Source organism: Providencia sp. PROV174 (genome assembly GCF_028480685.1).
Classification (GTDB): domain Bacteria; phylum Pseudomonadota; class Gammaproteobacteria; order Enterobacterales; family Enterobacteriaceae; genus Providencia; species Providencia rettgeri.
Map to the genome: position 1 here is coordinate 1 of NZ_JAMPOT010000003.1, position 57671 is coordinate 57671.

A 57671-nucleotide genomic window follows, 5' to 3' on the forward strand; every position below is an offset into this window, starting at 1 on the left:
TTTGAAGTATGACGAGCATCGAGTATGAGTATAAAGAGGGCAACTATGTACACTCTAATCATCAAACAAGGTAAGCGTATCGATGGATCGATTATCGATATTCTTATCAAGGATGGAAAAATCGAAGCGGCAGGCCCTGAGTTAGCCTGCAACCAGCAAGCTGACAAAATTATTGATCTCCAAGGTAAAACTTATGTCAGCGCCGGATGGATTGATTCACACGCACACTGCTTTGTTGAATCACCTATTTACTTCGATGACCCTGATTTAGCAGGAGCCGCTGGCGGAGTTACCTCACTGGTTGATGCAGGCAGTGTCGGTGCTGATGATATTGATAAATTTTATCAACTGACACAAAAATCGAAAACGAATGTCTTTTCTCTGTTAAATATTTCTCGTATTGGCATCATTGCACAAAATGAATTGTCCGATATGAACAACATCAATGACGCCTGCTTTCAAGACGCTATCGAGCGCCACCAAGGCTTTGTGGTCGGAATGAAAGCCCGCATGAGTAAAAGCGTTGTGGGCGAAAATGGTATTGCACCACTGGTTAAAGCCAAAAAGATGCAGAAAAAATACCATCTTCCATTGATGGTGCATATCGGTAATAACCCACCAGACATTGATGAAGTCGCTGATTTACTGACACGCGGCGATATCATCACTCACTGCTTTAATGGTAAACCCAATAAAATTTTAGGCGAAGATGGCTACCTAAAGCCCTCAATTGCTCGCGCCCTCGCACGCGGAGTCATATTAGATGTTGGCCATGGTGGTGAGAGCTTTAGCTTTAAAGTTGCCGAACAAGCCATGCGCATCGGCACTTATCCTGACATTATCAGTTCTGATATTTACCACCGCAACCGCGTTAATGGCCCTGTTTATAGCCTCGCTTTTGTAATGACCAAATTCCTGTGTATGGGCTTTAGTGCGGAACAAGTGCTTCGCTGCGTTACCGAAAAAGCCGCTAATTTCTTATCATTACCCGCGAAAGGCTATTTAAGGCCGGGCTTTGACGCCGACATTACCCTTTTTGACCTTAAAGAAGAGCAAACCGAGCTCACGGATGCAGAAGGCGAACACCGTATAGGCACTCACCGCTTCGTTCCATTGGCTGCTATCGTCGGTGGAAAACACATTATTCATGCACAAGGTGAATCAGAACATGCAATCGATTTATGATAAATATCAGTTAAAACACGTTATTAATGCCTCTGGCCGCATGACAATTCTGGGAGTTTCAACGCCAACTCCGGAAGTTGTTGAACGCGTTGCTTATGGGCTAAATAATTACTTTGAAATTAAAGACTTAGTTAATAAAACTGGCGAATATATTGCAAATTTATTGAATGTAGAAGCCGCTGTAGTGGTTTCTTGTGCTTCCGCTGGGATAGCTCAAGCCGTTGCCGCTGTTATTGTGCAAGATGATGATGATTTACTGCTTAATTTGCATTCATCCGACAAAGTGGTTCCTCGCGAAATTATTTTACCTAAAGGCCATAACGTTAATTTTGGTGCCCCTGTCGACACAATGGTGAGCTTAGGTGGCGGTAAAGTGGTCGAAGCGGGCTTTGCTAATGAGTGCAATGCCGCCCAGTTAGCTGCAAAAATCACCCCCAATACCGCTGCTATTTTGTACATCAAATCGCATCATACTGTACAAAAAAGCATGTTAACCGTGGAACAAGCCGCCAAAGTGGCTCATGACCACCAGCTACCACTGATCGTTGATGCTGCCGCTGAAGAAGAGCTCACAGCTTACTACCAAGCAGGTGGCGATATTGTGATTTACAGTGGCGCAAAAGCGATTGAAGGCCCAACAAGTGGTCTAGTTATTGGTAAAAAACAATATGTTGAGTGGGTAAAACGCCAAAGCCAAGGTATTGGCCGTGCGATGAAAGTGGGTAAGGAAGGCATTCTTGGTCTGACACTCGCCATCGAACAATATCTCACCGCTACCAAAGAAACAGGGGCAGAGATGGTCAGCCGCATGGCTAAATTCATCAGTGACTTAAATGCGATTAAAGGTATCTCTGCTCAAGTCGTCTGGGATGGCGCTGGACGTGATATTGCTCGTACTGAAATTAGCTTTGATGAAAAAGCGATAGGCAAAACCACTTACCAAATCATGGCTGAACTCAAACAAGGCGATACCGCGATTTACTTCCGTGAATACAAAGCCAACGAAGGAAAAGTGGAAGCTGACATTCGCAGTGTTAGCACTGAACAACTTGATGTTATTTCTCAGAATATTCGTTTGTTAGTAGAAGGAATTTAAAATGAAATTGTCACCAAATTTTTATCGTGACCGCGTCTGTTTAAACGTATTGGCAGGCAGCCATCAGAATGCAAAAGATATCTACGCTGCAGCAGAAACCTTTGTCGTCGTCGGTGTTTTATCTAAAAATTACACTGACTTAGAAAGCGCGATTGCTGATATGCGTATTTATGCCCAAGAAACCGATAATGCATTATCGGTTGGCCTTGGCGCTGGCGATCCAAATCAATCAACGATGGTGTCTTTAATTTCAAAAGAAGTTCAACCACAGCATGTTAACCAAGTATTTACTGGCGCACCGATTAGCCGTGCATTATTAGGCCAAAACGAAACCTTCGTTAACGCATTGATTTCACCAACAGGTACCGTTGGTATGGTTAAAATTTCCACAGGCCCGCTAAGTTCTCAAGCGCCAGATGGCATTGTACCGATTGAAACCGCCATCATGATGCTAAAAGACATGGGTGCCGACTCTGTTAAGTTCTTTAATATGGAAGGGTTAAAATATATTGAAGAATATAGAGCCATTGCCAAAGCTTGTGCTGAATTTGATTTTTCTTTAGAGCCTACAGGCGGCATTGATTTAGATAACTTTGCAGAAATTTTGCAGATAGCCCTTGATGCAGGTGTGAAGAAAATCATTCCTCATATTTATAGTTCAATCATTGATAAAGATACGGGCAATACGCGCCCTGAAGATGTGCGTCAGTTATTGCAGATGGTTAAGCAAGCGGTTAACTGATGGGTAGTAAGTAGTATATAAGAAAATAAATATAAGCGAGAAATAAGTATAAATAAGCAGTACAGAATCTGTCATCATGACAAAACAACAAGTTGCCCCGCTCATTATCATATGTAGCGGGGTTTTTTATTGTGCATCAATGACCTATCATTCTTGCATTTGGAATAATATGAAACCAATAATTATCGGGTACTGGGCTATCCCAAATGCCAAAATACATAGCAATCCCAATAACGATAAATAAAATTGCCAAGGTTAAAATAGCCATCATCCTACCCGATAACCGAAATTGATGTTTTTTTGCTGGCAATTGCAATGAAAAATCCAGCGTTGATGCAACAGGGCAAGACTCAACGCAAGTCATACACCCGGTACATTCAAGCGTTCTTACCTGAATTAATTTATCAACAGGGATGCGGGATGGGCAGTTTTTGGCACATTTTCCACAATCAATGCAGCTTTCCACATTTCGCCGAATTTTAAACGGTGAAAATAACGAAAACAGCCCTAGCAATGCACCATAAGGACACAAATAGCGGCACCAAGCATTACGAATAAACAAGCTGACCACCACTAAAACCGCAACACTGACCAACGCAAACAAGCTAATATAGCGAAAGAAATCGAGCATTTTAACATCAATGATGATCCCATAAGGTGACATCATAAAGTATTGGATCATCTGCGCTGGCATGGATAGCGCAATGTAGAGAAAGAAGGCTAACAATAAATATTTTAAGCTTTTTAAGGGAATATCTAGCCATTTAGGTAAACTGATTTGTTTTTGATAACCAAACAGTTTTTGGCCTATTTTTCCCGTATATTCCGATATAGTGCCTATCGGGCACATCCATGAACAAAATGCTTTTTTGAGCAGTAAGCTAATCAATATAAAAGAAACAAGCAGAAACATTGAAGCCGCATGAATTGGCGGAAAATTCCCCGTTTCCAAGGTATATTTTAAATTCATTAACCCCGCGATCGGCAGCCACCCCTCAATTCCACCAGGGCGAGGAAGGTGAACTGTTGCCCCTCCAGTTTCGTAGTAACGCACCCAAAAATAGAAAGTGATGCCAATATAAATATTGATCGCCAATAGCGTTAACTGTACAAATTTACGCCATGTTGATGCATTACGCCAATCATTCCAAGGAAGCTTACCCCCTGTAGTACCCGGGCGACGTTGATACCTTACACGTGGTTTTTCTTTCATGTCCGCACATCTCTTTAACATGCATTATAAATACCACTATTGTATTTACATATTTACAGAGCGCATTGATTTGCATCAGAGGGTTGTGATGTTGATGGTTTGATGCAAGAAAAACCAGAAAAGAAGAGTTTTTATATAAAACTAAAAATTATGATTTTTTCTAAATAGTTAGTGCTGTAACAAGGCAGCGAAGTGAAGACAGCGCGGGGAGCATACAAAAGTATGTGACTAGGGTTGACGAGTGACGCCAACACCGGACAGCTTAAAGCCTTATAAACTCAGATTTTTTCTAAATAGTTAGTGCTGTAACAAGGCAGCGAAGTGAAGACAGCACGGGGAGCATACAAAAGTATGTGACCCGTGTGGCTGAATGAAGCTAACGCAGTGACTGCGCTAAATATGACGAAAAAATGGGAGTTGGCCGATAAGCCGGGTTCTGTCATGGACAACCATTCATCTAGGCCAGCACTTGCGCACTGGCTCCAGCAACCTACCCGAGTTCAATGCGGGCCGCACCATATGAACCCCTATTTGGTCTTGCTCCGGGTGGAGTTTACCGTGCCACGAACTGTTGCCAGTCGCGCGGTGCGCTCTTACCGCACCCTTTCACCCTTACCTGATCCTGTAAACAGGCCATCGGCGGTTTGCTCTCTGTTGCACTAGTCGTAGGCTCGCGCCTCCCAGACGTTATCTGGCACCCTGCCCTATGGAGCCCGGACTTTCCTCCCCTCTACCCGTCTCCCGAAGGGACTACGATAAAGCAGCGGTTGTCTGGCCAACTCCGCGGCGAATTATAGGCACTTTGCTGAGTCTTGTACAGACTCTAACGACTTTCATTTACCACTTATATAAATGAACTCGTCTATTTGCTCAAGAATCATTCACCAACTTGATTATCAAGCATCAATTTATACAGCATATTTTTCTTGAGGCCATAAATTTCAGCCGTGATCGCTGCCGCTTTTTTAGGAGGTAATTCTTTTTGTAATAAATTTAATGTTCTCACCACTTCAGGGGAAACTGCGGAGTCATCCGCGAGCTTTTTGTACCCTTCGACAATCAACACCATTTCACCACGGTGACGATTTTCATCTTCTTTTACCCAAGCGAGTAACTCTCCCACAGGGCGGCCTTCAATAGACTCCCACGTTTTCGTGATTTCACGCGCTAAAACAACATGGCGCTCTGGCCCCCAGACTTCCACCATATCTGCTAAACTGTCTAACAAACGGTGGGTTGATTCATAGAAAATCAGCGTGCGGGTTTCTTGTTCGAGTGATTGCAATACATCTTTACGGCCTTTCGTTTTAGCCGGTAAAAAACCTTCATAACAAAAACGGTCTGAAGGTAGACCCGCGGCGGATAACGCAGTGATAGCAGCACAAGGCCCCGGTAAAGGTACAACACGAATACCCGCTTCACGACAACGATTGACGAGATGATAACCCGGATCATTAATTAAAGGTGTACCCGCATCGGAGACTAATGCGATACTATCACCTTGTTGAAGTCGACTAATTAATTGATCTGCCTTTTGCTGTTCATTATGATCATGCAGAGCAAACAACCGTGCATTTATCGCAAAATTCTGTAATAGAATGCCTGAATGCCGAGTGTCCTCTGCAGCAATAAGGTCAACATGTTTAAGAACATCCAACGCGCGTTGCGTGATATCCCTCAAATTACCAATTGGGGTAGGAACGATATACAGCGTGGATGCCATAACCACAGCTTGATTAGGTTGGTTCATTGTTTCATCCGAATAGCCGGTTTAAAATTAAGCAATTGAAAAATACACCATTGGATACAGTATGCGTCCTTCAATTTTTTTGCATTTGAAAAAAGGGTTAATCTGCACAGCAATGCTGTCCACATTTGCTCTGTCTGGGTGCCAAATTGTCTCGGAATATTTTCCGTCAACCCAAAAAACACCTGAGCAAAGCACATCTGATGATGCTAGCCGTTACCAAGCAATCATTGATGCAGCACAAGGTAAGCCTTCAATGGAGGCGATACGCGCCTACATTAGCCAAGAACCTTTATTAAAAACAGCCGCTGAACGCCAAGCTAATATTGATGGGTTATGGCAGATGTTAACACAGTTAACGCCAGAACAAATTCATGGAATTAGTACCGATGAAAATATTCTCCAAGGCTGGGTCGATCTTTTAGATATTTATCAAAATAACCGAGATGACACAGATGCCTTACTTGCTGGCTACAACGATTGGAAAATGCGTTACTCAAATAACCCTGGAGCGACGACAACACCAACCCTTTTACTGCAAGCGATGATACCTCAAGTGGGTAAAAATCCTAAGATTGCTTTATTTTTACCCATGAGTGGGCAAGGACAAGTATTCGGCCAAGCGATTATGCAAGGCTTTATGGATGCGCAAAAAGGTCTGCCTCAAGGGTCCCCCTCTCAAGCAACTATAGCTCCCCCAAGTAGTGGAAATGATGTCCTCGACCAAATTTATGAACAAGTTGCGGCAACAACAGGTAATGCCCCTACTGCTAGTGATAGCGATATAGTGGCATCCACTTTACGTATCGATGCAGCCCCTGTGAATACCCAAAGCGTCAAGGTGTTTGATACCACTAATAAACAAATGCCTGCGCTTATTGAACAAGCAAAAAATGAAGGTTTTAATCTGATTGTTGGGCCATTATTAAAAAGTGACGTTCAAGTTATTACCCAAATGGGCGCACCTGTTAGTGTACTCGCACTCAATGAACTCGATGCAAACCAATTACAGCCTCGACCAAATCTTTGCTACTTTTCATTATCACCAGAAGATGAAGCGCAGAATGCGGCCGCTTATATGAGAGCTGAAGGCAAACAAATGCCATTGGTGTTAGTTCCCGCTAATGCTTTCGGCGATAGGATAGCCAAAGCCTTTGCTCAAGGGTGGCAAGAAAAAGGGGGGGGAACCGTTTTAATGCAAACCTTTGGGTCCATCCCTTCATTAAAAGAGTCAATTAATCGTGGTGCTGGCATCCGTATGACAGGAACACCAGTGAATACCGGAGCGCAATCGATAGATTCACAATATGTCGATTCAACCGGTGCGATTGACGGTGTTTATATTGTTGCCACTCGTGATGAGCTCACCTTGATCAAGCCAATGATTGAAATGGCAATTAGTTCTCGTTCTCGCCCTGCACTTTATGCAAGCTCTCGCAGTAACCAAGCAGGGTCTGGCGCAGACTACCGCTTTGAAATGGATGGCGTTAAATTTAGCGAAATCCCTTTACTCGCAGGTGCAAACAATAACTTGCGTAAACAAGCCCAACAAAAGCTGAACAATGATTACTCTTTATTCCGCTTATATGCCATGGGTATTGACGCATGGTCTTTAGCCAACAATTACGACAAGCTGCAACAATCAGGGCAATTTCGTATTAATGGTGCGTCAGGAACCTTGAGTACCACACCAAACTGTGTGGTGTTCCGAGAATTACCTTGGTTGCAATTTAAACAAGGTAAAGTGGTTTCCGCGCAATAATATCGCTCAATACTTCATCTTTTTTCAGACAAGGACGTCATGAAAATTATGCCAAAAGCCATACAATGGTTAACAGGCCGGTACTATGAAAATCAAGTGCTCGCTTTCCTGAAACAGCAGGGACTAACATTTATCGAACGTAATGCAAGAAACCGAGGCGGAGAAATTGACCTCATTATGCGAGATAATACAGGTTGGGTATTTGTTGAAGTTCGTTTTCGCAAAAATTGTGATTACGGAGATGCACTTTTATCAGTAAACTGGCGCAAACGTCGAAAGCTATTAGCTGCTGCCAAATTTTGGCTCTCACAAAGGCAAGAAAGTTTTGAAACCAGCGCATGCCGTTTTGATATCTGCGCCATCACGGGAAACCAATTTGACTGGATACAAAATGCATTTAATGAAAATGATGTTTATTAACCAATGATATAGTCTGCTTTATATACTGATCATGCAGTCAACAAAGCTATAATTCAAATATAATAGCAACACAAAAATGATTTGAATTATATCGAGGCGACAAAGGAAAAACTCGTGCTAGACCGAATAAAAGTTTGTTTCACTGAAAGCATCCAAACTCAAATAGCAGCGGCTGAAGCGCTGCCTGATGCCATATCAAGAGCCGCAATGATGATGGTTCAATCTTTACTCAATGGCAACAAAATTTTATGTTGTGGTAACGGTGCTTCCGCCGCTACCGCACAACGTTTTGCTGCGAGTATGATCCATCGCTTTGAAACTGAGCGCCCTAGCTTACCCGCCTTAGCGCTTAATACCGATAATGCCGTGCTAACTGCGATTTCGGGTAGTAAGCAACCATCTGAAATTTATGCGAAACAAGTTAGAGCATTAGGCCAACATGGTGATGTTTTGATGGCAATTTCAACCCATGGTAATAGTAGTGATATTATTAAGGCCGTTGAAGCTGCGGTGACAAGGGACATGACAATTGTCGCCTTAACAGGTTATGACGGAGGGGAACTCGCAGGCTTACTAGGCCCTCAAGATGTTGAAATCCGTATTCCATCCCAACGAAGTGTTCGAATTCAAGAAGTTCATCTTCTTACTGTAAATTGTCTGTGTGACCTTATAGACAATACTCTTTTCCCACATCAGGACGATTAAGGAGACAAAATGCGATTAATACCGATTTTTGCCATAGTCATCAGTACTGTTTTATTACAAGGCTGTATTGGGGCTGCAGTCGTAGGTTCTGCTGCTGTTGCAACGAAAAGTGCCACAGATCCTCGCAGCGTTGGCCAGCAAGTTGACGATGGAACCTTAGAAGCTCGAGTTAGTGGGCAGCTAAATAAAGATAAGGACATCACAGGTAAGGCTCGTATCATTGCGACCGCTTATAAAGGTAATGTCCTGTTAACTGGCCAAAGCCCTGATATGGCTTGGGCTGAACGAGCAAAACAAATAGCCTCTAACGTTGATGGCACCATCGCAGTCTATAATGAAGTTCGTAGCGGTGAGCCTGTTGATTTGGGTACAGCTTCAAAGGACACGTGGTTAACAACCAAAGTGAAATCGAAAATCCTTGCTAGTGATAGTGTTAAATCTGGTAGTGTAAAAGTTATTACTGAAAACGGTGAGGTTTTCTTGCTAGGTGTTTTAACAAGGCAAGAAGGTGATGCAGCGGCAAAAATTGCCAGTGAAACAGACGGTGTTCGTCGAGTTACGACCGCTTTCACTTATCTTAATTAATCATAAACAATAATATATTGTTATAAAAACAAAAGCCGTGGGTTAAAAACCATGGCTTTTTTCTTATTCATCCATTAATTGGTTTATTTTCAGATAATTCTTACCTCCTAATAAGTGCATTTGATTCAAGATCCAAGCCTGCCTTTTGAGAACATAAGAAGATGGGCTTTTCACGCTATATCTATGAGGATTAGGCAAAACTGCAGCTAATAGCGCTGCTTCATTCATTGAAAGCTTGCTGGCTGGCTTATTAAAGAATTTATTTGCAGCCTCTTCCACACCAAAAACACCATCTCCAAACTCAACTATATTAAGATAAACTGTCAATACTCTTTGCTTTGACCATAAGAGCTCCATAATAGGAGTCATTACTGTCTCTAACCCCTTTCTTAACCAGCTTCTTCCATCCCATAACCATAAGTTTTTCACTGTTTGCTGAGAGATCGTTGAAGCCCCTCTAATTGTTTGTTTATTACTCAAGTTGTGTTTGTAAGCACGCTCTATTGCATCAAGGTCAAAACCCCAGTGATGAGGAAAATTTTGATCTTCCGCAGCAATTACTGCTAAATAAATATACGGAGAAATGTGATTTTCATCTACCCATTCAGAATGAGATACATAAGAAAAATTTAAGTTTATCCATGCAGTGATTTGTCGTTCAATCATTACCGCAGAAAAAGGCACTGGTATGTATTTAAATAAAACGACTGAACAAATCCACACCACAAGTAATGAAAATGTGATCTTCTTTAACCAGTGCCATAATTTAGAAACAATAGTTCGCATTCAAATAATCACGCCATTTCCAATACTTTCTTAACAAGCTTATTAATACCCGTATTTGCTTCAGAAATTGATTGAGCCAGCATATAAGCAGGTGTTGTAACAACTCGGTTAACTTCATCAATTACAATATCATCAACAGCACATTTAATATGTTTCCCACCCATAAGTTCTATTTGAGCAATCGTTTCACTATCATCACCAATAGTTAGTACTACTGATGTATTTAACATTTTAGGAAGCATCACAGGAGCAATACACATCAGCCCTAGTGGCTTTTTTTGTTGGTGCATTTGGCGTACTAAACTTAATAGTTCTTTATTAATTTCACACTCACTTCCTTTAACTGCGAAATCACATAAATTTTTTGCCACACCAAAACCACCAGGAATTATGAGGGCATCCAGCTTTGAAGCATCAGCTGAGGATAAAGGCGATATTTTTCCACGTGTAATGCGTGCAGACTCCTCCATTTGGTTACGTTTTTCTGATTTTAACTCACCATTAATATGATTAATAACAGTTGGTTGAAAGTCATCAGGCGCAAAAAAATGAACTTCAGCATTATATTGACTCAAAGCTAGCATAGTTAATACTGACTCATGGATCTCACTTCCATCAAAAACACCACAGCCACTTAAAATAACCGCAATTGATTTCATATCTTCCTCCATTTGTAGTAAATTATCTCTCAGGCGCTAAGGTGCACAAACATCAATCTTCATCACAGATTTTAATGAATCTTGTAACAGATTCGCTAAATTTTGGTATCTTGATGTTGCCCTTTACAGTGATATACCTAATTTAATGATTTGCAAAATACAAAAAACATATGCAAATCAATGATTTCCCTGGTGTTGGCGCAGTATTCGCGCACCCCAACTTCGGTTGGGGTTATTTTTTTGTACGCTGATCAACCCAGTTTCTCAAAGTTTCTATATCTGCTTTCCAATCCTGTTTTAACTCATCCACCCATTCCTGTACATTGTCCCACCATGCTGGTAAATCAGGAGATTGAATCTGTTGTGCGATTTTCTGTAAGTTCTTTAAGCCAACAGAGCCTGCCGCTCCTTTGATTTTATGGGCTTCCTCCACAATGCCTTTTTGGTCTTTAGCCACCATGTTCGAATCAAGAATAGCTAAGTAACCTGGAAGCATTTTTTCAAAGACATCTAGCCCGTCATAAATAAGCTTAGGGCCAACCAATTCAATATACTGCTCTAGCATATCGCAATCTAATTTTGATTCATCAACACTTGAAGCCTCATGTTTACTCGGTGCTTCTTCTGATCGAGCGGATTGCTCCCCCCAAAATTGCTCAATAATCTGGGTCAGTGCTGGAACTGATAATGGCTTACTCAATACACCATCCATACCTGCATCAAAGTATTCTTTTTTGTCTTTCAGAACATTTGCAGTTAATGCAATTAATGGTGGTAAATCTTGCTTATCGTACTGCTGTTTGAGTTGTCTAGAAATATCAAGGCCTGTCATATCAGGTAATTGGATATCCAATAACACTAAATCATATTCACCAGGAGCAAACATCTCCAGGGCATCTTTACCATTCATTGCCACATCAACGGTATTGCCTAAATTTTCTAGTACAGAACAAGCAACAACGACATTCAGTTCGATATCTTCTACGAGTAAAATATGTAATGCAGGCAATGGGTAATCGTCTTCACTTTCTTGCTGTTCAATAACGTCACTTTCAACCACAGGCGCTGTAATGGATAAAGTAAAAGTAGAGCCTTGCCCTATTTCACTTTCAACTTGAATATCGCCGCCCATATTTTGTGCTAAACGACGAGATACAGAAAGCCCAATCCCCGTTCCAGTAGCCGGTTTACCGCCAGCAGAATCTGTTACCTGGTAATACATTGCAAAGATTTTATCTAGCTCATCCCTCGGGATACCTATGCCACTATCCTGAACCCTAAAAAACAATTTATTTTCAGCGTCTTGCCAAATACTAAGCTTCACTTCACCTTTTTGTGTGAACTTAACTGCGTTACCAATTAAATTCCAGAGTATTTGCCGTAAACGAGTCCCATCGGTTAAAACTGTTTTTGGTAATGCAGGAGCGACATCCATGACAAATTTAAGCCCTTTCGGCTGCACTAATAACCCACTCAAATTCTCTAAATCATTCACAAATTCAGATAATGTGATTGGTTGGTTATCTAACTGAACCTTACGACGCTCAATTTTATCCATCTCAATAATATCATTGAATATATTACCCAACGTGACAGCGCTTACATGAATCGTTTTTAAATAGCTAGATTGTTCCGAAGTTAAATCTGTGTCTAATAAAATTCGGCTTAAGCCGACAATGCCGTTAAGGGGTGTACGAAGCTCGTGGCTGATTGTAGAAATAAAGGTGGTTTTCTCCCTGCTCGCGTTCTCTAACGCCTCCTGATAGCGTTTACGCTCCGTTATATCGCGCCCAAAGCCCATCAAGCCATGTCGTTTGCCAACCCGGTCATAAAAAGGCACTTTACGGAGTTCAAAACAAGCTTTACGGCCGTCTGGATATACCAACCATTGTTCATAAGTAAGAGAAACATTATGACGAAAAACTTTTTCATCGGTTTCCATAACCTTAGAGGCAATTTCAACATCATAAATATCTAACGGAGTTAACCCAACTAAGTGTTTTTCACTTTTTCCAGTCAACAGTTCCATTGCTCGGTTACAACCTGAAAACTCATTATTTTCGTTGCGGTAATAAACCAAGTCAGGTGAGGCATCAAGAAATGAACGAAGTAAAACAGATTGCTGTTCAAGTTCAATTTGTGTTTGCTCACGATATTTCATTTCTTGCTTTAGTTGTTCAAGGAGTTCTAAATGAGCACGCTCAGCTTTTTCTCGCTCTTGAATTTCAAGGTTAAGCTGTTCAATATTTCCCTGTAATTGAGTATTTAAATCAGCATCACGCTTTCTCATAACTTCAAGTTTATCAACCATTCGCGATAAACGCTGCCGAGATTCCTCAAGTTGCTCAACCACCACTGACAAAAAATAAACGGCTAACGGAGTGATGATTAACCCAAAGAAAATTGACCCGACCATATCGAGGCTATCAACATGCCCTCTTAAAAAAATTGTCACTGCCATTTGCATTATCATGGCGAGAACAACCAGTGCCGATGCGAGTAATAGGGAAAAACGCACTAACCCGAGCTTCATCATTAAATCGACATAGTATTGCGCAAGGCCGCGAAGTACTTTCATAACCACCCCTTAGTTAAATTCTCTTTGAATCATATATCAAACAAGGCTGTTTCGGATGATTATTCACTCGAAATGTCGATCCGGCTCATTCAATAGCCATTTTTTACTATTAATGATAAAAAACAATCAGGTATTTTCTTTGTGTTAGCTAAAGTAAAAATTTACCTTGGATAGTTTTTAATCATAATTACATAAAAATCAAAATAATAACGCTATTGTTCCTTAGGCAAGATCGCTAAAATCAAAGAAAAAGCCCCTGCTATCTCAAGTAAAATCAGACAAAATTCAGTAAGGAATGCCATGAATTCAAATATTTTCGGTTCCCAACGTCGCGAGCCGCCCAAAAAAGCGCTGGCAATCCGCAAAATAGCGTTTACTGAAATCTATGCACCCGATAATGCCGTTGATGTACAACAGCAAGCGAGCCGCTGTCTATCTTGTGGTAGCCCGTTTTGTGAATGGAAATGCCCACTACATAATCCAATATCAAAGTGGCTCAGTCTTGCTGCTGAAGGGAAAATTATCGAAGCTGCTGAATTATCTCATCATACCAACAGTTTACCTGAAATTTGTGGACGCGTTTGCCCACAAGAAAAACTGTGCGAATTAGCATGTGTACTTAATGATACAACCGGTTCTATCACTATCGGTCATATTGAACGGTATATTAATGATACGGCTTTTGCGATGGGGTGGCGCCCAAACCTTTCCCATATTAACCCCATTAACAAACGTGTCGCCATTGTTGGCGCAGGCCCGGCGGGTCTTTCTTGCGCAGATGTGCTTATTCGAAATGGTGTAAATGTTGTCGTTTTTGATAAACACCCTGAAATAGGGGGGCTACTAACATTTGGTATTCCGTCATTTAAGCTAGAAAAGGAACTGATGGTTCAACGACGGGAAATATTTACAGAAATGGGCATTCAATTTCAATTAAATACCGACGTAGGTACAGATGTCTCTCTAGATGAGCTCATTTGCGATTATGACGCCATTTTTCTTGGTACTGGCACATACCAGGCTATTCGTGGCAACTTACCTGAAAAATCGATCCACGGCGTTTTTGAAGCACTTCCCTATCTAATCGCAAATACGCGCCATTTAATGCAACTTCCCATCTCTAAAGACGAACCCTATGTTAATTTACACTCAAAAAGAGTTATCGTGTTAGGAGGTGGAGATACTGCGATGGATTGTGTACGTACCGCTATTCGTCAAGGCGCAAAGCAGGTTAGCTGTCTTTACCGTAGAGATGAACAAAGTATGCCAGCCTCACAAAAAGAAGTCGCCCATGCGTTAGAAGAAGGCACTCAGTTCCATTTTAATATGCAAGTCACTGAATTTGTCGTTAATGAGCAGCAACAACTAATAGGTGTTTATACCACTCGCACACAAAATGCCGAATTAGAAAATGGTCGTTATCAAGTAGAACTTGTTGAAGATTCGACCTTTTTTATCGAAACCGACACCATAATTGTCGCTTATGGATTTGCTCCTCATAACCAAAGTTGGTTAGAAAAACCGTTAATTAAGCGTGATAAGTATGGTCATATTTTAGCAAATCGTAATAGCCGATTTCCTTTTCAAACTTCTCATGAAAAAGTATTTGCCGGAGGGGACATAATCAGAGGCTCAGATCTTGTTGTGACTGCTGTTGCTGATGGGCGCAATGCTGCCGAAGGTATTTTATTATTTCTAGAAGTTTAATTTCTCATTGATATAAAAAAACAGAGGGTTTTGCCCTCTGTTGATTAATATGCTGTTAACCTGACTAATGGATTATTTGACAACCCTTAATGAAGGCCGACCTTTTGGTGGTCGTGGTGGCTCATCCCCCGATGGCTCATGTGAATTTTCATCCACAGATTCAGCTTCATGAACTAAAGTAATGTTGTCTTCAAGCTCTTCAACTTGTTCAAAACCCGCTGATAACTCTGCATCATACGCAGCTTCAGGCTCGAACATCATTCCAGCCCCATTTTCACGTGCATACACCGCCATAATTGCGGCCATTGGGACATAAACTTGGCGAGGTATTCCACCAAAGCGAGCATTAAAACGCACTTCTTCATTGGTTATTTCAAAATTCCCAACAGCTCTTGGCGCAACATTCAATACAATTTGCCCATCACGAGCAAATTCCATAGGAACGTTAACAGCAGGAACGGTGACATCAACCACCAAATGCGGAGTCATATCGTTATCGAGCAACCACTCATAGTGCGCACGTAACAAATAAGGGCGACGTGGTGACATTGCTGTCATTTCCATCATTCTTTTAGCCTCTTGTAGACAAACGCATTTCGCGCTCAGATTCAGTCAACGATGCTAAAAATGCGTCACGTGCAAATACACGTTGCATATACAACTGCAAGTATTTGCTACTAGATGGGTTCAATTCAATACCCAGTACAGGTAAACGCCATAGTAACGGTGCTAAATAGCAATCTACAAGACTAAATTCTTCGCTCATGAAGAATTCCATTTCAGCAAAAACAGGTGAAACCGCGATCAGCTCTTCAGATAGTTGACGGCGGGCATTTGCTGCCTCTTGCGCACTACCGTTCTCTATTTTGCTCATTAATGAATACCAATCGCTTTGAATACGGTGCATCAATTGACGACTCGTCCCACGTGCAACTGGGTAAACAGGCATTAATGGTGGATGAGGAAAACGCTCATCAAGATATTCCATGATAATGTGTGGGTCATAGAGAGTCAGGTCACGATCGACTAATGTTGGAACACTCTGGTATGGGTTGAGATCGATCAGATCTTGAGGCAGATGACCGGGTTCGACATGTTCAATTTCAACACTTACCCCTTTTTCAGCCAGAACAATCCGTACCTGATGGCTAAAAATGTCAGTAGGGCCAGAGAACAATGTCATTACCGAGCGTTTATTAGGAGCGACAGCCATTAAAACCTCCAAAATACAAAATGGACGAAATGTAATTAATTTTTAATTACCCATTACCCATTTTAAAATCCCCTGTGTTTAACTTTCATTTATCCATATTGGAAGTCAACACAACCCTCCCGCACAGTAAAGGCGAGAAATGCGAAATAAAAAAACAGGGGCGTATTCTAACAGATTTTGTACAACTTAGGGGGGCTGCATCGAAAAAACCATAGATTTATTTCATTTTAAAGATTAAAAGCCCAAAGTTTTAGATTTTTAACAATGCAAAATTTAAAAATAAAGAATAAAATCCCTTAAGTTAACTCCAAGGTTTGAGTTGCATTCAATTAAAAAGATCCCAGTACTGCTCACTAATGATTATTTTAAACTAAATTGTTATTTTTCTCTTTAGTTTATATTCGTTCTTTTATAAAGCGTCATAATTAGACACTGTTATCTATCATTAATAATAAAAATGTAAGTAAAACAATAGGCAATAAAAAACCCGCCATTAAGACGGGTTTTTTCATCAATTTTATACCCAAAGGGTAATAAATTAACGTTTGGAGAACTGTGGACGACGACGTGCTTTGCGCAGACCCACTTTTTTACGTTCAACAGAACGCGCATCACGGGTAACGAAACCAGCTTTACGCAGATCAGAACGAAGAGTCTCATCATAAGCCATCAGTGCACGTGTAATACCGTGACGGATTGCGCCTGCCTGACCTGAAATACCGCCACCTTTAACAGTGATGTACAGATCCAGTTTTTCCAACATTTCAACCAATTCTAACGGCTGACGAACTACCATGCGCGCAGTTTCGCGACCAAAGTATTGTTCCAGTGTACGTTGATTGATTGTGATGTTACCGCTACCCGGCTTAATAAAGACACGAGCAGATGAGCTTTTGCGGCGACCAGTGCCGTAGTATTGATTTTCAGCCATTGCTATAATCCCGATTAAATGTCAAGAACTTGCGGTTGTTGAGCCGCGTGGTTGTGCTCATTACCTGCGTAAACTTTCAGTTTACGGTACATTGCACGACCCAGAGGTCCTTTTGGCAACATGCCTTTAACCGCGATTTCAAGCACACGCTCAGGACTGCGAGCAATCATTTCTTCGAAAGTTGCTTGCTTGATTCCACCTACATGGCCAGTATGGCGATAGTAGATTTTGTCTTCGCGTTTATTGCCGGTAACAGCAATTTTTTCTGCATTCAGAACGATGATGTAATCACCAGTATCCACGTGCGGAGTATATTCCGCTTTATGCTTACCGCGCAGACGGCTAGCAATTTCAGTTGCAAGACGGCCTAAAGTTTTGCCATCTGCATCAACAACGTACCAGTCGCGTTTTACGGTCTCTGGTTTAGCTGTAAAAGTTTTCATTAAAACTTACCCAATATTGAAGTTACACGTTGGTGAACACTCATGTTCATAAGCTTTCTGAGGTTCACACGACTCTTTGTCCAGTAAACCTACCCCTTCGAGCAGCCTAACTGGCATTAATGCGTTATTTTTTGGGAAATAAAAAACAACGCTGTAACGTGGGGTCGCAAGATTATAGAGAAGTCAGAAACAAAAATCGACCCCAAATGCATTTTTTTTACGTTTGCTCAAATAAACATCGCATCTTGTGTTTAAATTATGCGATTTAGGCGATTTGTTCGCTAACAACTCAGCTTTATCACTAACCTTAAGTTAAATGCGGTATTTTCAAGTACTCTTCACTTTGCATTTCTTGCAATCGAGATAAGCAACGTTGATATTCGAATGCTAACAATTGCCCCTGATACAACGATTCCATTGGTACTTCAGCATTAATCACTAATTTAACTTTTCGTTCGTAAAACTCATCAATTAACGCTAAAAAACGACGTGCTGGATTTTCGTCTTTTGTTCCCATCACAGGTACATTGTACAACAACACTGTGTGGTAGCAATTTGACAAATAAATATAGTCATTTTGGCTACGAGGCTCTTCACACAATACTTTAAATTCTACCGCTAGCACCCCTTCCGCAGAACGAATCGCTTGCATTTTACGATGATTAACCTCTAAAACTGGATATTCATCCCCTTGCTTACCAGCCAATTTAACAAAAACCTCATCTAAATGCTGACGATTTTGAGCGTTAATCGGGGATAAAAAAAGATGCGCTTGCGTTAAAGTTCTTAAACGGTAATCAATACCTGCATCGACATTCATCACATCGCAGTATTTTTTAATTTGCTCAATAGCAGGTAAAAAACGTGCTCGTTGCAAGCCATTTCGATAGAGATTATCAGGGATGATATTTGAAGTAGCGACAAGCGTGATGCCTCGAGCAAAGAGCCCTTCGAGTAAAGTGCCAAGGATCATAGCATCTGTAATATCTGACACAAAAAATTCATCAAAACACAAGACATCTGTTTGTTTTTTAAACTCATCTGCAATGATATCTAGCGGGTTTTCTTGCCCCTGTAATGCCATTAAATCCTCTTGCACTTTTTTCATAAACCGATGAAAGTGCAAACGCAGTTTACGCGTTCCTGGCAAGCTTTCGTAAAACATGTCCATTAGCCACGTCTTTCCACGCCCCACCCCGCCCCACATATACAACCCTTGGACAGGCGCTACAGATACTACGGGTGTTTTGCCTAAAAGACGGCTAAACCGTTGTTTTAAGCCAGATGGTTTATCTTGTGAAGTGAGAGTAGCGGCATTAACAAGCTGCTGATAAATTTTATCTAAGCGTTCTACAGCGAGCTTTTGTACGTCATCTGGCTGGTAATTGCCATCCGCCAGCGCTTGTTGATAACGCATTGTAGGGGTCATCGGTGACATTAACTGAATAATCCTTAAAAAATTTTCGGTTTTTTTACCGTTATTTGATATACACTGCCTTTATTATAACCAGATTCAGTTATCATTTAACTTTCGGTTAACGAATCGCTATAGAGTAAGGAAATTCGAGTTAAGATTCTACTCTAAAGTTGCTACGATTTAATTCGAGACTTGCCGGTTTTATCATCATTTAATCGCCCAATTTACAATATGTTGGGATACTTTACTTGACGTCTACATGCAACTTGAATTATTTAAGGTATAGTAACGGTAACGACGCATAATTTCTGCAGACATTGAATCTGTGAACATTGAAGTAATGAAGGAGTCAGCATGACCTGGGAGTATGCATTAATAGGATTGATTGTTGGTTTTATCATCGGTGCATTAGTTGTGCGCTACGGTAATCCGAAACTTCGCCAACAAAAAACAGCACAAGCTGAATTAGACAAAAAAAGTACTGAACTGGAAGAATACCGCAAAGAACTGGTCAGTCATTTTGCCCGCAGCGCAGAATTATTAGATAAAATGGCGCGTGATTACCGTCAGCTTTATCAACACATGGCACAAAGTTCATCTGAATTAATGCCTGACATGCCGGCACAAGATAACCCATTTAACTATCGTTTAACCGAATCTGAAGCCGATAACGATCAAGCGCCAGTTAAAATGCCACCAAGAGATTACTCAGATGGTGCATCGGGTCTTTTCCGGCCTATTGAAGAGAAAGAAAAGTAAGTTTTTATTTTTTATCACCAGTAAGCTCCACTTACTGGTGATTTCCTACCAAATGCACTAAATTTAGTCGCTTTCCGTGTATCTTTCATGATTAAATTTTTATTTAATAATTCTGAACAAGATTTCCATCCAAATATAATTTAATAATTTATTTACCTACTGTATAGAAGTTATGGTTTCACTTAAGTTGCATGTAAATAGATGTAAAAGAGTGGATATTCGCTACCCGGAAGGGGAACTTTTGCGCATAATCGGTAGTCATAGTCATCAGTAAAATTGAATCTGATACCAACCAATATTATCTCAACGCATTGTGTTTCTTCTAAAATTGTATTCACAATGAGTTGATAATTTATTCTTGAGAGAATCGACTAAATTATGAAAAGAAAAAACTTTTTTCTTACCGCGGTAGCAATGAGCTTAGGGTTATCTTTAGCGGCTATCCCTGCCGTAAGTAGCGCAGCATTACCTGCAACTTTACCTGCAACAGCACAAAGCCAGAACATGCCTAGCTTAGCTCCAATGCTTGAAAAAGTATTGCCTGCTGTAGTTAATATTCACGTGTCAGGTACGCGCGTACAAAACCAACAAATTCCAGAAGAACTTAAATTCTTTTTTGGCCCAAATGTACCACAACAGCAACAAAGCGTACGCCCATTTGAAGGCTTAGGTTCGGGGGTCATTATTGATGCTCAGCAAGGTTATATTTTAACCAATAACCATGTTATTGATGGCGCTGACAAAATTCAAATTCAATTAAACGATGGCCGTGAAATTGCCGTTAACTTAATTGGTAAAGACCCACAAACAGATATCGCGTTATTAAAAATCAGTAATGCAAAAGATATCAAAAATTTAACAGCTGTTAGTATTGCAGACTCCGACAAATTACGTGTGGGTGATTTTGCGGTCGCCGTCGGTAACCCATTTGGTTTAGGCCAAACAGCGACATCAGGCATTATCTCTGCATTAGGCCGTAGCGGTTTAAACCTTGAAGGCCTAGAAAACTTTATCCAAACCGATGCTTCCATTAACCGTGGTAACTCTGGTGGCGCACTCGTTAACCTAAACGGTGAATTAATCGGTATCAATACCGCTATTTTAGCACCTGGCGGCGGTAATATCGGTATCGGCTTCGCAATCCCAAGTAATATGGCGAAAAACCTTAGCGAGCAGTTAATTAAGCATGGTGAAGTAAAACGCGGGATCTTGGGTATCAAAGGTACTGAAATGAACTCCGATATCGCTAAAGCATTCAATATTGATGCACAGCGTGGCGCTTTCGTGAGCGAAGTTTTACCTAAATCATCCGCAGCTAAAGCAGGTATTAAATCCGGTGACGTTCTCGTCTCTGTTGATGGTAAACGTATTAATAGCTTTGCAGAGTTAAGAGCTAAAATCGGTACTAGCCAAATTGGTAAGGAAATTACTATTGGCTTGATTCGCTCAGGTAAACCAATGGAAGTCAAAGTGGTTCTCGAGAACGACGAAGGCTCTGCAACTAAAGCCGAAAAATTGAGTGAATCTTTATTAGGTGCAACGATTTCTAATGCAACGGTAAGCAACACCAAGGGTGTTCAAGTTGATAGCGTCGCACCAAAATCACCGGCGGCTGCCATTGGCTTAGTAAAAGGCGATTTAATCTTTGGTGTCAATGACGCTCGTGTTGAGACGATTGAACAATTCCGTAAGATTATCGATGCTAAACCTCCGGTATTAGCCATGAAAGTTTTGCGTGATGGTGAAACATTATATTTACTGATGAAAAATTAATTCATCAAAAACCATCTGAAAACCAATAAAACAGGTACAGTATCACTCTGCTGTACCTGTTTTTTTATGTTATGCTCTGAACATGTTTAAGCAATAACTAAATATTCTATATCCTATGGTGAAGAAGCTAACTTTATCTGTCATGCTTGGCCTGTTGACTGCATTGATTATTATCATTGCGGTTCCTTCGTTGCGCCCTCAAGGTTTAGCCGACTTATTATATGGTAAAACAAATAGTGAACCCGTCAGCTATAATAAAGCAGTACGCCGCGCTGCACCTGCGGTGGTCTATGTTTATAGCAGTTCAAAAGGCAGCTTTTCCCAATCCGGACGTGAATTAAAATCCCTCGGTTCAGGTGTGATCATGAGCCAAAATGGCTACATCATCACGAATAAACATGTCGTTGATAACCCAGACCAAATTTTAGTGGCTTTACAAGATGGTGCTATTTTTGATGCCCTTCTAGTTGGCTCAGACCCATTGACTGACCTCGCCGTATTAAAAATTGATGCTGATAACTTACCTGTCATTCCAATTAATACGCAACGAGTCACTCATGTTGGTGATGTCGTACTGGCAATTGGAAATCCTTATAACATAGGTCAAACCGTTACTCAGGGGATTATCAGTGCAACAGGTCGCGTTGGATTAAGCTCCACTCGCCGGCAAAACTTTCTTCAAACCGATGCCTCAATCAACTCAGGTAACTCTGGCGGAGCATTAATTAATACCGAAGGTGAGTTAGTCGGCATCAACACGCTTTCTTTCACTGCAGGTCAAGGCATTAGTTCTGAAGGGCTAAGCTTTGCTATTCCTACCGCGCTAGCCACCAAAATCATGGATAAGCTAATTCGTGATGGCCGAGTGATCCGCGGTTATATTGGTATCACCGCACGCGAATTACCTCAAATTAGGTCAAACAACAATAATATCAATCAAATACAAGGCTTGCGAATTTTCCAAGTTGCCCCAAATGGACCCGCGGCTAAGGCAGGTATATTGCAAGGGGATATTATTTTATCGGTTGATGGTAAACCAGCTATTTCAGCCGCAGAAACTATGGATTTAGTTGCAGAAATTCGTCCCGGAAGTAAAACGGCAGTACAGATTTTACGAGATGGCGAAATTAAAAATATTGATGTGATTATCGAAGAAATTCCTGAAGAACAGGCTGGGTAGTCATTAGAAATACACTTGCGTAAAAAAGGTTGTTCGATACCGAACAACCTTTTTTGATTCATCGAATGGGTAAATGAAGCCACCAACCCATTTACCTTATCAAAGTATTAATCATCTGAGTGTACGCGCTGAATATCAGCACCTAAACCACGTAGTTTATCTTCGATATGCTCATAACCACGGTCAATATGATATATACGGTCAACTGTCGTTGTCCCTTCCGCAATACAGCCCGCTATAACTAAACTCGCAGAAGCTCGTAAATCTGTTGCCATCACCTGTGCACTGGTTAATTTTTCAACACCATGACATAACACAGTATTACTTTCAATTTCAGCATGAGCACCCATACGGATTAGCTCAGGGATATGCATAAAACGATTCTCAAAAATCGTTTCAGTGATCATGCCAGCGCCATCAGCAACAAGATTAAGTAAGCTAAACTGTGCTTGCATATCCGTTGGGAACCCTGGGTGTGGTGCCGTACGCAATGTCACTGCTTTCGGGCGTTTGCCTTCCATATCTAGGCTAATCCAGTCATCACCGATTTCAATTTTAGCCCCAGCTTCACGCAATTTAGCTAATACCGCATCTAGAGTGTCTGGACGTGCATTACGACAGATGACTTTGCCGCGCGAAACCGCGGCTGCAATTAAAAATGTTCCCGTTTCAATGCGGTCAGGCAGTACTTTATAAACGCCCCCACCTAAACGTTCAACACCTTCAATAACAATACGATCAGTCCCTGCGCCAGTAATTTTTGCACCAAGAGTATTTAAGAAATTGGCGGTATCTTCAATTTCAGGTTCACGTGCCGCATTTTCAATTGTTGTGGTTCCTTCAGCTAAAGTCGCAGCCGTCATAATAGAGACTGTCGCACCCACACTGACTTTATCCATTACAATGCAAGCACCTTTTAAGCGGCCATCGACCGTTGCTTTGACATAACCATCTTCTAAAACAATCTTTGCGCCTAATTGCTCTAAACCTGAAATATGTAAATCAACTGGACGAGCACCGATAGCACAGCCACCTGGTAAAGAAACTTCACCATGACCAAAACGAGCAACCAATGGCGCTAAAGCCCAAATGGATGCACGCATGGTTTTAACAAGGTCATAAGGTGCACAGTATGTCGTTACAGTACTTGCATCGACGTACACTGAGCCATTGCGTTTTACTTTAGTACCAAGTTGATTCAGTAATTTAATCGTTGTGTCGATATCCCTCAAATGAGGGACATTCTGTATTTCTACTGGCTCTTCAGCCAACAGAGCAGCGAACAGAATTGGTAATGCCGCATTTTTTGCGCCAGATATAGTGACCTCACCCTGTAAACGGGTTGGTCCTTTAACTAAAAACTTATCCATTCAAGTATTCTCGTATGTCGAATTTTACAGTCTGTTCGCTTAGGCTTTGTAATCAAAGGCCACTAAGTTTACGATCGCGCTCCCATTGCGCAGGGGTGTACGCTTTAATAGACAAAGCATGAATGCGGTTATCCGCAATATACTCCATTAAAGGCGCATAAATTGCTTGCTGTTGCTTAACACGGCTCATACCGTCAAACATGTCACCGACCGCGATAACCTGAAAGTGGCTACCATCACCAGTAACAATAGCCTCATTCAGAGACAATTTTTCCATCAATACTTGCTTAATTTCGTTGGTATCCATAATGACTCAATTTATTAATTATTTGTGATTTATAATTTTACTCTAAATAGTGCAAATTGCATGCATAGCGTACAGAAACATCGCAATAAGAACAGTCAGAGCTCAATCCTCTATCCTAAAGGATTAGGCTTAACACTTAAACCAAAGAAAACGCCTCTCGTGCCGAAAAGCACATAGAGGCGCTTATTTTTACATAACTTGACCCAATTTAGGATATTTAACCTAATTGAGGATAATCTCTTGAACCCCGTATAGCTCAATCAATGTATTCAAGTTATCACTGACACCAGTTATATTCAGTGAACGGTTTTTAGCTTGGAATTCACCTTTTAAGCGAACTAGCATCGCCAAGCCTGTTGAGTCAACATGCTTGAGACCAGAAACATCTATATTTTCAATGCGTTCCAGCGATGAGTCTTTTTTATCCCAAAACGACATTAGCGAATCACGGTCTAACGTCCCGGTGAGATAAAGTGTTGTTTCATTGAGTTCCCATGCTAACAACTGACTCATATTACTTTTTCTCTTCTAAAGTAATTGGCGCTTTTGCACTGATTTCTAACTGTTTTGTTAAACCATCGACACCTTGCTTACGTAAAATATCACCCCACTCATTTTGCTTAGTCGTGATCATACTCACGCCTTCTGCAATCATGTCGTAAGCTTGCCAGTAACCTGTTTTGCTATTTTTACGCCATTGGAAATCTAAACGGACAGGAGGACGTCCATTGGTATCAACAATAGTCACGCGAATGGCAACAATGTTTTTATCTCCCAACGGTTGTTCTGGGGCTATTTGATACGTTTGGCCATGGTACATTGCTAAAGCTTGACCATAGACTTGCTCAAGGTAATCTTCAAATGCGTTGAAATAAGCCTCACGCTGTGCTGGAGTTGCCCCTTTATAATAGGTTCCTAACACCAAAGCCCCAGCATATTTAACTTGTACATAAGGTAATAATTCCTCACGAACAATTGTTCTAAGATACTCGGGGTCTTGCTTAATTTTCGGTTGCTCTGATTTCAAGCGGTTAAACGTTTTCGCCGCCGCTTCATCCATTAACTTATAAGGGTTGGTTTGGTCTACTGCCATGGCAAATGGCGCGATTGCCAACATAGCAACCATCATTAAACGTTTAAACATAATTCATTCCTTTATTCTTCAAAGGGAGCATCAAATTACTGCGCAGTTGACTCTGGCTCTGCACCTTGGCTATCACCACTTTTATATAAAAACTGGCCAATTAAGTCTTCTAATACCATAGCCGGCTTAGTATCTTCAAGACGCCCGCCATTTTTTAAGATTGCGATACCTAATTCTTCGTCATCAGGGCCAATATTCATCGCAATATATTGTTCACCCAACAAACCTGACGTCCGAATTGACAGTGAGCTCGAATCAGGAATATTGTCGTACTCACTTAATAAATCAATTTTAACTTCAGGAACATAATTCTTTTTATCTAGCGTGATACTGGCAACTCGCCCAATCACCACACCACCCACTTTGATTGGCGAGCCTTCTTTTAAGCCACCAATATTTTCAAAAGATGCTGAAATTTGATAGGTGGATTGGCTTCCTATCGATTTTAAATCAGCAACTTTTAAACACAAAAAGATAATTGCGGCAATCGCCAGCAACATAAAACAACCAACCCATATTTCACTTTTTTTACTTTGCATGACTTAGTTCCCAAACATCAGTGCGGTAAGTACGAAATCCAGTCCTAAAACAGACAATGACGCATGCACAACTGTTCTAGTTGTCGCTTGGCTTATCCCCTCCGAAGTTGGGATGGCATCATAGCCATTAAATAATGCGATCCAAGTAACTGTGATAGCAAAGACTAAGCTTTTAATCACACAGTTTACTAAATCTAGTCGCCAATCAACGGAAGATTGCATTGAAGCCCAAAAAAAGCCTTCATCAATCCCCTTCCAGTCAACCCCAACTAGTGCGCCACCTAAAATACCGACAGCAACAAAAATTAGAGATAACAATGGCATACTAATAAAACCAGCCCAAAAACGTGGCGCGATGACACGCCTTAGAGGGTCAACTGCCATCATTTCAAGGCTAGAAATCTGTTCTGTCGCTTTCATTAAGCCAATTTCAGCTGTTAATGCAGAGCCCGCACGGCCAGCAAATAATAATGCGGTTACAACAGGGCCTAGCTCACGTAACAATGAAAGTGCGACCATCATACCTAAGCTAGCTTCAGCACTAAAAGTGGTGAGAACCAAATAGCCTTGTAACCCCAATACCATTCCGATAAATAAACCGGAAACAGCAATGATAAGTAATGATTGCACACCAATGGCGTACAATTGCTTCATCAATAATGGCCATTGTTTACGAAACTCTGGTTTACCGAGTAAGGCGCGAAACAGCATGTAACCTGCTCGACCAAACGCGGAAAATATATCAATCCATCGGCGCCCGAAGCCTGCTATCGCCTTTAATATCATCTTATTTTACCCTAATAAATCAGCCAGATAATCATTGGCGGGAAAACGGAATGGCACAGGCCCATCAGCAATACCATCAAGAAATTGTCGCACACGAGGGTCTTGGTTTTCTCGCAATTCTTCACCCGTTCCCTGAGCAATGACATGCTGCTGCGCAACAATATAAGCATTATCTGCGATACTCAATACCTCTGGAACATCATGGGAAACCACGACACAAGTGACACCCAGTGCTTGATTAAGCTCATCAATCAATTTAACCAAAACACCCATCGTAATGGGATCTTGGCCGACAAAAGGTTCATCAAACATGATTAAATCTGGGTCAAGTGCAATAGCACGCGCTAACGCGGCGCGCCGTGCCATACCCCCTGACAACTCAGATGGCATTAATTGAGCAGCACCACGTAAGCCAACTGCCTCTAGTTTCATCATCACCGTCGTATGGATCAATGATTCTGGCAGGTTAGTGTGCTCACGTAGAGAGAAAGCCACGTTATTAAATACGTTCATATCCGTGAATAACGCCCCGGATTGAAACAGCATGCTCATCTTTTTACGAGACTGATACAGCTTTGAGCGTGACAGCGCTGGAATATTATCGCCATCAAACCAAATTTCACCTTCATTTGGCCGTAATTGCCCACCAATCAAGCGCAGTAATGTGGTTTTACCAATCCCTGATGGCCCCATAATTGCCGTAATTTTTCCACGAGGAACGGTCAGATTAATATTTTCAAATATTTTCCGATTTCCTCGAGTAAAGGACATGTTCCGTACTTCAATTAAATTGTCTGTCTGTGCTTGCATTGTTAAATAACTCGTTATACACCACGCGTAAATATATTTTATCCGTTCAGATGTTACCGAAAGATAAACTGAAAATCGTCAAATATCACAACAAAATAGAATTTATAGTATTATAGCGTCGAAAATATGACTTTTAGTGTTACAACTCTGTTTTTATCTAAGCGAAACAGAGAAAAAAACAATATAATTTACTTATAGTCAGCAAAAGCTTTCACTATTAACAGCAGATAGCTCTTAGAATGTTGTGATGTTACCTAGCTTGAGGATACGCGAATTTGCCTATCCATTTTTGGTTCAAGATGCTAATGAAACCGTCTTGTACGTATTAAATTCTACATCGAAGTGCCCAAAAATACTCATTAAGTATAAAACTAACATTAAAAATAGCTTAACTGACAAAATACTTACTGATACCAAGTATTCGTTATACAATTTAATTTCGCTAATCCGATTAACTTAAAAGCTACGCATGGAACTAGAAATGTCAAACTTCGATTTTCAGAAAGTAGGTAAAGAAGTTCTCCATATCGAACACGAAGGTTTAAAAAACCTAGAACAATATATCAATACTGACTTTGACCGCGCTTGCCAGCTTATTTTTAACTGTGAAGGCAAAGTCGTCGTAATGGGAATGGGGAAATCGGGGCATATTGGCCGTAAAATTGCCGCTACACTAGCGAGTACAGGAACACCATCATTTTTTGTTCATCCAGGAGAAGCCAGCCACGGTGACCTTGGGATGATTACTCATAACGATGTTGTGTTAGCCATTTCTAATTCTGGTGAGTCAGGAGAAATTTTAGCCTTACTCCCTGTTTTAAAAAGAATTAAAGTGCCTTTAATCTGTATGACTAACAATCCTGAAAGTAATATGGGAAAATATGCAGATGTTCATTTATGTATCAAAGTCCCTCAAGAAGCCTGTCCATTGGGGCTTGCTCCTACCACGAGTACAACAGCTACACTCGTGATGGGAGATGCATTAGCGATAGCCTTATTAACCGCCCGCGGCTTCACTGCGAATGATTTCGCACTTTCACATCCGGGTGGCGCACTTGGGCGCAAACTTTTACTCCTCGTTCGTGATTTAATGAATACGGGTGATGAAATCCCCCATATTCCTAAAAGTGCGTCTTTACGCGAGGCTTTAGTGGAAATTACCCGCAAAAAACTGGGTATGACCGTTATTTGTGATGATGATATGAATATTGAAGGTATTTTCACTGATGGGGATTTACGCCGTATCTTTGATATGGGAATCGACCTGAATAACGCTAAAATTGCTGATTTAATGACCCCCGGTGGAATTCGAGTATCACCAACCATGTTAGCGGTTGAAGCGCTTAATTTAATGCAATCTCGGCATGTGACTTCGTTATTAGTTGCAAATGATAACAAATTAGTTGGTGTGCTACATATGCATGATCTGCTACAAGCAGGTGTTGTATAACATAAGGAAATACCATGACGTCTACCTTGTTGGAAACCTGCTATGGCCCTGTTGCCAATACTGTTTTAACCAAAGCAGAAAAAATCAAATTATTGATCTGCGATGTTGATGGTGTCATGTCTGATGGCTTGGTCTATATGGGAAATAATGGCGAAGAACTCAAAGCCTTTAATGTCCGTGACGGCTATGGAGTACGTTGCTTATTAACTTCCGGTATTGAGGTCGCCATCATTACAGGAAGAAAAGCGAAGCTTCTTGAAGATAGGGCTCAAACATTAGGCATTACATATCTTTACCAAGGTCAAAGCGATAAGCTTTTGGCGTATCACGAACTGTTAGATACACTACAATTATCAGCTGAAGAAATAGCTTATATTGGGGACGATCTGATTGACTGGCCTGTTATGGCCAAAGTAGGCTTATCCGTCGCGGTCGCGGATGCCCATCCTTTGTTATTACCGCGAGCGGATTATGTGACTCGCATTGGCGGAGGAAAAGGCGCAGTCCGCGAACTTTGTGACCTTATTTTGCTTTCTCAAGGCAAACTGGAAGAAGCAAAAGGTTTATCAATATAACGAATAGATTGAATTCATGAGCAATGCGAAGAAGTGGTTAATTATTATTTTATCCTTGGTTGTATTAGGGCTTATCGGTTGGAATTTAGCGGGTAGTGATTCTGACAACCCAGAGGATAAAGTAATTAATGATGGGCAACCTAATTATCAAACTGATGATTCAGTGACTTTTGTCTATAATCCAACGGGTAATTTAGCGTATAAACTCGTTTCAGATAAAATAGATAACTACACTGAAGGAAAAATCACGTGGTTTTCAAAACCGGTTCTAACCACTTATAACGAAGCGGGCGAGCCAACCTGGACGGTTAAGGCTTTCAAGGCCAGGTTAACGAACGATAGAATTCTCTATTTATATAGCGATGTTCAGGTTGATAGCTTGACCAAAGACTCGCAGATCCAACGAATTACAACTGAAAGTGCAGTTGTCAATTTGACAACACAAGACGTTTCATCTGATGATAAAGCGACCATTATTGGACAAGGTCTCAATTCTACCGGTATGAAAATGAAGGGAAACCTTCGTACAAGAACGGCTGAATTAATCGAAGATGTTAAAACTCATTATGTGTTACAACCAGAAGAGCATTAAAATGAATCAAGTAACTAAGAAACGTTTTATTCAAGGAGCTGTTGCCAGTGCAATTTTGGCTCTTAGCCTACCTGCGATGGCATTAAAAAGTGATACGCAGCAGCCAATGACGATTAATTCGGTCAAACAATCTCTTGATTTAGAAAAAAACGTCACCACCTTTACTGATGATGTTGTTATTAAACAAGGTTCTATTGATATCAGAGCCAATAAAGTGGTTGTAACACGTCCAAGTAGTGACTCGGATAAAATTGTGATTGAGGCCTTTGGTACCCCGGTTACCTTTTACCAATTACAGGATGATGGCAAACCGATTAAAGGCCATGCCAGCAAAGCCCGTTATGAGGTCGATAAACAGCTCGTCACCTTAACAGGCAATGCCTATCTTGAGCAATTAGACAGCAATATTCAAGGTGACAAAATTACCTATTTAGTGCCAACGCAGCAAATGGAAGCATTTAGTGATAAAGGCAAACGCGTCACCACTGTAATACTGCCAGCCCAATTGCAAGAAAAAGGCCCTGCAGCGAATAAAAATTCATCAGCAAGTAAGAGTAAATAACTGTTATGGCGACACTAACCGCTGAAAATCTAGCTAAAGCCTATAAAAAACGTAAGGTCGTTGAAGATGTCAGCCTGGAAGTTAAATCAGGTGAAATCGTTGGCTTGTTGGGACCAAACGGTGCCGGTAAAACCACGACCTTTTATATGGTTGTGGGTATTGTTCAGCGGGATGCTGGCAAAATTATGATCGATGGTGAAGATATCAGCCTTCTACCGCTACATGAACGTGCTCGCCGTGGAATTGGCTATCTTCCTCAAGAAGCCTCAATTTTTCGCCGCCTCAGCGTTTATGATAACTTAATGGCTGTGTTAGAAATTCGCGAAGATTTGAGTTCCCAGCAACGTAAAGAACGTGCTGAAGAATTGATGGAAGAATTTAGTATCACCCATCTTCGAGACAGTATGGGGCAGTCGCTATCCGGAGGGGAACGCCGCCGTGTGGAAATTGCGCGTGCACTGGCTGCTAACCCAAAATTTATTTTATTAGACGAACCTTTTGCGGGTGTTGACCCTATTTCCGTCTTAGATATCAAAAAAATCATTCAGCACTTAAGAGATTACGGCCTCGGCGTTTTAATTACCGACCATAATGTGCGGGAAACCTTAGATGTGTGTGAAAGAGCCTATATTGTCAGTCAGGGGCACTTAATTGCTCATGGGTCACCAACCATGATCTTAGAGAACGAACAAGTGAAACGTGTATACTTGGGTGAAGGCTTCCGGTTATAAATTATCGTGTTGTCATTTTTTAGGGAGAATAAAACAGATTCATGAAGCAAAGTTTGCAGCTTAGAGTCAGTCAACAACTTGCAATGACCCCTCAATTGCAGCAAGCTATCCGCTTGTTGCAGCTGTCTACACTTGAGCTTCAGCAAGAAATTCAACTTGCCTTGGAAACCAACCCACTTCTTGAACAAGAAGAGTTAAATTCTGAGTCCGAATCTATTGACTCCCTAAATGAAAATACCGATACCAGTGAACTCGACACCAAAGACGCTCTTGAAAATCATGATATGCCAGATGAGCTCCCTTTAGACGCTGATTGGGATGAAATATATACGGCAGGAACACCGTCAGGGACCAGTAACGATTATAGTTTTGATGAACTACCTGTTTATCAAGGTGAAACAACACAAACGTTGCAAGATTACCTAACGTGGCAAGCTGAACTGACCCCGTTTACTGACACAGACAGGGCAATCGCCACCGCCATTATTGATTCAATAGATGATTCCGGTTATCTGACAACAGCAATTTCTGATATACATGAAGGGATTGATAACCCTGAAATTACCATAGAAGAAGTCATTGCTGTCCTAAAGCGTATTCAGCATTTCGACCCACTGGGTGTTGCAGCACAAGATTTAAAAGAGTGTTTATTAATCCAATTGTCGCTGTATCCTCAGCAAACTGATGGGCTACAAGATGCAAAGCGCATTATTAGTAACCATATTGATTTGCTGGCTAACCGTGATTTTCGCCAGCTGAGTAAATTAACTCGCTTAAAAGAAGATGCACTAAAAACTGCGATAGACCTGATTTTAACGCTGAATCCAAAACCCGGCCAATCCATCAATACTGGGGAATCGGAATACGTCATTCCTGATGTTTTAGTGAAAAAAATTGCTGGGCACTGGCAAGTTGAGTTAAATACAGATAGCATTCCTAAACTAAGCATTAATAACCATTATGCTTCAATGCTAAATAATTCAGCAAATGAAGATGACTCGCAATATATTCGTAGTCATCTGCAAGATGCAAAATGGTTGATTAAAAGCCTTGAGAGCCGCCACGAGACACTCTTAAAAGTCGCGACTTGTATTGTAGAACAGCAGCAAGAATTCTTTGAGCTAGGTGAGGAATACATGAAACCGATGATACTGGCCGATATCGCCTATCAAGTGGACATGCATGAATCAACTATCTCACGAGTAACAACTCAAAAGTTTCTCCATAGCCCACGAGGCATTTTTGAGTTGAAGTATTTTTTCTCCAGCCATGTTAATACGGACACAGGCGGCGAAGCCTCCTCAACCGCAATTCGAGCATTGGTGAAAAAACTGGTTGCTGCTGAAAACCCAGCAAAACCATTGAGTGACAGTAAATTGACGAGTATGCTGGCAGAACAAGGCATTCAAGTCGCTCGCAGAACTGTTGCTAAGTATCGAGAATCGTTATCCATTCCGCCCTCTAACCAGCGTAAGCAGCTGGTTTAATTGATAAAATAAGGAAGATTGTATGGAATTTCAGATTACTGGACACAATATTGAAGTTACTCCTGCATTGCGCGAGACTGTTGAGAAAAAACTCAAAAAATTGGAACAATTGTTTGATCGTATTAATGGTATCCAAGTTGTCTTGAAAGTTGAAAAAGTTCAGCAAATTGCAGAAGCAACCGTGCAAGTCAATGGAGCGGAGCTCCACGCATCAGCGGAAGAAAACGATATGTACGCTGCTATAGATATACTCGTAGACAAACTGTCGCGCCAATTAACCAAACACAAAGAAAAACTGAGACAACATTAATACATTGATGCGGCTTATTAATTAGCCGAATAATGTTTCAAACCAGATGATGGAATACATCATCTGGTTTTGTAGTCCTAAGTGAACAATAAAATGAATAGTGATATAGAAATCCAGTTAAACGTTGTTTTATCATCAGCCTGTACACGTAATAATATTGTGTGCACCAGTAAAAAAAGAGCTTTAGAAATTATTAGTGAGCTGGCTGCCGTTGAATTGGAATTACCTGAAAATACGGTATTTGAAGCGTTATTAACCAGAGAAAAAGTTGGCACAACAGGTATTGGCGGCGGTATTGCCATTCCTCATGGGAAGCTGAACGAAGGTGAAAGTAGCCGTGCTGTCGGTGTCTTTTTACATTTAGAAGAACCGATTGCGTTTGATGCAATTGATAATCAGCCTGTTGACTTGCTTTTCGCTTTACTCGTGCCATCAGACCAATGTAAAACGCACCTGCATACGTTGTCGCTTATCGCCAAAAAACTAGCCGATAAAACGCTCTGTAAACGCCTGCGCAGTGCACAAAGTGATGAAGAGCTATACAGCATAATTACAGAGTAAGTGATAAATTATGTATCTTGCCATATGCAAATGATATTGTTATGGTTTCTAAGTAATATTAATTGGCAAGTACTGCTTTTCAAGAAACACATTATTAGGAAACAAAAGGGAGCAAGCTCATGGTGCTGATGATAGTCAGCGGCCGTTCCGGTTCGGGGAAATCCGTTGCCTTACGTGCGCTGGAAGATATGGGTTTCTATTGCGTAGATAACCTACCGGTTGTATTACTGCCGGAGTTAGCGAATTCACTGGCTGATCGTAATATTTCAGCAGCGGTAAGCATCGACGTGCGTAATATGCCCGACAATCCAGAGATTTTCGAAGAAGCGATTGATAAATTACCATCAACCTTCTCTCCTCAATTATTGTTTCTAGATGCCGACCGTAACACGCTTATACGTCGTTACAGTGACACTCGTCGGTTGCACCCACTTTCAAGTAAAAACCTTTCGCTTGAAAGCGCGATAGATGAGGAAAATGAGCTACTTGAACCTTTACGCTCTCGTGCTGATTTAGTTATTGATACTTCAGAAATGTCCGTTCATGAATTAGCTGAAATGCTAAGAACACGTTTGATGGGCAAACGTGAGCGTGAGCTGACAATGGTGTTTGAATCCTTTGGTTTCAAACATGGTATTCCTATTGATGCCGATTATGTATTCGATGTGCGTTTTTTACCAAATCCGCACTGGGATCCGAAATTACGCCCAATGACAGGTCTTGACCGGCCCGTTGCTGCATTCTTAGATAGGCATACTGAAGTCCATAACTTCATCTACCAAACTCGTAGTTATTTAGAATTATGGCTACCAATGTTAGAAACCAATAACCGTAGCTATTTAACTGTCGCGATTGGCTGTACGGGGGGGAAACACCGCTCAGTATACGTCGCAGAACAACTTGCCGACTATTTCCGTTCCCGTGGTAAAAATGTGCAGTCACGCCACAGAACATTGGAAAAGCGCAAATAACAGCAATGACCGTAAAAGCCACAATAACGCTCAAAAATCGGCTTGGGATGCATGCACGACCTGCCATGTTACTCTATGATTTAGTTAAACAATTTAACTCTAGAGTTATTTTGCGTAATAATAATCAAATTGAGGCGGAGGCCGATAGCGTTATTGCGATGTTGATGTTAGACTCAGAACAAGGCAGTAAGATTGATATCGAGGTTAGCGGTCCGGATGAAAATCAGGCCTTGTCCGCAATTATCAACCTATTCGAAAACAGGTTTGACGAAGAATAGTTGATGAAATGATGAAAAATAGCAGAATTTCAAGCTAGCTATAGCATGTCAATCAGTAGATTTTTATCTAGGCAGGCTTAGAGATCGTGATCATGATCTCTTCCCTTTAAAGCGTATAGCGCCTAATATTTTACACAAACTTATTTCTAGCGACACCCCCTACCTTATGGGTGGGGGGTGTTTGCTTTGTATGTCTCTATTGGAGTGTGGTATGACAAAGCCAACAATTATTATCAATGATTTAGATGCTGAACGTTTAGATGCACTGATGGAACAGCCGGCTTATGCGGGCACACCGGTTGCCGAAGCGCTCAATGATGAACTTGACCGTGCGGATATTCTTAGCCCACAAGAAATTCCTGCCGATGTGGTCACGATGAACAGTACCGTTCGCTTTTTAGATTTAATCAGCAACGAAGAACGCACACGTACCTTAGTTTACCCTGCGTCACTGAAAGATAGTGCGGAGCAACTATCTGTGATGGCTCCGATTGGTGCAGCCTTGTTGGGCTTGCATGTAAACGATGAAATCAGCTGGGAATTGCCAAACGGTGTTCAAACACGTGTTCGTGTACTTGAAATCGTTTATCAACCAGAAGCAGCTGGTGAGTTCCACCGTTAATCACGACAACGGCTGAATTAAAGAAGGCTTAGCGAAAAAAGTTTTATTTAAAAAACTCAGGCAAGTCCTCTAACCTATTCAGGCACTCAATTGAGTGCCTTTTTTGTTTTAATAGGTAGTAAGGATATAAGCTAGTGCTTTTTAGTCATATTTATCAATCTATTATGTTCCCATTGGTGAAAGAGCTTATCCAATAAAAATAGTTTGATTACCTTTATCGCTAACAGCCCGCCCCAAATAGCACTAACCCAAATAGGCCAATAGCTCTCTGGTGCATAAATATAATTAGCGGTATACAGTATTACGCATACAATAATCGCTGTTATTATATTTTTAAGTAACTTTGTTTCATTTCTTACCCGCTTTTTAGCCTCTTCTATCCGATTATCTAGCTCAATACTTTCGGGTAAAGGTGTAGATGTCAGTTCAGACACACTCACATTAAATACTGATGCTAATGCACTGAGTGTTTCTAAGCTAGGTACTTCACCGTTTTCAACTCGTTGGATAGTTCTTGTGCTCAGTGATGATAGTAGAGCGAGCTGTTCTTGAGACCAAGCTCGCGCTAATCTCAATTGTTTAATTTTATTTTCCATCATAACCTACCTTAAAAATCGAATGATCTTAGGAGATGGCTATACTGTCAGCATAATGCAATCATGACCACGACAGCATGACGACAGAGCGACGACACCGCAGTGACAGTGATAAATACTATTTTATAGAATAAAAAACGCCCAATAACAAATGTATAAGGCGCCTTGTTTCACACAACACAGAGGAAGAACAAAAGGAGTTACTCTCCTGCAATACTCATTTCTGGGATCAATACCGAACCACACTGAATATTACTGCGAGTTTCAATATCATCAGCGATAGTCACCATATTCGCCCACATATCTTTTAGGTTTCCAGCAATAGTAATTTCACTCACTGGATACTGAATCTCACCGTTTTCGACCCAAAAACCTGAAGCACCACGAGAATAATCGCCTGTAATCCCACTCACCCCTTGGCCCATTAACTCTGTAACGATTAGCCCTGTTCCCATTTGTTTCAGCAATGCATCAAATGAAAGCCCTTGGCCTGCAATACGCCAGTTATGGATGCCACCTGCGTGGCCAGTGCTTTGTAAACCTAGTTTTCTTGCTGAATAGCTGGTCATCAACCACGTTTGTAGAACACCATTTTCGATGATATTGCGTTCACAAGTGCGAACACCTTCGCTATCAAAAGGTGATGATGCTAATCCGCCCATTAAATGTGGTTGCTCATTGATAGTTAGCCAGCTTGGTAGAATTTGCTTTCCTAAGCTATCGAGCAAGAAAGAAGATTTGCGGTAAATACTGCTGCCACTAATGGCACCAACTAAGTGACCAAACAGACCTGTTGCCACTTCGGCCGCAAAAATAACAGGCGCTTTCATCGTAGGTAATTTACGAGGTGATAAACGAGATAAGGTGCGTCGAGCGCATTCCTGCCCAACCCACTCAGGGGACTGTAATGCACCTAAGCTACGACCGATCGTATAAGCGTAATCACGTTCCATCTCACCATTTTGCTCTGCAATCACGCAACTCGACATCGAATAGCGGCTTGAGCAGTAGCTTTGCAACATACCGTGGGAGTTGCCAAACACACGCACACCATAGTGCCCATTAAAGCTGCCGCCTTCCGTATTCACAATGCGGGAGTCTGCATTTAATGCTGACATTTCTGCAATCGATGCTAAGCGGATGGCTTCTTCGGGAGAAAGTTCGCTCGCTTGGAACAAATTGAGGTCGGGAACCTCAAAAGCCAGCAAAGATTTGTCTGCCGGCCCTGCACACGGGTCTTCTGAGGTGTAGTTAGCGATATCAATTGCCGCCTGAACTGTGCGTTCAATCGCTTCAGGGCTTAAGTCTGTAGAAGAGGCACTACCTTTACGTTGTTGATGATAAACGGTGATCCCTAATGCCCCATCACTGTTAAACTCAACATTTTCGACTTCCCCTTGGCGGGTACTCACACTGATCCCAGTGCTTTTGTTTACTGCGACTTCCGCGGCATCACAACGTGTTTTTGCAAATTCTAATGCGTGTGCGACGGCTTCTTCGAGTTTTTTACGTTGTTCAGTGACTTGTTCAGTTACACTCATGCTTTAGTCCAATCAATAATATGGGGGAAACGTGATTTTCTGCCCTAACACGTAAATGCTAGGTAGTCATAGAGGGGTTTTCCCAGTTACAATATATAATAGATGAATGTTAACACTCACAACACAGTAAATCATATTAATTACGCGTAATTAAACGACTGTGTTCGGTAAAAAGGAAAATCGATATGGCCAAACAGCCTGATGACTGGCTGGATGATATCCCAGCGCCGCAAGACGAAGAAGACGAGGAAATCATTTGGGTCAGTAAAAGCGAAATTAAGCGCGATGCTGAGATCCTCAAAAAATTAGGGGCTGAGCTCGTTGATTTAAGTAAAAGTGAATTAGAACGTATTCCGTTAGATACTCAATTACTTGAAGCTATTGAACTTGCCCAAAAAATCAAACGTGAAGGCCGCCGTCGCCAATTACAATTGATTGGTAAGTTATTACGTTCACGTGAGGTTGAGCCGATTACAGAGGCTCTGGATAAGCTTAAAAACCGTCACAACCAGCAAGTAGTCATTTTACATAAGCTGGAAGACTTACGTACCCGTTTATTAGATGGCGGTGATGAGGTCATTGAAGACGTGGTTGCCCTGTTCCCACAAACAGACAGGCAACAATTGCGTGCATTAGTGCGTAATGCAAAAAAAGAGCGTGAAGGCAATAAACCGCCAAAAGCCTATCGCCAAATTTTTCAATATTTGAAAGATCTGTCTGAAATGGCTTAATCGATAATCCCCTACGCTACGGCTAGGGGATTTTTCTTGGTAAATTAAGCATTAATCTGAAAAACCTAATAGCGTGTTGATAGCGCTGCCGAAACAACTTATCATGCCATTGTTAGTCATACTCTGACCCGTATTATCGCGGCTGCTGAACCCCGATAAATAATGAGGAAGATATGGATAATACCCGAAATAGAGCATGGCGCAGAGCCAAAGCTCGTATCAATAAATCCCGCGATCAACTAAATTCACGCCTAGTTGACTGCTATATACCTGAAAAAAACTGGAAACAGATGTACGGTCGAAGCGAAAAAATGATCCGTGCAGCCCAATTAGGTATGGCATACCCGCAAGTAAGTAACATACAACTTGCCCGTATTAGCCTTGAAGAGATACACAACAACTCGTGAATATTTTATTCATCTGCAGTAAAAACCAATGGCGTAGTCCAACCGCTGAGCAGATCTGGCGCAACCATGAAAGTTGGGTCACCCGTTCAGCGGGAACGAGCCGTAATGCACAACGCCCCGTCAATGCAGACTTAATTCGTTGGGCTGATGTCATCTTTGTGATGGAGCAAAAACATAAAAACCGCTTAAAAGCAGATTTTTCCCGCCTTTTGGAATACAAACCGCTTCATGTTCTGGATATCCCTGATGACTATCCATATATGGACCCAGAGTTGATTGAAATACTCAAAGCCAGTGTGCCTAGTATTCTTACAAGCCATAACTAGCTAAAATGCGCTTTGATTGTATCAAGTAGTGTTTTGAACTCAGTATAGCCTTCTCTATCAAGGAAATGCCCGGCAGATTCCTCAATAATAACCTGTGTTTTTAAGGCCTCTGCCAATGCTTTCGAAGACCTCGGTGACACAATTTCATCATTAGTTGATATAATCGATATTCGATTATTTGCTATCTGTATGAGTTCATCATAATTCAATGGCTCAAGGGTGTGGTGCTGTAGTTCTGGCAATGTTTCTTGCGTTTCATCAAACCCTGATACCAATACATAACCCGCTACCGATTGTCCCGTATTTTGCAAAAATCGTAATGCGGTAATGCAACCTAAGCTATGACCAATCAAAACCGTATTTTCATCAATATCAAAAGGTAAGTGTTGTAAGCGCTGCTGCCACCTTTCAGGGTGAGGAGCTAGTGAGTCAGGCATGGTGGGTACGTTAACAAAAGCGCCTAAGGCTTCAAGCTCTGATTTCAACCATGGAAACCAATTTTTATCCGGGGATGCCGTATACCCGTGAACAATAAGGAATTTTTTTTCTTTTAGCGGAAATGCAGTGCAGGTAACGTTATTCATCCTAAAAACCCCTATCAGCTCAGTTATCTTATTTAGACTTTACCATGAGTGATAGGAATATTAGTTAGAGCTTTTTGTTATATCTAAAGCAAAAACGAACTCTTCTTCCCACATATCTTGTGCGTCATTCATTACATCAATAACATCTGCGAATTTTATACGTTGTTCGGCTGTCATATGTGAAAACGTGATGGTTACAGGCAATTCAATGCCTGCGGAAACCATGTCCCACAGGGCATCAAGATTATGTCCAAACCAATCAGGAAGGGAAAATTGTTGAGCAAATTGGTCATAAAAATCATTCAATGAGTTTATCTGCCTGAAATCAAAGCTCACCTGTTTGCTCATTATGATTTTCCTTTAGTTGACTTGAGTAAAGCTCTTATAGTGGTCGTGAGTCACAAAAATCATCCCATCCGATGAGTATAGCAAACGGTCTGCCCCGCGATGACCACAGCGATAATTGATATCTGCTTCAAACCACTGACGCCCTTGTGCAATTGGTAAACTTTTTTCGCGGTTAGAAAAACGGTCGCCGCCAATCGCTCTTCCAGGTAACACATCGCAAAGGTTACCTTTTTTCGCATCCCATCCAGCTTCACGGGCTTGTTTTTTCGTCATATAGAAAGCTGGAAGTTTTTGATATTTTTCCATAAAACTAACCACGTTATCTTGTGCAGTTAGCTTATCAATCGGTTGTGGTGTTTCTTTTGGCGTTATCACTTCACGAGAAGGTGGATTGCTTTGATTAACGGATGGTTCAGATGCTGTTTTATCTCCACCATTAAAATAAAGGCTAATCACAATCAAAATAGCCATCAATACAACGGGTAAAAAACGTTTATTCATAACACCTCAGTTGTTTTGTGCTTTGCAGGCACACAATCGCCCCAGTCACAACATCGACAAGAAGTTGTTACAGGGGCGAGCAGAGCCTAGTTTATATTGCCATGAACGATTATGCGGTACCGCCAACAGTCAGTTTGTCCAGTTTTAATGTCGGTTGGCCTACACCAACAGGAACACTTTGGCCTTCTTTGCCACAAACACCAACACCTTTATCTAGCGCTAAGTCATTACCAACCATTGAAATCTGCTGCATAGCTTCAACACCCGAGCCAATTAACGTCGCTCCCTTCACAGGAGAAGTAATCTTACCCTTTTCAATCAGGTAAGCTTCTGATGTTGAAAATACAAATTTACCTGAGGTGATATCTACCTGACCACCACCAAAGTTTGGTGCATAAATGCCTTTATCCACACTCGCAATAATTTCTTCTGGCGTTGATGTACCTGCTAACATGTAGGTATTGGTCATACGCGGCATAGGTAAGTGCGCATAAGATTCACGACGTGCATTACCTGTTGGATTAACTCCCATCAGGCGTGCATTCAGTTTATCTTGAATATAATTACGTAAAATACCATTTTCTATTAGGACGTTATACTGACCAGGTACCCCTTCGTCATCAATAGCGAGAGAGCCTCGACGGCCCGCGATTGTGCCATCATCCACAACGGTACACAGTGGTGATGCCACTTGTTCACCAATTTGGCCAGAAAAGACAGAAGTGCCGCGACGGTTGAAGTCCCCCTCTAAACCATGCCCCACCGCTTCATGCAATAGAACCCCTGGCCAACCGGCACCCAGCACAACAGGCATCATTCCCGCAGGAGCCGCAACCGCAGACAAGTTCACCAGTGCCATACGCACTGCTTCTCGTGCATATTGTTCAGCAACCACTTGCCCTTGGTGAATTTCCAAGAAATATTCATAACCATAACGACCACCACCGCCACTTGCACCGCGTTCGCGCTTACCGTCATGTTCCACCAGCACGCTGACTGACAAACGCACTAACGGGCGAATATCTGCCGCCAAAGTACCATCTGTTGCAGCGACTAGCACTTGCTCATAAACACCGGTTAAACTGGCATTGACCTCAATGACACGTGGGTCTTCTGCGCGTGCAACTTGGTCAACACGGTGCAGCAAATCAATTTTTTGTTCCCGCGATAAGCTTTGCAGTGGATCTGCCACTGAATACAGTTTTTTATATTCAACGTTAGTTAAAATTTGTGATTTACCAGAGCCTTGCTCATTCACAATGCTGCGTGCAGCGGTAGCACTTTGTGTCAGCGCGTGTAGTGAAATTTGGTCTGCATAAGCAAAACCCGTTTTTTCACCACTGACAGCTCTCACACCAACACCTTGGTCGATATTGTAAGAGCCATCTTTGATGATCCTATCTTCAAGCACCCACGACTCATGGAAGCTCGATTGAAAGAACAGATCCGCATAATCCAGATGGCGCTCAGATAACAAACCTAAAATGTCATACAGATTTTCTTGCCCAAGGCGGTTGGCGGCCAGCAAATGTTCGCTGACAGAAACTAAACTCATATTCGTTACTCTTTGGTTTCTTTTTTAATCAATGATGTCAATTGCGGTCTAAAACGATTGTGTTTCACCACTTTTATTTGCTCGCGCATGACACTCAAGCTGTCTGTTTTAATATTCAGCACCGTAGAAGCGACTGCATCCACGTTCTTTTTCATCACTTTACCCCACCCATCAACTGCAAGGCTATGCCCCCACGTGCGACGTGTGCCGTGCACACCGACTTGAGCAGGCGCTAAAATATAGCATTGGTTTTCTATCGCACGGGCACGTAATAACGGCTCCCAATGTGCTTGACCGGTGTAACGAGTAAATGCCGCTGGTACAGAGATAATTTCTGCACCTTGCTCACGTAATGCTTGGAATAAACCAGGAAAGCGTAAATCATAGCAAATCGTCATGCCAAGGCGACCCACTGGCGTATCAACAACAGTAATATGTTCACCACGCTGATAGATCACCGACTCGTTATAAGTGCCTTGTTCATCTTCGATATTGACATCAAACATATGAATTTTATCGTAGCGTGCTTTAATATTTCCTTCGGCATCAAACAACAAGCTACTACTTGTAATACGTTCGGGATCTTCACGGCTAATCATTGGCATTGAGCCAATTAAAATCCAAACATGATAACGTTTAGCCATTGCGCTGATCGCTTTTTGCAAAGGGCCTTTCCCCTGCTCTTCCGCTTGTTTACGATAGGTCGCAGCATCTGCAAATAACAATGCGTTTTCAGGTGTCAGTACTAACTCAACAGTTTCTGGTAACTGTTTGATCTGTTGTTCGATTTGCGCCAAATTGTGTTTAGTATTATTTCCGCTACATAACTGCAAAAGTGCAACGTTGCCATTTTTCATTACTCTTGAGTCTCCTTCAGTTGACGTAATACTTCATCAATTTTCGGCTCGTCCAAGCTACCTGTTACTCGGTAACGAATAACGGAAACTTTACTCCATAGTGGACCGAGCACTTTCGTTGCCGCAAATACGGCAGCGCCTGCAAATGGGTTTACCACAAACGCGGTTGCTACTCCTACTGTAGCAGATATTTCCGGTGTAATGACGGCTTCAACATTAATTTGGCGTTTAACAAGGTCAATTTGACCATTAAAAGCAATATCGGCAACTAAACCATCAACATAGGTATTTTTCGAAACCAGTACACCATTTTTAATGGTCGCATCACCTTTAATGGAATCAAAATCAAAGTCATCACTAAATGTATCGCTAAAATCAAATCGTAGTTTACGTAACAGCGCATCAAAGCTAACTAGACGCAATATTTGCCCTGCACGACCGCCGCCCATTTGTGCAATCGCTCCTTTACCCAATTTCGCAGACATTTTACCATTTAAAGAGGCAATATCTGGTGACCAAGGCAAATTAGCCCAATCTAAATCAAATTCAATAGTATAAGGTGATTGGGTAATAGGAACCAATATACCAAAATACGCCGCTGTTTCGTCAAAAGCTTCGCCAGTCAATGAACCTGCAATTTGCGTTTTATTGCCTTTTTCGCTATTCCAAATAGCATCTAGCGTTAATTTCGTAACACTGTTATCTAGCGTGCCATCCGTCAGTTGCAATAACGTCCCTTTAGGTTGGATATTCGCACTAATTTCACCCAATTTCTGCCCAGCAACCCAACACTCTTTACAGTAAAACTGCAATTGTGGCCATTGGCTAAAATCAAATTGCGTCGTGGCAAGGTCATTGATTTGAGCACTAGAGGAAGTACTAGGGTTGTAATACAAATAATCAATAGCAACCTGCCAAGGCTGTGAAGCAAAGATTTGTAACGAGCCTTTTAGGTTTTCACTGTTGATACTGACCAATTGCTCAGCCCGTTGTAAATCATAAGAAAAGTTTACTGCGTTCCATTGCTGCCCAGCGAGGTAGATTGATGGAATATTGACCTGTAGCATATCCGGCAAGCCAATATTCATACCACCTTCGCGACTATGGGATGACACTAGTAACCCGGCCAATTTCTCCCAGTTCATATCGGTAATCGCTGGCAAATCAACAATAAAAGCTGAATTTTTTGGGAGTTCAGGGATAACATTACGCCATTGAGCGATATGGGCTTTTAATAAACTCAGTGGCTTGTCACTCAACCCCCATTGGGTATTAAAACCAATGCGCTTACCAATATCACCACTAACCACCAATTGTTCTGTCGTCCCTTTTGCTTGAACATTAATTTGCCCAAGCTCTGCTAACAAAGCGTTATCAATAGCAGGTAGTTGGCTTCTCAGTTGTTTTAACCCTGCCGTAACATCGATTTGCAAGCCAACAGGTTCTTTTGTCGTATTCGGAATGGTGATGGCAACTTGGCTTTTCCAGTCAGTGGTTCCTGATAATTTTTGTTTAATCTCAGCAGGTAACATTGCCAGCTTATTCACCGCCCAGTTTCCGTTAATATTCACATCCACTAAATAATTTTTTGCTTGGTCAGTGGTGGTAAAATCGACAGTAATCGGCTGTTCAAACCAGTGTCCACGCAGGTTTTCACCGCGTAAATCTCCATTGTTAAACTCAAAGCTGCCCGTTAAAGCAGAAATAGTGCTATCAATTGGCTGAATATATAAATCATTTTTATTGAGATTGACCTTTCCTTTGGCAACAACATCCTTACCCGCCACCAGTGGAATAGATAACCCTAACTGGCCATTAACAGTCCCCCCAATTTGTAACTCTTCAAGCGTATCGCCAATTGAGTGGTTCATCGGGGTATGCACAAAATATTGCTGGATTTGTTTTCCAGTTCCACTGATATCTGCATTGATATACAGCATTTCTTTAGTGTAATCAGGGATGTTGGCATCAAGGTTGGTTGCTGTGGCATCCGCCAGTTTCACCGTTGGTGCATGCATAAATAGCCCTGCACGCCTAAAGTCTAAATCCATATCTAAGTTCAATAATGCAGGCCATTCACTGTCATATTCGAATGTCGCATTACGCAGAGGGACATAAACCTGGAATTGCCCATCATTGTTATCGTATGGGAAATGAGCTGGATCACCTTTGTAGACTAACGTCGCATTATCTACACTACCTGCGATAATGGCTTTCGTCAGGTAATCCGCCACATCTTGTCCCATTAATTTTTGTGGAAAATAACGCCACGCATCCCCTGCATCATCTAAACGAATTCCGGCAAGAATGGAGAGATCGGCATAATTTCCTTTTTTCGCTTTTGCGTAATGAAACTCACCATTAGCCCAAAGAGACTGAGCTTGTACCCCTAATGATGGGCTCCACAGTTTAAACTCACTGTCATTATTTACCCAATGGAACTGGCCTGTTGCCGTCTTTATTGAAAAAGGAGCCTTAAATTCATCGCGATAGTCCACTTCACTATCTTGTAAGCTAACTGTGGCACTACCACTTTGCATGCCACCAATTAAAGCACCCGAAAAGTGATTGACTGAAGGCAACTCTTTCCATTTTTTCCAGCTGACATTTTGCCAATCCATGTTGATTTGTACGTTTTCAGGCATGTTTTGCGTGATATCAAGGGCAAATTCACTCACGACACCAGTTGGTTGACGATGTTGCCAATCCTGTACCATATCAGGTGTCAAAAAAGAAAATGTGGGTAAAACTTCGCTTAAACGTTCGAGTTCAATATCTTTAGCACGGATGCGCCAATGGTCATTATCTTGATATTTTTTGCTGGCAGGCAAATACAATACAGAAACGCTCCCTTGCGGCCAGATAACCTCATTGGTTTTCAAGGTATCAAGCTCAGGAATGTTAAATAACCACCCATTCCCCTGCCTTTTCATTCGCAAAAGCAAATCATTAACTTGTAAGTTTTGGGCTAATTCGCCTGTTCCCCAGTTAGCTTCGCCTTGTCGTAGTTGAATAAGGCCATTATCAATTTGATTATTTCTCAGGGTTACCCAAGAAGACAGGCTAAAATTGGCATCCCGCAATGAAGTATTATCACGCAGCCAGCGGCTAAGCCATGGCTGCATATCAATATTATCCGCTTGCAGATAAAAAACCCCATCACTTAACACGCCATTTTTATCTGACACATCAAGCTTTACTTGCAGATAGCCATGCTGCTTATTAATGGTCTCAAGACTCACAAAACCTTGAGCACGATGCCGTTCATTATCATTAAGCCATGAAAGCTCAGGTAAAATCAGTGTTGTTTTTTGTTCAGAAGGTGTGAGAAAGGTTAATTGGCTTTCTTTTAATATAAAGTGGTCGAATTGCCGTAAAAATAGCTCTTCAATGCTATCTAAAGACTCGCCTTCCGCGGAGTCTCCAAGGCTTAAAGGAACTTTATAATCAACATTTAACTGATAAAAAGTTAAATCACGAAAGCGCCAGCGTAGAGAAAATAATGAGCTCCAGATATCTAATTCAACCGTAATGGCATTCGCGGTGACATCCGTAGTTTTACTCTGTAAAGCGACATCGGATAACGTCAGTACAGGGCCAAAAGATTGCCAAGCCCCTTCGATTTTACCAATTTGTACAGATACATCGGTCTTTTTTTCAACATAATCGACCAGATCCTGTCGATAGTTGTCAATATTTGGCAGAAGAAAACGCAGCCCTGACAGCACTAATGCGCACAGTAATAATATAACCGCAGTCGTCACCAGTGCTACACGTGGCAGTCGTCTCACTCAAATCTCCTTATTACATCATTACGACATCAAAACGTTCCTGACTGTAAAGAGGTTCAGTCTGAACTTTAACTTGCTTCCCAACAAAGATTTCAACTTCTGCAAGGGCATGTGATTCATCCCCTTTAAGAACATCAACCACCGCTTGGGATGCATAAACTAAGAACCTATCTGCATCGATAGTACGGTGAACGCGAACTATTTCACGTAAAATTTCATAACAAACTGTTTCTACCGACTTGACGGTTCCACGCCCTTGGCAAGTTGGGCAGTCATCACATAACACATGTTCTAGGCTTTCTCTTGTGCGCTTACGCGTCATTTCAACTAAGCCTAGCTGTGAAAAACCATTAATGGTGGTTTTGACTTTATCTTTACTCAATGCCTGTTCTAATGATGCTAGCACACGGCGACGATGTTCTGGGTCAACCATGTCGATAAAGTCAATAATAATAATACCGCCTAAATTACGTAAACGCAGTTGCCTTGCTATTGCTTGAGTCGCTTCGATATTAGTATTGAAGATGGTTTCTTCAAGATTACGATGACCAACAAATGCCCCAGTATTGATATCAATCGTCGTCATGGCTTCAGTTTGGTCGATAATCAAATAACCACCTGATTTTAGCTCTACTTTTCGATCCATTGCTCGCTGAATTTCGTTTTCAACGTCAAACAAGTCAAATATTGGCTGATTACCTTGATAAAGTTCGAGCTTAGCTGTCATTTCTGGCACATACTCTTCGATAAACTCTTGCAATTGAGTATAGGTCAAACGGGAGTCAACACGAATACGATCAAGATGAGCACCAGCAAAATCACGGATAATGCGGTAAGCAAGCGCTAATTCACCATAGATTTTTGTGCGAGTCACATTACGTTTTTTTCGTTCAATCACTTTCGCCCACAGGCGCTTTAAGAAGGCCGCATCCTGTTTAACTTCCTCTTCCCCGACCCCTTCGGCTGCCGTACGGATGATAAAACCACCATTTTCATCACAATACTGTGAAACACACTCTTTTAGGCGTTCTCTTTCAACTTCACTTTCAATACGTTGAGAAACGCCCACATGGGAAGCCCCTGGCATAAAGACCAAATAACGAGAAGGGAGAGTTATATCTGTAGTAAGGCGAGCGCCTTTGGTGCCAAGGGGGTCCTTAACGACTTGAACGATTAAGTCTTGTCCTTGCTTAACGAGCTCAGCGATGTCCCTAACATGAAAGTTCTTTTGTTCGTCACCCGCAATGCATTCCGTATGGGGCATAATATCCGAAGCATGCAAAAAGGCCGCTTTATCTAGACCAATATCAACAAAGGCCGCCTGCATCCCCGGTAAGACACGGCTCACGCGGCCTTTGTAAATATTCCCTACTAATCCTCTTTTTGCTTCTCGCTCAACATGAATTTCTTGTAATATCCCACCATCAATATAAGCAACGCGCGTTTCAGATGGTGTAATGTTCACTAATAGTTCCGCAGTCATGACTTCCCCTTACCATCACTTAACGCTAAAAATCGCTGAATTAGCTCGTCTGTTTCAACCAGTGGTAAACCAACAACCCCATGGTAGCTGCCATTGATTTTACGTATAAAACGCCCACCAATGCCTTGAATTCCATAAGCGCCAGCCTTATCCATTGGTTCTCCTGACTGTATATAATCCCGTATTTCGAGTAAAGATAACTCGCGGAATGTCACATCTGTCACAATTAGTGACTGTATCGTCTGTTGACGGTTGGATAAGGCAATAGCCGTCATCACTTGATGAGTTTTTCCCGATAACGCACTTAGCATCTCTTCTGCATGCTGGCCATCTCGCGGTTTTTCCAAAATTTTGCCTGCAAGAACAACGATAGTATCCGCGCCCAAAACAGGTTGATTATCGGGTGCTATCGCAACACCGGCTAAAGATTTATCTCGTGCAAGACGTTGCACATAGTCTTGAGGTGTCTCCCCTTCCTGCCACTGTTCTTCTACCTCTGGACGCAAGATTTCAAAGGTATAATTAAGTTGCTGAACAAGTTCACGTCGACGGGGTGAGCCAGACGCAAGATAAATTAAACACATAAACTGTATTCCCAGTCAGACCGACAACTAACATCCTAACATACTGAAAATTGCCGGCGAATTTTACGTAAAAGCAAAAATAGCCATGGCCATAGAATACCATTCACTACGCTATTCCAAAATACTTGCGGATGGAATAATACTTGTGATGATAGAAATTCAGCCCAAAAAACAGCAAGATCCTGAATGATAGTAAGCAACATAATCACCAGTGCTTGCTGCCACAGCGCCATGTTGCGCAACAACTGGTGCTTATAAGAGACGAGATAGCAAATAATGCTAAAAGAGAGGGCATGTACCCCCAGTGCTGAACCCTGAATGGAATCAACGATAATCCCTAAGATAAAGCTCGTGCCAACACTCACACGGTGTGGTAGCGCCATCACCCAATAAGTGAGAATCAACAGAAGCCATGATGGCCGGTAAAAGCTGAGTTGCTCCGGCCAAGGCATGACTTGCAATATCAACGCAATGAAAAACGATAACCAAATGATGGCACGGCCATTTCCACGATACTCATCCATGCTAATTTACTCTCTTGCCCATAACCATACTGTGTTTCCTCAACTTATGGTTGTGACGTCGGAGCCATTGAGGGTGGCAATGGAGGCCCCTGAATTTCATTCGGGTTAGGCAATACTTGTGGCAATACTTTCATTAAGCGTTCATTTGCTGCACGATAAACTTCCGAAGGCTGTAGTGGCGTTTTAGGATCGTTATCATTTCCCCATAATAACAAAAGATAACGTAAACGCTGTAATTCGGCGCTCGGCTTCGCGCTAATGATGGTATACGCTCGTTGTGTGTCATGTTTTACGGCAGAGACCACCCCTACTGGATAACCTTCAGGGAAACGCCCCCCTAACCCTGACGTGACAAGGACGTCACCAACACGAATATCGGTATTTTCAGGTAACGGTTCTAATTGGATATCATCAGCACATCCGGAACCGGCTGCAATCACACGAACATCATTACGTAATACTTGCACAGGCAATGCATGAGTAGTGTCACAAATTAGCAGGACACGGCTATTAAAGTTACTTACCCCAACCACTTGGCCAACAACGCCTTTATCACTAATAACGGGTTGCCCTTCATAAACGCCTTCATTACTGCCTTTATCTATAACTACTTGGTCACGATATGGCGTGTTTGCCCCTGAAATAACCTGCGTTACCATCATGTGTTCATCTTGACGAAGTGGCGAGCCAAGTAACTCCCTTAAGCGTGCATTTTCCTGCTTAAGTTGCTCTAAAAGCAAGTTGTCCGCTTTTTTCAGTAATAGCTCTTGGCGTAAGGCTTTATTTTCGAATTGCAGTTGTTCTCTTGAAGAGAAACTTTCGGAAATATTATCTAGAAATTGGCGTGGGCCATTCGCTAAAAAATAGAATGGGCTAACCGCCGTGTCTAAGTAGTTACGGACTTTATTGAAAGGCTCAAAACGATGGTCAATCACCACCAGTACAAGTGCAATGATTACCGCAAAAAATATGCGTAACTGTAGGGATGGACCTCGCCTAAAAATTGGCTTCATGTGTGGCTAAGTTTCGCTAATGTCAGAGGAACAAAAAATAGTCAAAACAGTTGGAGAACCTTCCCCAACTGTTTCTAAAAGGCCATTTAGTCTTCGCTAAACAGGTCGCCACCGTGCATATCAATCATTTCTAACGCTTTACCGCCGCCACGCGCGACACAAGTTAGTGGATCTTCTGCAACGATAACCGGAATACCCGTTTCTTCCATCAATAAGCGATCTAAATTACGAAGAAGCGCGCCACCACCCGTTAAGACCATACCGCGTTCTGAGATATCTGAGGCCAGTTCAGGAGGACACTGTTCAAGTGCTAGCATTACTGCGCTGACAATTCCTGTTAGAGGTTCTTGCAATGCCTCTAAAATTTCATTGGAATTCATTTTAAATCCGCGAGGCACACCTTCTGCAAGGTTACGACCGCGAACTTCAATCTCGTAAACTTCGTCGGTTGGGAATGCAGAACCAATTCCATGTTTAATGCGTTCTGCTGTCGCTTCACCTATTAGTGAGCCATAATTACGGCGTACATAGTTAATGATAGACTCATCGAAACGGTCACCACCAATACGTACCGAAGAAGAGTAAACAACGCCATTTAAAGAAATAACAGCGACTTCTGTTGTACCACCACCGATATCAACAACCATTGAGCCTGTTGCTTCTGATACAGGTAACCCAGCACCAATAGCGGCAGCCATCGGTTCTTCAATTAAGAAGACTTCACGCGCCCCCGCACTTAACGCAGATTCACGAATGGCTTTACGTTCAACTTGTGTCGCACCAACAGGCACACAAACAAGGACACGCGGACTTGGGCGTAAAAAACTATTACTATGAACTTGTTTGATGAAGTGCTGTAACATTTTTTCAGTCAAGAAAAAGTCAGCAATAACACCGTCTTTCATTGGCCTGATTGCCGAAATATTGCCTGGTGTACGTCCCAGCATCTGCTTCGCTTCACCACCGACTGCAGCAACGCTTTTTGGCGATCCAGAGCGGTCTTGACGAATAGCAACTACAGAGGGTTCATTTAATTTTACGCCTTGTCCTTTGACATAAATAAGGGTATTGGCCGTACCCAAGTCAATAGACAGGTCATTAGAAAACATGCCACGAAATTTTTTAAACATAACGAAAGAGTTATCCTGCAAGCTGGGGACGAATTTAAACCCGTCTACTCTACCAACCACTTGAAGCTGCCTCAAGGCGTTAATGAGCTGCTTCTATAAATATGGTTAATTCATCTATTTTTCACGTACCGTACTGTACATGCTTCTTATGTAAACGAAGCAGATAAAAACCCCAAAAATAGATATTAATTGTATTCTTTACCTACAGGATAAAATTATACAGAAAAACATCTACTCTTTGGTTGTTATATACTCCATCTTTTTCTTCCCAGTGTGACAAGTTATTGGGGCAACAAGTTCAAATATTCTTTAGTTCTTTTTATTATTGCTACACACTGGCTATTTCCAATACAAATTGGGTGAATTCGCTGGGTGTTCGCTCTATTATCTACCAAAAACGCGGCAAATTTATGTCAATACGCAAAATGAATCCGTCGAGATGCGATATTTTGCATGATAAAAGCCTATTTATGCCAGAAAAAAATGATTTTTTACAAATTAATTACAATATTAATAGCTTAAACACTGTCACTACGTCAATGAATTACCCGCAAATTTTAGGCATTTTTAAATACATATTTAATCATTTTACTAGGAGTGAAAGATGAAAGCTCTGGTCCTGCAACAATCGGAAGATAAAATTATCTCTGGCATTCAACCTCTAACGACAGAAATGCTCCCGGCCGGTGATATTATAGTCGATATTCATTGGTCCACACTCAATTATAAAGATGGGTTAGCCATTTGTGGAAAGGCAGGGGTTGTTCGCCAATATCCGATGGTACCTGGTATCGATTTTTCAGGCGTGATCCACCACAGTGAAGACCCCCGCTTCCAAATTGGCCAACATGTGCTACTGACAGGATGGGGGGTGGGCGAAACGCATTGGGGAGGTTTAGCGTCTCAAGCAAGGGTTCCGGCTAAATATTTAACGCCTCTTCCAGAGAATTTATCCTTAAAGCAAGCGATGGTTATTGGCACTGCTGGCTTTACCGCTATGCTCTGCGTAAACGCCTTAGAAGAGGCAGGCGTGACACCTGATAAAGGCGAAGTCATCGTAAGTGGCGCTAGCGGTGGTGTTGGTAGTACTGCCGTGCAATTACTGTCTTTACTGGGTTATGAGGTTGTCGCGATTTCAGGTCGAGAAGAAAACAGCGGTTACCTGCAAAGTTTAGGCGCTAAGAGAGTATTACCTCGCAGTGATTTCACTCACCCTGCTAAGCCATTAGACAAACAGTTATGGGCTGGGGCGATTGATACTGTAGGTGGCGAATTACTCGCCAATCTTCTTGCACAAACGCACTATAATGGTACTGTTGCTGCCTGCGGTTTAGCTGGTGGCTTCGACTTACCAACTAGCGTCATGCCATTCATTTTACGTAATGTCCGCCTACAAGGTGTGGATTCTGTCTACTACCCTGCTGCAAATCGCGCTAAAGTATGGCAGCGCCTTGCGGATACTCTCCCCGCTGCTTTCTATGAGCAAGTCAGCAATGAGATTAAATTAGAAGATTGTGTCGAATATGCAAAAAAACTCTTAAAAAATGAAGTCACTGGGCGTACGCTAGTTAACCTACGAGCTGAGTAACGCATTTATTGCGGTACTCCCGCCTAAATAGGGATTACCGCACATTTTCAAAAATAAATTCGGGTAATTTCTCTGATAAGACCAGTATTTTGCTGCTATATGTCACGAAATAATTATAATGACGGACTTTGTCAGTAGAAAATCCATTTATTTTTATGATAAAAGATGACAAACGCTTAGCATCGCGTTATGTTGTCGGGCTATTGATAATATCGTCGGAGTTAGCAGCATAATGGCAGAAGATATTCACATTTTACTCTTGAATGGGCCAAACCTAAACCTGCTAGGTACACGGGAACCTGATAAATACGGCAACCAAACTCTTGCTGATATTGTATCCAAGCTCGAGGCAGAGGCAAACCAGCTAGGAGTAAAACTGAGTCATTTTCAGTCAAACGCAGAATTTGAACTCATCGATAAAATTCATGCTGCACGTCATGATGTTGATTTTATTCTCATCAATCCGGCTGCATTCACACATACCAGTGTTGCACTACGTGATGCATTACTCGCGGTGAGTATCCCGTTTATCGAGATCCACCTGTCTAATGTGCATGCTAGGGAATCATTTCGCCAACATTCTTATTTCTCCGATAAAGCTATCGGTGTAATTTGTGGTCTAGGTGCTGATGGTTATAGTTTTGCTTTACAGGCAGCGGTTAACCGTCTGCGCCTAATTAATTCAATCCAAATATAAGAGTACGGAATCATATCCATGGATATTCGTAAAATTAAAAAGCTGATCGAGCTGGTCGAAGAGTCTGGCATTTCTGAACTGGAAATTTCTGAAGGGGAAGAGTCAGTACGTATCAGCCGCGTTTCACCTGCTGCTCAGGTTATGGCTGCACCTCAACAGTATTACTCAGCACCGGTTGCACAACAACCTGCTCTGGCTAATGCGGTTGCACCATCTGAAGCAATGGTAGCGCCAGCTGCACCAGCAGCAGTTGCAGGTCACCAAGTTCGCTCACCAATGGTCGGTACTTTCTACCGCGCACCAAGCCCAGAAGCGAAGCCATTTGTCGAAGTTGGTCAAACGGTCAGCGTTGGTGATCCACTTTGCATCGTTGAAGCGATGAAAATGATGAACCAAATCGAAGCAGATAAAGCAGGCGTTGTTAAAGCCATTCTGTTGCAAAACGGTGATGCAGTAGAATTTGACGAGCCATTAGTTGTCATCGAATAACGAGGCGTTTCCATGCTGGAAAAAATTGTTATTGCTAACCGTGGAGAAATCGCATTACGTATTTTGCGTGCCTGTAAAGAACTTGGCATCAAAACAGTAGCGGTTCACTCTACGGCAGATAGCGATCTAAAACACGTGTTACTGGCTGATGAAACAATCTGTATCGGCCCAGCAGCATCAGCGAAAAGTTACTTAAATATCCCTGCAATTATCTCAGCAGCGGAAATTTCAGGTGCGCAAGCGATTCACCCAGGATATGGTTTCTTGGCTGAAAACGCAGATTTCGCAGAACAAGTTGAAAACTCTGGTTTTGTTTTTATCGGTCCAAAAGCTGAAACCATCCGCCTAATGGGTGATAAGGTTTCTGCCATTAACGCGATGAAAAAAGCCGGTGTACCTTGCGTTCCGGGTTCTGATGGCCCATTAGGGAACGACACTGAAAAAAATAAAGCCATCGCTAAACGCATCGGCTTCCCTGTCATCATCAAAGCATCTGGTGGTGGTGGTGGTCGTGGTATGCGTGTGGTACGTAATGAGAAAGATTTAGAATCTTCTATCAACCTAACGCGTGCTGAAGCGAAATCCGCTTTTAATAATGATATGGTTTACATGGAAAAATTCCTTGAAAATCCACGTCATATTGAAATTCAAGTCATGGCTGATGGCCAAGGCCATGCGGTTTACTTGGCTGAGCGTGACTGTTCAATGCAGCGCCGCCACCAAAAAGTGGTTGAAGAAGCACCAGCTCCAGGTATTACACCTGAAATTCGCCGCAATATCGGTGAGCGCTGTGCCAATGCGTGTATTGAAATCGGTTATCGCGGTGCAGGTACTTTCGAATTCTTATTTGAAAACGGTGAGTTCTACTTCATTGAAATGAATACCCGTATTCAAGTTGAGCACCCAGTCACTGAAATGATCACTGGTGTAGACTTGATTAAAGAGCAGCTGCGTGTTGCATCTGGGTTACCGTTATCAGTGAAACAAGAAGATATCGTGGTGCATGGTCATGCTGTGGAATGCCGTATCAACGCAGAAGACCCGAATACCTTCATCCCAAGCCCGGGCAAAATCACCCGTTTCCACTCTCCTGGTGGTTTTGGCGTACGTTGGGAATCTCATATTTACGCAGGCTACACTGTTCCTCCGTATTATGACTCAATGATTGGTAAATTAATTACTTATGGTGAAACTCGTGAAATCGCTATTTCTCGTATGAAAAATGCGTTAAACGAACTTATCGTTGATGGTATTAAAACCAATATTGAACTGCACCAAATGATTATGAGCGATGAAAATTTCCAAAAAGGCGGAACTAACATCCACTATTTAGAGAAAAAACTGGGTATTGCTGAATAAGTCAGCGATAACCTGTTTAACTCATCGTTAATCGATACCGTAACGCGCTGCGTTACGGTATTTTTTTGTGCTAAATACGCTTTATTGCACTTTTCTTCTGCTATTTTTCACACTCAGCCCACGGATTATCGTACAATTGCTGATTATTTTTTTATGGGAATGAAGGGGAATAACGGGTGGATAAACGTTTTCTTCAATCAAATAAAGAAGCACGCTGGTCATTTTATTTGACTATCGCCTATCTAGTCGGCTGGGTTATTAGTGCTTACCTGCCGGACAATACACTTGGAGTTACAGGGCTACCACTGTGGTTTGAATGGTCTTGTCTCATCTTACCCATCATTTTTATTTTGCTCTGCATTATGATGGTTAAACTGATTTTTAAAGACATCTCTCTGGAGGAGAATGATGCAGATTGAAGTTCTCCTGCCTCTCGTCGGCTACCTAACTCTCGTCTTTTTGCTATCCATTTATGCATATAAAAAACGAACAAAAGGCGAGTTTTTAAATGAATACTTTTTAGGTAATCGTTCAATGGGCGGCTTTGTCCTTGCGATGACCATCACAGCAACTTATATCAGTGCGAGTTCATTTATTGGTGGGCCGGGAGCTGCCTATAAATATGGCCTAGGTTGGGTGCTATTGGCAATGATCCAACTACCTGCTATTTGGCTTTCTCTCGGCGTACTCGGTAAAAAATTTGCTATTTTGGCACGTCGCTATAATGCTGTTACGCTCAACGATATGCTGTATGCACGCTACCAAAGCCGGTTTTTAGTGTGGTTTGCCAGTGTTAGCCTGCTCATTGCCTTTTTTGGTGCCATGACAGTACAGTTTATTGGTGGGGCACGCTTATTAGAAACGGCAGCAGGTATTCCATATACTTACGGGTTAATGATTTTTGGGGTATCCATCGCACTCTACACCGCAATTGGCGGTTTTAGGGCCAGTGTCCTGAATGATGCGCTGCAAGGGCTAGTGATGCTATTAGGCACGGTGATCCTACTCGTTGCGATTATTTACCATGCCGGTGGTCTACCCGCTGCAATAGAAAAAATGCATAGCATAGATCCGAAATTGGTATCGCCTGAAGGTGCAGATGACATTTTAAGCGGGCCATTTTTAGCTTCATTTTGGGTTTTGGTCTGTTTTGGGGTGATAGGCTTACCTCACACCGCAGTTCGTTGTATTTCATATAAAGACAGTAAAGCGGTTCACCGCGGCATTATTTTGGGAACTATCGTCATGGCAGTGCTGATGTTTGGTATGCACTTCGCGGGCGCTCTCGGTCGTGCAATTTTACCTGACCTCACGATCCCAGACCAAGTGATCCCGACCTTGATGGTACAAGTTCTGCCACCTTTCGCTGCGGGGATCTTCTTAGCGGCACCAATGGCTGCAATTATGTCGACGATCAACGCACAACTGCTGCAATCCTCAGCTACCATCGTAAAAGATATCTATCTGAACACAGTGCCAACACAAATCAAAAATGAAAAGCGTCTTGCGCGGATCTCTAGCCTTTCCACTTTGGTCTTAGGTGCGTTGCTTTTAGTTGCAGCATGGAACCC

61 protein-coding genes and 1 other RNA gene (1 of these 62 running past the window's edge) are annotated in these 57671 nt (G+C 41.9%); 31 read left to right on the top strand and 31 right to left on the bottom strand.

What is annotated here, in order from left to right:
* Positions 1-45 precede the first annotated feature (45 nt).
* Genes PSE60_RS00995 through dagF form a run of 3 tightly spaced genes read left to right on the top strand, consistent with a single transcriptional unit; the run spans position 46 to position 3023 of the window.
* On the top strand, positions 46-1185 hold the full coding sequence (locus tag PSE60_RS00995; RefSeq protein WP_272664335.1) for an amidohydrolase/deacetylase family metallohydrolase: 1140 nt from the start codon (positions 46-48) through the stop codon (positions 1183-1185).
* On the top strand, positions 1169-2281 hold the full coding sequence (locus PSE60_RS01000; protein WP_272664336.1) for a DgaE family pyridoxal phosphate-dependent ammonia lyase: 1113 nt from the start codon (positions 1169-1171) through the stop codon (positions 2279-2281). The genes PSE60_RS00995 and PSE60_RS01000 overlap by 17 nt, the downstream gene beginning before the upstream one ends.
* 1 nt (position 2282) lies before the next feature.
* Positions 2283-3023 carry a 2-dehydro-3-deoxy-phosphogluconate aldolase gene (gene dagF, locus PSE60_RS01005; RefSeq protein WP_272664337.1) on the top strand — a complete coding sequence of 247 codons (741 nt, stop codon included), beginning with the start codon at positions 2283-2285 and terminating at the stop codon, positions 3021-3023.
* A gap of 136 nt (positions 3024-3159) precedes the next feature.
* Here dagF and PSE60_RS01010 read toward each other — a convergent pair whose 3' ends face one another.
* The 3 genes from PSE60_RS01010 to rsmI form a co-directional block, all read right to left on the bottom strand.
* A complete protein-coding gene (locus PSE60_RS01010; RefSeq protein WP_272664338.1) occupies positions 3160-4236 on the bottom strand; it encodes a 4Fe-4S binding protein in 1077 nt (358 codons plus the stop codon).
* A 409-nt stretch (positions 4237-4645) separates the two neighbouring features.
* Positions 4646-5019: RNase P RNA component class A (gene rnpB / locus PSE60_RS01015), an RNA gene on the bottom strand.
* A 94-nt stretch (positions 5020-5113) separates the two neighbouring features.
* Positions 5114-5986, bottom strand: coding sequence for a 16S rRNA (cytidine(1402)-2'-O)-methyltransferase (gene rsmI / locus PSE60_RS01020; RefSeq protein WP_272664339.1), 873 nt, complete (start codon positions 5984-5986; stop codon positions 5114-5116).
* A 61-nt stretch (positions 5987-6047) separates the two neighbouring features.
* On the opposite strand from rsmI, the gene PSE60_RS01025 reads away from it, so the two are divergent.
* The 4 genes from PSE60_RS01025 to dolP all read left to right on the top strand — a co-directional run bounded on the left by PSE60_RS01025 (position 6048) and on the right by dolP (position 9455).
* Positions 6048-7745, top strand: coding sequence for a penicillin-binding protein activator (locus PSE60_RS01025; protein ID WP_272664340.1), 1698 nt, complete (start codon positions 6048-6050; stop codon positions 7743-7745).
* 39 nt (positions 7746-7784) lie between these two features.
* Positions 7785-8165 (top strand): YraN family protein, encoded by a 381-nt coding sequence (locus PSE60_RS01030; RefSeq protein ID WP_210835900.1) that lies wholly within the window; start codon positions 7785-7787, stop codon positions 8163-8165.
* A 114-nt stretch (positions 8166-8279) separates the two neighbouring features.
* A complete protein-coding gene (diaA, locus tag PSE60_RS01035; RefSeq protein WP_004908326.1) occupies positions 8280-8870 on the top strand; it encodes a DnaA initiator-associating protein DiaA in 591 nt (196 codons plus the stop codon).
* Positions 8871-8879: 9 nt separating this feature from the next.
* Entirely contained in the window at positions 8880-9455 is a 576-nt protein-coding gene (gene dolP / locus PSE60_RS01040; RefSeq protein ID WP_210835901.1) for a division/outer membrane stress-associated lipid-binding lipoprotein, read from the top strand.
* A 63-nt stretch (positions 9456-9518) separates the two neighbouring features.
* On the opposite strand, the gene mtgA is transcribed toward dolP, so the two are convergent.
* The 3 genes from mtgA to arcB all read right to left on the bottom strand — a co-directional run bounded on the left by mtgA (position 9519) and on the right by arcB (position 13478).
* Complete coding sequence (gene mtgA / locus PSE60_RS01045) at positions 9519-10241, bottom strand: monofunctional biosynthetic peptidoglycan transglycosylase (RefSeq protein ID WP_272664341.1); 723 nt, start codon at positions 10239-10241, stop codon at positions 9519-9521.
* A gap of 8 nt (positions 10242-10249) precedes the next feature.
* Positions 10250-10900 (bottom strand): isoprenoid biosynthesis glyoxalase ElbB, encoded by a 651-nt coding sequence (gene elbB / locus PSE60_RS01050; RefSeq protein ID WP_210835905.1) that lies wholly within the window; start codon positions 10898-10900, stop codon positions 10250-10252.
* A gap of 232 nt (positions 10901-11132) precedes the next feature.
* A complete protein-coding gene (gene arcB / locus PSE60_RS01055; protein WP_210835907.1) occupies positions 11133-13478 on the bottom strand; it encodes an aerobic respiration two-component sensor histidine kinase ArcB in 2346 nt (781 codons plus the stop codon).
* Positions 13479-13778: 300 nt separating this feature from the next.
* Between arcB and PSE60_RS01060 the strand changes: the two genes are divergently transcribed.
* Positions 13779-15185 (top strand): FAD-dependent oxidoreductase, encoded by a 1407-nt coding sequence (locus PSE60_RS01060; RefSeq protein WP_272664342.1) that lies wholly within the window; start codon positions 13779-13781, stop codon positions 15183-15185.
* 72 nt (positions 15186-15257) lie between these two features.
* Here PSE60_RS01060 and sspB read toward each other — a convergent pair whose 3' ends face one another.
* From sspB to zapE, 5 genes are all read right to left on the bottom strand, one after another.
* Positions 15258-15749: a ClpXP protease specificity-enhancing factor gene (gene sspB, locus PSE60_RS01065; protein ID WP_210835917.1), complete on the bottom strand. Its 492-nt coding sequence runs from the start codon at positions 15747-15749 to the stop codon at positions 15258-15260.
* A 7-nt stretch (positions 15750-15756) separates the two neighbouring features.
* Complete coding sequence (gene sspA, locus PSE60_RS01070; RefSeq protein ID WP_004908304.1) at positions 15757-16398, bottom strand: stringent starvation protein SspA; 642 nt, start codon at positions 16396-16398, stop codon at positions 15757-15759.
* Positions 16399-16936: 538 nt separating this feature from the next.
* Entirely contained in the window at positions 16937-17329 is a 393-nt protein-coding gene (gene rpsI, locus PSE60_RS01075) for a 30S ribosomal protein S9 (protein WP_004258235.1), read from the bottom strand.
* Between the two features lie 14 nt (positions 17330-17343).
* Positions 17344-17772 carry a 50S ribosomal protein L13 gene (gene rplM / locus PSE60_RS01080; RefSeq protein WP_004258237.1) on the bottom strand — a complete coding sequence of 143 codons (429 nt, stop codon included), beginning with the start codon at positions 17770-17772 and terminating at the stop codon, positions 17344-17346.
* Positions 17773-18079: 307 nt separating this feature from the next.
* Entirely contained in the window at positions 18080-19210 is a 1131-nt protein-coding gene (zapE, locus tag PSE60_RS01085) for a cell division protein ZapE (RefSeq protein WP_272664343.1), read from the bottom strand.
* 333 nt (positions 19211-19543) lie between these two features.
* Between zapE and zapG the strand changes: the two genes are divergently transcribed.
* The 3 genes from zapG (at position 19544) to degS (ending at position 22901) form a co-directional block, all read left to right on the top strand.
* Positions 19544-19948 carry a Z-ring associated protein ZapG gene (gene zapG / locus PSE60_RS01090; protein ID WP_004908297.1) on the top strand — a complete coding sequence of 135 codons (405 nt, stop codon included), beginning with the start codon at positions 19544-19546 and terminating at the stop codon, positions 19946-19948.
* A 378-nt stretch (positions 19949-20326) separates the two neighbouring features.
* The gene (locus PSE60_RS01095; RefSeq protein ID WP_198633922.1) at positions 20327-21721 is read left to right on the top strand and encodes a Do family serine endopeptidase; all 1395 of its coding nucleotides are present in this window, start codon (positions 20327-20329) and stop codon (positions 21719-21721) included.
* A 115-nt stretch (positions 21722-21836) separates the two neighbouring features.
* Complete coding sequence (degS, locus tag PSE60_RS01100; protein ID WP_210835956.1) at positions 21837-22901, top strand: outer membrane-stress sensor serine endopeptidase DegS; 1065 nt, start codon at positions 21837-21839, stop codon at positions 22899-22901.
* Between the two features lie 107 nt (positions 22902-23008).
* On the opposite strand, the gene murA is transcribed toward degS, so the two are convergent.
* The 7 genes from murA to mlaF all read right to left on the bottom strand — a co-directional run bounded on the left by murA (position 23009) and on the right by mlaF (position 27857).
* Complete coding sequence (gene murA, locus PSE60_RS01105; protein WP_272664344.1) at positions 23009-24271, bottom strand: UDP-N-acetylglucosamine 1-carboxyvinyltransferase; 1263 nt, start codon at positions 24269-24271, stop codon at positions 23009-23011.
* Positions 24272-24323: 52 nt separating this feature from the next.
* Entirely contained in the window at positions 24324-24578 is a 255-nt protein-coding gene (gene ibaG / locus PSE60_RS01110) for a BolA family iron metabolism protein IbaG (RefSeq protein WP_004258269.1), read from the bottom strand.
* Positions 24579-24800: 222 nt separating this feature from the next.
* Positions 24801-25091, bottom strand: coding sequence for a lipid asymmetry maintenance protein MlaB (gene mlaB / locus PSE60_RS01115; RefSeq protein WP_210835954.1), 291 nt, complete (start codon positions 25089-25091; stop codon positions 24801-24803).
* Between the two features lies 1 nt (position 25092).
* On the bottom strand, positions 25093-25722 hold the full coding sequence (gene mlaC / locus PSE60_RS01120; RefSeq protein WP_004908281.1) for a phospholipid-binding protein MlaC: 630 nt from the start codon (positions 25720-25722) through the stop codon (positions 25093-25095).
* Positions 25723-25757: 35 nt separating this feature from the next.
* Positions 25758-26261, bottom strand: a complete 504-nt coding sequence (gene mlaD, locus PSE60_RS01125; RefSeq protein ID WP_102137924.1) for an outer membrane lipid asymmetry maintenance protein MlaD — start codon at positions 26259-26261, stop codon at positions 25758-25760.
* Positions 26262-26264: 3 nt separating this feature from the next.
* Positions 26265-27047 (bottom strand): lipid asymmetry maintenance ABC transporter permease subunit MlaE, encoded by a 783-nt coding sequence (gene mlaE, locus PSE60_RS01130; RefSeq protein WP_004908276.1) that lies wholly within the window; start codon positions 27045-27047, stop codon positions 26265-26267.
* A gap of 6 nt (positions 27048-27053) precedes the next feature.
* Positions 27054-27857 (bottom strand): phospholipid ABC transporter ATP-binding protein MlaF, encoded by an 804-nt coding sequence (gene mlaF / locus PSE60_RS01135; protein WP_272664345.1) that lies wholly within the window; start codon positions 27855-27857, stop codon positions 27054-27056.
* Positions 27858-28338: 481 nt separating this feature from the next.
* On the opposite strand from mlaF, the gene kdsD reads away from it, so the two are divergent.
* The 11 genes from kdsD to rnk all read left to right on the top strand — a co-directional run bounded on the left by kdsD (position 28339) and on the right by rnk (position 35996).
* Positions 28339-29307 carry an arabinose-5-phosphate isomerase KdsD gene (gene kdsD, locus PSE60_RS01140; RefSeq protein WP_004908272.1) on the top strand — a complete coding sequence of 323 codons (969 nt, stop codon included), beginning with the start codon at positions 28339-28341 and terminating at the stop codon, positions 29305-29307.
* A 14-nt stretch (positions 29308-29321) separates the two neighbouring features.
* On the top strand, positions 29322-29882 hold the full coding sequence (gene kdsC / locus PSE60_RS01145; RefSeq protein WP_210835952.1) for a 3-deoxy-manno-octulosonate-8-phosphatase KdsC: 561 nt from the start codon (positions 29322-29324) through the stop codon (positions 29880-29882).
* Positions 29883-29898: 16 nt separating this feature from the next.
* Complete coding sequence (gene lptC / locus PSE60_RS01150) at positions 29899-30474, top strand: LPS export ABC transporter periplasmic protein LptC (protein ID WP_272664346.1); 576 nt, start codon at positions 29899-29901, stop codon at positions 30472-30474.
* A 1-nt stretch (position 30475) separates the two neighbouring features.
* Positions 30476-31036, top strand: coding sequence for a lipopolysaccharide ABC transporter substrate-binding protein LptA (gene lptA / locus PSE60_RS01155; protein WP_004908264.1), 561 nt, complete (start codon positions 30476-30478; stop codon positions 31034-31036).
* Between the two features lie 5 nt (positions 31037-31041).
* Positions 31042-31767, top strand: coding sequence for an LPS export ABC transporter ATP-binding protein (gene lptB / locus PSE60_RS01160; RefSeq protein WP_004908261.1), 726 nt, complete (start codon positions 31042-31044; stop codon positions 31765-31767).
* A 41-nt stretch (positions 31768-31808) separates the two neighbouring features.
* A complete protein-coding gene (gene rpoN / locus PSE60_RS01165) occupies positions 31809-33254 on the top strand; it encodes an RNA polymerase factor sigma-54 (protein WP_272664347.1) in 1446 nt (481 codons plus the stop codon).
* Positions 33255-33276: 22 nt separating this feature from the next.
* The gene (gene hpf, locus PSE60_RS01170; RefSeq protein WP_210835950.1) at positions 33277-33564 is read left to right on the top strand and encodes a ribosome hibernation promoting factor; all 288 of its coding nucleotides are present in this window, start codon (positions 33277-33279) and stop codon (positions 33562-33564) included.
* 93 nt (positions 33565-33657) lie between these two features.
* Complete coding sequence (ptsN, locus tag PSE60_RS01175) at positions 33658-34125, top strand: PTS IIA-like nitrogen regulatory protein PtsN (RefSeq protein WP_004258311.1); 468 nt, start codon at positions 33658-33660, stop codon at positions 34123-34125.
* A gap of 119 nt (positions 34126-34244) precedes the next feature.
* The gene (rapZ, locus tag PSE60_RS01180; RefSeq protein WP_004258318.1) at positions 34245-35096 is read left to right on the top strand and encodes an RNase adapter RapZ; all 852 of its coding nucleotides are present in this window, start codon (positions 34245-34247) and stop codon (positions 35094-35096) included.
* A gap of 5 nt (positions 35097-35101) precedes the next feature.
* The gene (gene npr, locus PSE60_RS01185) at positions 35102-35374 is read left to right on the top strand and encodes a PTS phosphocarrier protein NPr (protein ID WP_004258320.1); all 273 of its coding nucleotides are present in this window, start codon (positions 35102-35104) and stop codon (positions 35372-35374) included.
* A gap of 211 nt (positions 35375-35585) precedes the next feature.
* Positions 35586-35996: a nucleoside diphosphate kinase regulator gene (gene rnk, locus PSE60_RS01190; protein WP_004908251.1), complete on the top strand. Its 411-nt coding sequence runs from the start codon at positions 35586-35588 to the stop codon at positions 35994-35996.
* A 131-nt stretch (positions 35997-36127) separates the two neighbouring features.
* Here rnk and PSE60_RS01195 read toward each other — a convergent pair whose 3' ends face one another.
* The gene (locus PSE60_RS01195) at positions 36128-36595 is read right to left on the bottom strand and encodes a helix-turn-helix domain-containing protein (RefSeq protein ID WP_272664348.1); all 468 of its coding nucleotides are present in this window, start codon (positions 36593-36595) and stop codon (positions 36128-36130) included.
* A gap of 197 nt (positions 36596-36792) precedes the next feature.
* Positions 36793-38133, bottom strand: coding sequence for a metalloprotease PmbA (gene pmbA / locus PSE60_RS01200; protein WP_272664349.1), 1341 nt, complete (start codon positions 38131-38133; stop codon positions 36793-36795).
* Between the two features lie 185 nt (positions 38134-38318).
* On the opposite strand from pmbA, the gene yjgA reads away from it, so the two are divergent.
* The 3 genes from yjgA to PSE60_RS01215 all read left to right on the top strand — a co-directional run bounded on the left by yjgA (position 38319) and on the right by PSE60_RS01215 (position 39597).
* Positions 38319-38864 (top strand): ribosome biogenesis factor YjgA, encoded by a 546-nt coding sequence (yjgA, locus tag PSE60_RS01205; RefSeq protein ID WP_004258329.1) that lies wholly within the window; start codon positions 38319-38321, stop codon positions 38862-38864.
* 173 nt (positions 38865-39037) lie between these two features.
* The gene (locus PSE60_RS01210) at positions 39038-39271 is read left to right on the top strand and encodes a hypothetical protein (RefSeq protein ID WP_210835947.1); all 234 of its coding nucleotides are present in this window, start codon (positions 39038-39040) and stop codon (positions 39269-39271) included.
* Positions 39268-39597: a low molecular weight protein tyrosine phosphatase family protein gene (locus PSE60_RS01215; protein ID WP_210835941.1), complete on the top strand. Its 330-nt coding sequence runs from the start codon at positions 39268-39270 to the stop codon at positions 39595-39597. The genes PSE60_RS01210 and PSE60_RS01215 overlap by 4 nt, the downstream gene beginning before the upstream one ends.
* On the opposite strand, the gene PSE60_RS01220 is transcribed toward PSE60_RS01215, so the two are convergent.
* From PSE60_RS01220 to PSE60_RS01270, 11 genes are all read right to left on the bottom strand, one after another.
* Positions 39594-40181 carry an RBBP9/YdeN family alpha/beta hydrolase gene (locus PSE60_RS01220; protein WP_210835940.1) on the bottom strand — a complete coding sequence of 196 codons (588 nt, stop codon included), beginning with the start codon at positions 40179-40181 and terminating at the stop codon, positions 39594-39596. The two genes, PSE60_RS01215 and PSE60_RS01220, sit on opposite strands and share 4 nt — an antisense overlap.
* A gap of 60 nt (positions 40182-40241) precedes the next feature.
* Positions 40242-40529, bottom strand: a complete 288-nt coding sequence (locus tag PSE60_RS01225; protein WP_210835939.1) for a barstar family protein — start codon at positions 40527-40529, stop codon at positions 40242-40244.
* Positions 40530-40541: 12 nt separating this feature from the next.
* Entirely contained in the window at positions 40542-41030 is a 489-nt protein-coding gene (locus tag PSE60_RS01230; protein WP_272664350.1) for a ribonuclease domain-containing protein, read from the bottom strand.
* A gap of 109 nt (positions 41031-41139) precedes the next feature.
* Positions 41140-42585 (bottom strand): metalloprotease TldD, encoded by a 1446-nt coding sequence (gene tldD, locus PSE60_RS01235; protein WP_272664351.1) that lies wholly within the window; start codon positions 42583-42585, stop codon positions 41140-41142.
* 5 nt (positions 42586-42590) lie between these two features.
* Entirely contained in the window at positions 42591-43442 is an 852-nt protein-coding gene (gene nit1 / locus PSE60_RS01240) for a deaminated glutathione amidase (RefSeq protein ID WP_004908231.1), read from the bottom strand.
* Positions 43442-47233 carry an AsmA2 domain-containing protein YhdP gene (gene yhdP, locus PSE60_RS01245; RefSeq protein WP_272664352.1) on the bottom strand — a complete coding sequence of 1264 codons (3792 nt, stop codon included), beginning with the start codon at positions 47231-47233 and terminating at the stop codon, positions 43442-43444. Before yhdP ends, nit1 begins: the two co-directional genes overlap by 1 nt.
* Positions 47234-47246: 13 nt before the next feature.
* Complete coding sequence (gene rng / locus PSE60_RS01250) at positions 47247-48716, bottom strand: ribonuclease G (protein ID WP_004908223.1); 1470 nt, start codon at positions 48714-48716, stop codon at positions 47247-47249.
* Complete coding sequence (locus tag PSE60_RS01255) at positions 48713-49300, bottom strand: Maf family protein (RefSeq protein ID WP_210835932.1); 588 nt, start codon at positions 49298-49300, stop codon at positions 48713-48715. Before PSE60_RS01255 ends, rng begins: the two co-directional genes overlap by 4 nt.
* A gap of 35 nt (positions 49301-49335) precedes the next feature.
* Positions 49336-49824: a rod shape-determining protein MreD gene (gene mreD / locus PSE60_RS01260; RefSeq protein WP_115167923.1), complete on the bottom strand. Its 489-nt coding sequence runs from the start codon at positions 49822-49824 to the stop codon at positions 49336-49338.
* A 44-nt stretch (positions 49825-49868) separates the two neighbouring features.
* Entirely contained in the window at positions 49869-50837 is a 969-nt protein-coding gene (gene mreC / locus PSE60_RS01265; RefSeq protein WP_109911672.1) for a rod shape-determining protein MreC, read from the bottom strand.
* An 86-nt stretch (positions 50838-50923) separates the two neighbouring features.
* Complete coding sequence (locus PSE60_RS01270) at positions 50924-51967, bottom strand: rod shape-determining protein (protein WP_004908213.1); 1044 nt, start codon at positions 51965-51967, stop codon at positions 50924-50926.
* A gap of 604 nt (positions 51968-52571) precedes the next feature.
* Here PSE60_RS01270 and acuI point away from each other — a divergent pair.
* From acuI to panF, 6 genes are all read left to right on the top strand, one after another.
* Positions 52572-53555, top strand: a complete 984-nt coding sequence (gene acuI / locus PSE60_RS01275) for an acrylyl-CoA reductase (NADPH) (protein WP_272664353.1) — start codon at positions 52572-52574, stop codon at positions 53553-53555.
* A 232-nt stretch (positions 53556-53787) separates the two neighbouring features.
* Positions 53788-54252, top strand: coding sequence for a type II 3-dehydroquinate dehydratase (gene aroQ, locus PSE60_RS01280; protein ID WP_210835930.1), 465 nt, complete (start codon positions 53788-53790; stop codon positions 54250-54252).
* An 18-nt stretch (positions 54253-54270) separates the two neighbouring features.
* A complete protein-coding gene (gene accB / locus PSE60_RS01285) occupies positions 54271-54741 on the top strand; it encodes an acetyl-CoA carboxylase biotin carboxyl carrier protein (RefSeq protein WP_004908206.1) in 471 nt (156 codons plus the stop codon).
* A gap of 12 nt (positions 54742-54753) precedes the next feature.
* Complete coding sequence (gene accC / locus PSE60_RS01290) at positions 54754-56100, top strand: acetyl-CoA carboxylase biotin carboxylase subunit (RefSeq protein ID WP_102137952.1); 1347 nt, start codon at positions 54754-54756, stop codon at positions 56098-56100.
* 176 nt (positions 56101-56276) lie between these two features.
* A complete protein-coding gene (locus tag PSE60_RS01295; RefSeq protein WP_004908202.1) occupies positions 56277-56519 on the top strand; it encodes a DUF997 family protein in 243 nt (80 codons plus the stop codon).
* Positions 56509-57671: the 5' portion of a sodium/pantothenate symporter gene (gene panF, locus PSE60_RS01300; RefSeq protein ID WP_272664369.1), read on the top strand. The gene runs 298 nt beyond the window's last position; only the first 1163 of its 1461 coding nucleotides appear in the window; the start codon lies at positions 56509-56511; the stop codon falls past the right edge of the window. The genes PSE60_RS01295 and panF overlap by 11 nt, the downstream gene beginning before the upstream one ends.

Coding starts and splice junctions, on each gene's coding strand:
- npr (WP_004258320.1), top strand. CDS start 35,102: ATGACCGTAAAAGCCACAATAACGCTCAAAAATCGGCTTGGGATGCAT.
- elbB (WP_210835905.1), bottom strand. CDS start 10,900: ATGAAATCAATTGCGGTTATTTTAAGTGGCTGTGGTGTTTTTGATGGA.
- tldD (WP_272664351.1), bottom strand. CDS start 42,585: ATGAGTTTAGTTTCTGTCAGCGAACATTTGCTGGCCGCCAACCGCCTT.
- mlaE (WP_004908276.1), bottom strand. CDS start 27,047: ATGATATTAAAGGCGATAGCAGGCTTCGGGCGCCGATGGATTGATATA.
- acuI (WP_272664353.1), top strand. CDS start 52,572: ATGAAAGCTCTGGTCCTGCAACAATCGGAAGATAAAATTATCTCTGGC.
- zapE (WP_272664343.1), bottom strand. CDS start 19,210: ATGTCACCGATGACCCCTACAATGCGTTATCAACAAGCGCTGGCGGAT.
- kdsC (WP_210835952.1), top strand. CDS start 29,322: ATGACGTCTACCTTGTTGGAAACCTGCTATGGCCCTGTTGCCAATACT.
- murA (WP_272664344.1), bottom strand. CDS start 24,271: ATGGATAAGTTTTTAGTTAAAGGACCAACCCGTTTACAGGGTGAGGTC.
- lptC (WP_272664346.1), top strand. CDS start 29,899: ATGAGCAATGCGAAGAAGTGGTTAATTATTATTTTATCCTTGGTTGTA.
- PSE60_RS01230 (WP_272664350.1), bottom strand. CDS start 41,030: ATGAATAAACGTTTTTTACCCGTTGTATTGATGGCTATTTTGATTGTG.
- ibaG (WP_004258269.1), bottom strand. CDS start 24,578: ATGGATACCAACGAAATTAAGCAAGTATTGATGGAAAAATTGTCTCTG.
- PSE60_RS01255 (WP_210835932.1), bottom strand. CDS start 49,300: ATGTGTTTAATTTATCTTGCGTCTGGCTCACCCCGTCGACGTGAACTT.
- PSE60_RS01095 (WP_198633922.1), top strand. CDS start 20,327: ATGAAAAGAAAAAACTTTTTTCTTACCGCGGTAGCAATGAGCTTAGGG.
- mlaD (WP_102137924.1), bottom strand. CDS start 26,261: ATGCAAAGTAAAAAAAGTGAAATATGGGTTGGTTGTTTTATGTTGCTG.
- PSE60_RS01025 (WP_272664340.1), top strand. CDS start 6,048: ATGCGTCCTTCAATTTTTTTGCATTTGAAAAAAGGGTTAATCTGCACA.
- PSE60_RS01210 (WP_210835947.1), top strand. CDS start 39,038: ATGGATAATACCCGAAATAGAGCATGGCGCAGAGCCAAAGCTCGTATC.
- pmbA (WP_272664349.1), bottom strand. CDS start 38,133: ATGAGTGTAACTGAACAAGTCACTGAACAACGTAAAAAACTCGAAGAA.
- yjgA (WP_004258329.1), top strand. CDS start 38,319: ATGGCCAAACAGCCTGATGACTGGCTGGATGATATCCCAGCGCCGCAA.
- PSE60_RS01060 (WP_272664342.1), top strand. CDS start 13,779: ATGAATTCAAATATTTTCGGTTCCCAACGTCGCGAGCCGCCCAAAAAA.
- mlaC (WP_004908281.1), bottom strand. CDS start 25,722: ATGTTTAAACGTTTAATGATGGTTGCTATGTTGGCAATCGCGCCATTT.
- PSE60_RS01010 (WP_272664338.1), bottom strand. CDS start 4,236: ATGAAAGAAAAACCACGTGTAAGGTATCAACGTCGCCCGGGTACTACA.
- rsmI (WP_272664339.1), bottom strand. CDS start 5,986: ATGAACCAACCTAATCAAGCTGTGGTTATGGCATCCACGCTGTATATC.
- lptA (WP_004908264.1), top strand. CDS start 30,476: ATGAATCAAGTAACTAAGAAACGTTTTATTCAAGGAGCTGTTGCCAGT.
- dagF (WP_272664337.1), top strand. CDS start 2,283: ATGAAATTGTCACCAAATTTTTATCGTGACCGCGTCTGTTTAAACGTA.
- PSE60_RS01030 (WP_210835900.1), top strand. CDS start 7,785: ATGAAAATTATGCCAAAAGCCATACAATGGTTAACAGGCCGGTACTAT.
- rapZ (WP_004258318.1), top strand. CDS start 34,245: ATGGTGCTGATGATAGTCAGCGGCCGTTCCGGTTCGGGGAAATCCGTT.
- mlaB (WP_210835954.1), bottom strand. CDS start 25,091: ATGAGTCAGTTGTTAGCATGGGAACTCAATGAAACAACACTTTATCTC.
- rng (WP_004908223.1), bottom strand. CDS start 48,716: ATGACTGCGGAACTATTAGTGAACATTACACCATCTGAAACGCGCGTT.
- rpsI (WP_004258235.1), bottom strand. CDS start 17,329: ATGGCTGAAAATCAATACTACGGCACTGGTCGCCGCAAAAGCTCATCT.
- accC (WP_102137952.1), top strand. CDS start 54,754: ATGCTGGAAAAAATTGTTATTGCTAACCGTGGAGAAATCGCATTACGT.
- PSE60_RS01225 (WP_210835939.1), bottom strand. CDS start 40,529: ATGAGCAAACAGGTGAGCTTTGATTTCAGGCAGATAAACTCATTGAAT.
- mreC (WP_109911672.1), bottom strand. CDS start 50,837: ATGAAGCCAATTTTTAGGCGAGGTCCATCCCTACAGTTACGCATATTT.
- hpf (WP_210835950.1), top strand. CDS start 33,277: ATGGAATTTCAGATTACTGGACACAATATTGAAGTTACTCCTGCATTG.
- dolP (WP_210835901.1), top strand. CDS start 8,880: ATGCGATTAATACCGATTTTTGCCATAGTCATCAGTACTGTTTTATTA.
- sspB (WP_210835917.1), bottom strand. CDS start 15,749: ATGGAAATGACAGCAATGTCACCACGTCGCCCTTATTTGTTACGTGCG.
- mtgA (WP_272664341.1), bottom strand. CDS start 10,241: ATGCGAACTATTGTTTCTAAATTATGGCACTGGTTAAAGAAGATCACA.
- sspA (WP_004908304.1), bottom strand. CDS start 16,398: ATGGCTGTCGCTCCTAATAAACGCTCGGTAATGACATTGTTCTCTGGC.
- rplM (WP_004258237.1), bottom strand. CDS start 17,772: ATGAAAACTTTTACAGCTAAACCAGAGACCGTAAAACGCGACTGGTAC.
- PSE60_RS01000 (WP_272664336.1), top strand. CDS start 1,169: ATGCAATCGATTTATGATAAATATCAGTTAAAACACGTTATTAATGCC.
- arcB (WP_210835907.1), bottom strand. CDS start 13,478: ATGAAAGTACTTCGCGGCCTTGCGCAATACTATGTCGATTTAATGATG.
- accB (WP_004908206.1), top strand. CDS start 54,271: ATGGATATTCGTAAAATTAAAAAGCTGATCGAGCTGGTCGAAGAGTCT.
- rpoN (WP_272664347.1), top strand. CDS start 31,809: ATGAAGCAAAGTTTGCAGCTTAGAGTCAGTCAACAACTTGCAATGACC.
- PSE60_RS00995 (WP_272664335.1), top strand. CDS start 46: ATGTACACTCTAATCATCAAACAAGGTAAGCGTATCGATGGATCGATT.
- degS (WP_210835956.1), top strand. CDS start 21,837: ATGGTGAAGAAGCTAACTTTATCTGTCATGCTTGGCCTGTTGACTGCA.
- PSE60_RS01195 (WP_272664348.1), bottom strand. CDS start 36,595: ATGATGGAAAATAAAATTAAACAATTGAGATTAGCGCGAGCTTGGTCT.
- rnk (WP_004908251.1), top strand. CDS start 35,586: ATGACAAAGCCAACAATTATTATCAATGATTTAGATGCTGAACGTTTA.
- kdsD (WP_004908272.1), top strand. CDS start 28,339: ATGTCAAACTTCGATTTTCAGAAAGTAGGTAAAGAAGTTCTCCATATC.
- aroQ (WP_210835930.1), top strand. CDS start 53,788: ATGGCAGAAGATATTCACATTTTACTCTTGAATGGGCCAAACCTAAAC.
- PSE60_RS01270 (WP_004908213.1), bottom strand. CDS start 51,967: ATGTTTAAAAAATTTCGTGGCATGTTTTCTAATGACCTGTCTATTGAC.
- ptsN (WP_004258311.1), top strand. CDS start 33,658: ATGAATAGTGATATAGAAATCCAGTTAAACGTTGTTTTATCATCAGCC.
- lptB (WP_004908261.1), top strand. CDS start 31,042: ATGGCGACACTAACCGCTGAAAATCTAGCTAAAGCCTATAAAAAACGT.
- PSE60_RS01220 (WP_210835940.1), bottom strand. CDS start 40,181: ATGAATAACGTTACCTGCACTGCATTTCCGCTAAAAGAAAAAAAATTC.
- mreD (WP_115167923.1), bottom strand. CDS start 49,824: ATGGATGAGTATCGTGGAAATGGCCGTGCCATCATTTGGTTATCGTTT.
- zapG (WP_004908297.1), top strand. CDS start 19,544: ATGACCTGGGAGTATGCATTAATAGGATTGATTGTTGGTTTTATCATC.
- mlaF (WP_272664345.1), bottom strand. CDS start 27,857: ATGCAAGCACAGACAGACAATTTAATTGAAGTACGGAACATGTCCTTT.
- nit1 (WP_004908231.1), bottom strand. CDS start 43,442: ATGAAAAATGGCAACGTTGCACTTTTGCAGTTATGTAGCGGAAATAAT.